The sequence below is a fragment of the Streptomyces sp. NPDC043870 genome (genome assembly GCF_056435785.1).
In genome coordinates this window covers 176,724-233,806 of record NZ_JBWKDT010000003.1, presented here as the reverse complement: position 1 = coordinate 233,806, position 57,083 = coordinate 176,724, and the positions used below count along the sequence as shown (strand labels likewise).

The window sequence follows — 57,083 nt, the reverse complement described above, 5'->3', positions numbered from 1 at the left end:
GGCGGGCGCCCGGGGTGCGGGGGCACGGGCAGTGGGGCCGGAAGGGGTGGCAGCGTTCGCGGGGCGAGGGCCTCGCGCGCGGTGACCGTCGCGAGGACCGGCGTGGTGCCGTGCCCCTGCTCCGTGGTCCGCTCGGCCGCCGCGGAGATGGTCGCGTTGCGCCGGGTGAGCTCGGCGAGGATCTCCTGCTCGCCGCGCCCGCGCATCAGGAACAGCACGAACGGGTCCTCGTCGAGGATCCGTGCCGTCTGGTAGCAGAGGGCGGCCGCATGCTTGCAGGGGAAGCCGTCGTCGGGGCAGGAGCAGTCGGGAATCAGATCTCCTGGAGCCGGCAGCAGGTCGGCGGCGTCCGCGAGGGCGTGCGGGACGTCCTTGTCGAGCAGGGCGGCGATGTGGTCGGGCCGGGCGGCCGCCAGGCCGAGCAGCCGGTCCCAGTCGGCGTCGCCGAGGGTCCGCAGCCGGATCTCCGTACGGTACGGGCGCGGCCGGGTGCCGTGGACGTACGCCGTGACCCGGCCGGGCGTGACGGTGATCGCGTCGACCTGGCCGCGTCCGGCATAGGCGCGGCCACGGGCGAGGCGGGCCGGATCGAGGGCGGTGTCCTCCAGCGCGTCCACCCAGGCGTTGCCCCACCAGGACGCGGCGAAGGTCTGCTCGCCGGAGCGCGGGGCGAGCGCCGGGAACGTGCGCCGACGGTCGTCCGGCCGGCGCAGGGCGTCCCGGCGGAGCCCCGCCCTGCGGCGCGGGTCCTGCGCACCACGGGGGCGACCGGGCAGCTCGGGGCTCATGACGGCCTCCTCAGGGAGACGAGATCGGCCAGTTCCCGGTCGCTGAGCTCGGTCAGCGCCGCCTCCCCGGAGCCGAGCACCGCGTCCGCCAACGCCCGTTTGGAAAGCAGCATTTCGGCGATACGGTCCTCGACCGTGCCCTCCGCGATGAGGCGGTGGACCTGCACGGGCTGGGTCTGGCCGATTCGGTAGGCCCGGTCGGTGGCCTGGTCCTCCACCGCCGGGTTCCACCAGCGGTCGTAGTGGACGACATGGCCGGCACGGGTCAGATTCAGCCCGGTGCCGGCGGCCTTGAGGGAGAGGACGAAGACGGGGATCTCGCCGGACTGGAAGCGGTCCACCATCCGGTCCCGGTCCGCCACCGGGGTGGCGCCGTGCAGCAGCTGGGACGGGATCGCCCGGGCCGCGAGGTGTGCGGAGATGAGCCGCGCCATCGACACGTACTGGGCGAAGACCAGCACCGACCCGTCCTCCGCGAGGATCGTGTCGAGCAGCTCGTCGAGGAGCGCGAGTTTCCCCGAGCGGGCGGTGAGGCGGGCGGCGTCCTCCTTCAGATACTGCGCCGGGTGATTGCAGATCTGTTTGAGCGAGGTCAGCAGCTTCATGACGAGGCCGCGGCGCGCCATGCCCTCGGCGCCCTCGATCTGCGCCATGGTCTCGCGCACGACCGCCTCGTACAGCGATGCCTGCTCCCGGGTGAGTGGCACGGGATGGTCGGACTCCGTCTTGGGCGGCAGCTCCGGCACGATGCCGGGATCGCTCTTCTTCCGGCGCAGCAGGAAGGGACGGACGAGGCGGGCGAGCCGCTCCACGGCCGCCTCGTTCTCGATGTGCTCCTGGTTCTCGACGGCGCGGGCGTGACGGGCCCGGAAGGACTTCAGCGGGCCGAGCAGCCCGGGCGTGGTCCAGTCGAGGAGAGCCCAGAGCTCGGAGAGATTGTTCTCCACGGGGGTGCCGGTCAGGGCGACTCTCGCCGGGGCGGGGATGGTGCGCAGCGCCTTGGCGGTCGCGGAGAAGGGGTTCTTGACGTGCTGCGCCTCGTCCGCGACGACCATGCCCCAGTCCCGGCCGGCCAACTCGGCCGCGCTCGTGCGCATCGTGCCGTAGGTGGTGAGGACGAAGCCGTCAGGGCCGACGTCGAGGCTGCGCTCCGGGCCGTGGAAGCGGCGCACGGGCACGGCCGGCGCGAAACGGGCGATCTCCCGCTGCCAGTTGCCGAGCAGCGAAGCCGGGCAGACGACGAGCGTGGGCGCGCTGCGGTCGTGGTGCCCGGCACGCTGCTCGGCACCGGGTCGGACAGCCTGCCCGGCACCGTATCGGACACGCTCGGCGCCGTGCTGGACAGCCTGCCCGGCACCGTGTCGCACACGCTGCTCGGCATGGAGCCGGGCACGCTGCTCGGCGCGGTGGAGATGGAGTGCGATCACCGTGACCGTCTTGCCGAGGCCCATGTCGTCGGCGAGGCAGCCGCCGAGTCCGAGCGAGGTCATCAGATCCAGCCAGGCGAGGCCGCGGAGCTGGTAGTCGCGCAGGGTGGCGTCGAGGCCCGTCGGCTGGGCGAGGGCGGCGGGGCCCTCGGTGAGGCGGTCGCGCAGAGCGGCCAGCGCACCTTCCGGAACGGCTTCGACCGTCTCCCCGTCCACCTCGGCGCTACCCGTGAGCGCCACGGCCAGCGCGTCCACGGGCTCCAGCAGCCCCAACTCCCGTTTGCGCGCCTTGCGCACGAGGTCGGGGTCGACCACGACCCACTGGTCGCGCAGCCGGACGATGGGGCGGTGCGCCTCGGCGAGCGCGTCCATCTCGCGCTCGGTCAGCGGGTCCCCGTCGAGAGCGAGCTGCCAGTTGAACCTGAGGAGCTGCTCGCTGTCGAAGAACGGGGTGCCGTCGGTGGCGGAGCCGGGAGCGGGCGGCCGGACGACGGCGGCCGCGCTGAGCGTCCGGGCCAGCTCCTTGGGCCAGTGGACGGCGACTCCGGCGGCGACGAGGCGGGCCGTGGCCTCGCCCAGCAGTTCGTACAGCTCGTCCTCGGTGAGCGGCAGCACGTCGGGGACCTCGCGCTCCATGAGCCGGCCGAGCGGTGGCCACACGCGGGCCGCCCGGCGCACGGCGAGCACGGCGTCGATACGGGCGCGCGGCCCGAAGTGCTCGTCGCCCTCGCCCGCCCAGAGCCGGGCGGCGTCGAGGACGAGCGTCGGATCGGCGAGGCTGTGCACCTGGAGGAGAGCGGCGCCCGCCTGCCGCTCGTCACCGCCTTCCTCGGCCAGGTCGAACAGTTCGTAGGCCGACAGGTCGAGGCGGAGCGAGATCCGTACGCCCGCGTCCATCCCGGCCGCGACCTCCGCCGCCCAGTCACGGGCGTCCGGCAGATGCTGCGGCGCCATGGCGGCGAACGGCCGGCCGGCCGCGTGCTCGGCGGCCGGGGTACGGGGCAGGGTGTCCGCGACCGCGTCCAGGAACGACCTGATCAGGGCTTCGGGGTCGGGCAGCTGAAGGGGGCGCAGGTCCGGCAGCGGGGTGGCGTGCGCCTCGGGAGGCATGGCGGCGGCGATCGCCCGGAGCTGGGCGATGTCCTCCGCGTCCAGCGGGCCCGCCCGCCAGGCGTCGTGGTCGTCGGCGGTCAGACCGGGCAGCAGCCGGCCACGCGCGGCCAGCTGCAGGGCATGCAGGGCGGCGGCTCCCCAGCATGCGGCGGCGGGGTGGGCCGCCGCGTCGTGGCGGGCGCGGACAAGCACCGGTACGGCGTCGGCAACGCGGAGCAGCACGGCGGGGACGGTGCGGCTGCGGACGGTCTTTCCATGCGGCCGTACGACCGTCAGCTCGCCGGGCTCGCCGGCACCTCCGTACTCTCCGGACTCGCCGGCACCTCCGTACTCTCCGGACTCGCGGGCGCCCCCGTACCCGCCGGCGCTCCCGGCCTCACCGGCCACCCCGAGAGCAGCGGTCTCGACCGGAAGCGCGCCTCCGTCCGGTCTCCAGAAGGCGACCCGCCCTTCTCGCGGCAGCACGGCCGGCACGAACACCGCGGCACAGGTGTGCAACACGTGCGGGGCACCTCCCCTCCCACTCACCGGTCGAGTCCTTGGAACCACGACCATACGGGCGGGGTCTGACAATGCCCCTCAGCGCCCTCCGACCTGCGCGGTGACGATCACCTCGGCCTGTCGACCGCGTCCTGAGGGTCCACCTCACGTTCCAGCGACGTATCCGTTGCTTCCTCCGACGCCTCCGGCAGGTCCGACACCGGCAAGTCCAGGCTCGCCAGCGCCGCCAGCCCTTCCAGCGCCGCCGGCTGCTGCTCGTCCAGTTCCTTCGACGTGGCGGGCTCGTTCGACGTGACCGGCACGTTCGACGAGTCGGCCTGCGCCGAGGCCTGTGCCGCGGCCTGCGGAGCGGCCTCCGAAGCGGCCTCCGAAGCGGCCTCCGGGGCGACCTGCGAGCCACGCTCCAGGAACCGCAACAGCTCCACCGGAATGGGCAGCACCAGCGTGGAGTTCTTCTCGGCGGCCACGGCCATCACCGTCTGAAGCAGCCGCAGCTGCAGCGCCGAGGGCGCGTCGGCCATCTGGTGCGCCGCCTCGGCCAGCTTCTTCGATGCCTGGAGTTCCGCGTCGGCGTTGATGACCCGGGCCCGGCGCTCCCGGTCGGCCTCCGCCTGCCGAGCCATCGAGCGCTTCATCGTCTCCGGCAGCGACACGTCCTTGATCTCCACCCGGTCGACGCTCACTCCCCACCCGAGTGCCGGGCTGTCGATCATCAGCTCCAGGCCCTGGTTGAGCTTCTCCCGGTTGGACAGCAGATCGTCCAGTTCGCTCTTTCCGATGATCGAGCGCAGCGATGTCTGGGCCATCTGCGAGACGGCGAAGCGGTAGTCCTCGACGCTGATGATCGCATCGGCCGCGTCCACCACCTTGAAGTACACGACGGCATCCACCCGGACCGTGACGTTGTCGCGCGTGATGCCCTCCTGGGCGGGCACCGGCATGGTCACGATCTGCATGTTCACCTTGTGCAGCCGGTCCACGATCGGAACGATCATGGTGAATCCCGGCTCGCGCACACGGCTGCGAAGCCGCCCGAGACGGAGCACCACGCCCCGTTCGTACTGCTTGACGACCTTGGCCGCGGCCAGTCCGTACACCAGGAGGGCGGATCCTGCCGCCACACCCGCCGCCACCAGCTCTTCGACCATTACGGCACCCCCTGCCGTCCGCTCGGTCCCCGCTTCAACGGTATTCCTGTCGTGACCCCCGGTCGAGCGTCCGGATCCCCTGTGCGGCTGCACCTGGGGTGCCGCCGTGCCGGTTGTCCGGCAGGGTGGCGAGCACGAGTCCGGCACCACAGACGAGGACCAGCCATGTCCGATCACCGGCGTCCCGGCATCGCCGCCGGGGCAGTGCTCCTGACCCTCGCCGTCGCGGGCTGTTCCGGCCTTGGCCGGACCGCGTTGGGCACCGTCAACTACCAGACCGAGGGGGGCCAGGCCGTCACGGTGTCGAACCCCGAGGTCGACGGGTGTCACGAACTCTCGGCGGGCGGTGCCTTCCGGATCGAGAACGCCACCCTGGTCGACCTCGTCGCTTACCCGACGCCGGACTGCAAGGGCGGCGACTCGGCGTACATCCCGACGACGCTGTTCGACAACATCGCTCCCGGTACGTCGCCCTGGCGCAGCTACGGCTTCGTCCACTGAGCCAGGGACAGCGAGAGAGGACGGGGAGCAGGGACGGGGTGGGGGACGGCCGGGCTACGCCCGTCGGCGGACGAGCGCGACGAGCTCGGCGTTGTGCTGCCGCCTGACCCAGGCGATGACGACGAGCGGCACCGCCACCAGCACCGGAGTGATCGCGTACTGCCCGTCGAAAACGGTCAGCTGGGTCACGAACGCGCCGATCATCAGCCCGATCAGCGCCAGCGCGGAGATCCCGGAGAGGACCGGGATCACCAGGGCCACCGCACCGGCCAGCTCCAGGGCGCCGGTGGTGTACATGAACCAGTCGCCGAAGCCGATCTTGTCGAAGGCCTCCGTGGCGGAGGAGTGAGCGATGAGCTTCGGCACGGCGCTGGGGATCGCGAGGAACAGGGCGAGAACGATCTGCAGTGTACGGACGGTGAGGTGCGTGCGGCGGCTGATCCCGGCGGTCCCGACGGAGGCGGGCGCGGAGGTGGCGGCGGACATGGAGATCTCCCTCGGACGAGCGTTCTGTGTGGGCATCGCGTGCCGACGATCCGTGCACGCACCTTGCGCAGGCACTGCGCGCACACATTCCGTGCACGCGTTCCGTGCAAGCACTCGGATTCGCTTTCACAGAGTCAGACCGAGAACGCCCTCCGAACTCATCGCTGTTCGCACCATCGTCCGGACTTTCCGGGTGCGGCCGGGCCCTCCGGGTACATCCTGGAGTGGAAGAGGCGATTGCCATGCGCACTGGGAGTGAACCCACGACCGCACGCAGTCCCCTGCGGCTGCGGTTCTGGTTGAGTGTATGGGGCCTGATCTGGGCCGTTGTGGGCCTAGGTACCTTCGCGGTCACGGGGCACCCCGGCTGGGCGATCACCTGCGCGGTGCTCTGCGTGATCATCATGGCCGATCTGCTGTGGGTGGTGCACCGTCTCCACCAGGGGCCGCATTACCAACCCGGCCCGGACATCCCTCCGTACGAACCGGACCGCGGCGGTCCACGAGCACGCCACTAGTACACCGCCGGCACACACCTGAGGCGCGACGCTGAAAGGCGCTGCTCGAACCCGCCGCGCAGCGGCGGGTCACGCCTCGAAGCGCGCCGCTGCCACGTACTCGGGCTTGGGGTCGAGCGCCGCCGCCAGCCGGAAGTGGCGCAGGGCCTCGTCCGGCCGGCTGGTGCGTTCGAGGGTGCGGGCGAGCGCGAAGTGGGCGTAGGCGTTGTCCGGTTCGCGCTCCACGATCAGGCGGAACTCACGCTCGGCGGAGCGGAGCATGGCCGCCGCGAAGTAGGCACGGGCCCTCAGGAGGCGGGCCGCGAAGCTCTCGGGATGGGCCGCGATCACCGAGTCGAGCAGCTTCACCGCACCGCGCGGGTCCCGCGCCGCGAGCAGTTGCTCGGCCGCGCGGAAGTCGATGACGTGAGTCTCCGGGTTCGTCTCGGGCACGCTCGCATCCTTCCCAACGCTTCGCGGATTCAACATGCCGCGCCACATCGGTATTCCGATGATCACGGCAGTCGTCCGGCGATCACGAAGCTCAAGTCGATGCGGTGCGCCCATGGCCGGGCAGGACGATCTCGCGCGGGTCGCCGCGGTCGCACGAGATCCCGGCCGTGGAGCCGCGGAGCCGCGGACGGAGCCGGGGCGCAGCGTCAGCCGCGACGCGCGCGCTCGGTCAGGTCCCCCCAGACCTTCCGTACCTGAGGTTCCAGCGCTTCGAGCGGCCCGTCATTGTCGATGACGAGGTCGGCGATGGCGCGCCGCTGCTCACGCGTGGCCTGAGAGGCCATCCGCGCCCGTGCCTCGGACTCGGTCATTCCACGGAGCCGTACGAGCCGGTCCAGCTGGGTCTCCGGTGCCGCGTCCACGACGACGACCAGGTCGTAGAGGGGGGCCAGAGCGTTCTCGGTGAGCAACGGTACGTCGTGGATCACCACCGAATCCGGTCCCGCCGCGGCCTCCAGCTCCGCCGACCGCGCCCCGACGAGCGGGTGCACGATCGCGTTGAGCTGCGCCAGCCGGTCGGTGTCCGCGAACACGATCGAGCCGAGCTTCGGACGGTCCAGGGTCCCGTCGGCGGTGAGGATCTCCGGCCCGAACGCCTCCACGACGGCCGCGAGCCCGGGCGTCCCGGGTTCGACCACCTCGCGAGCGATCTTGTCGGCGTCGATCAGCACGGCTCCGTACGAGACGAGGAGCCGGGACACTTCACTCTTGCCGGCGCCGATCCCGCCGGTCAGGCCCACCTTCAGCATGAGCGGAAGCTTAGGCCCTGTCGGGTGGATCTTGCCGGGCCTAGGAGTCGCCCTCCCGTTCGGCCAGGAACCGCTCGAACTCGCGGCCGATCTCGTCTGCGGAAGGCAGATCCACCGGCTCCGCGACCAGGCTGCCGCGCGACTCGACGCCGGCGATGGCGTCGTATTGATGCTCAAGCCCCTGCACCAGGGCCACCAGCTCTTCGTCACCCTCGCCGATCTGCCGGTCGATCTCGGTCTGGGTGCGCTGTGCCTGCGTGCGCAGGGCGTGTGCGACGCCGGGCAGGACCAGTCCGGTGGCGGCGGTGATCGCCTCCAGGGCGGTGAGCGCGGCATCGGGGTAGGTGGAGCGGGCGACGTAGTGAGGTACGTGCGCGGCGACACCGAGGACATCGTGCCCGGACTGCATCAGCCGGTACTCGACGAGCGACTCGGCGCTGCCCGGCACCTGGGCTTCGTCGAAGGGGCTGCGGTGGCCCGGCATGAGATCCGTGCGGTTGCCGTGCGGCGTGATGCCGACCGGGCGGGTGTGCGGCACCCCCATGGGGATCCCGTGGAAGTTCACCGAGAGGCGTACGCCCAGACGCTCGACGATCTGCCGGACGGCGACGGCGAACCGCTCCCACTCGACATCGGGTTCGGGTCCGGAGAGCAGCAGGAAGGGTGCGCCGGTGGCGTCCTGGACCAGCCGGACCTCCAGGGCCGGGGTCTCGTAGTCCGTCCAGCGGTCGCGCCGGAAGGTCAGCAGCGGGCGGCGCGCCCGGTAGTCCACGAGCCTGTCGTGGTCGAAGCGGGCGACGACTTGGTGCGGAAGCGAGTCCAGCAGCGTTTCGACGATCTGTTCGCCGGTCTCACCCGCGTCGATGTATCCGTCGAAGTGGTACAGCATGGCCAGCCCGGCCGACTCCTGCGCGAGGGCCACGTCGACGACTGCCAGGCCCTTCTGATCCCACTCGTACAAACCCTGCGGATCAAGCACGATTACCGCCCCTCCTCCATGTCACATCTGCCAACATCACGGCGGGTGCGGTCATTCCCGGGGCGGGTATCCGATCCGTCGTCGTCGGCCTGGACGAACCGGCTGGGCGCGAGTCCTTGAGTGCGAGTCCGTACGAGTCCTTGAACAGGAGTCCTTGAACAGGAGTCCTCGAGCACGGGCGATGAGCACGGGCGATGAGCACGAACAGTGAGCACGAACAGTGAGCACGAGTGAGGCCCGCTCCCCCGAAGGGGAGCGGGCCTCATTCAGCTGCTGTCAGCCGTGCGGCAAGCGCTGGAAGCGCTCGGCGTCAGAGCGTCAGCTCTGGCCGCCCGCCAGCTTCTCGCGCAGGGCAGCCAGGGCCTCGTCGGAGGCCAGGGCGCCGGAGGTGTCGTCCGACTCCGAGGAGTACGAACCACCGGTGGCACCGGCAGCGGCCGGAGCGGCCTGGCCACCCTCGGCAGCGGCGGCCTCGTCGGCCTCGCGGCTCTTGATGACCTGCGCCTGGTGCTGCTCGAAGCGCTGCTGCGCCTCGGCGTACTGGCGCTCCCACTCCTCGCGCTGCTTCTCGAAGCCCTCGAGCCAGTCGTTGGTCTCCGGGTCGAAGCCCTCGGGGTAGATGTAGTTGCCCTGGTCGTCGTAGGACGCGGCCATGCCGTACAGGGTCGGGTCGAACTCGACCGACGCCGGGTCGGCACCGAAGGACTCGTTGGCCTGCTTCAGGGACAGCGAGATCCGGCGACGCTCGAGGTCGATGTCGATGACCTTGACGAAGATCTCGTCGTTGACCTGGACGACCTGCTCCGGGATCTCCACGTGGCGCTCGGCCAGCTCGGAGATGTGGACCAGACCCTCGATGCCCTCGTCCACGCGGACGAACGCACCGAACGGAACCAGCTTCGTGACCTTGCCCGGGACGACCTGGCCGATCTGGTGGGTGCGGGCGAACTGCTGCCACGGGTCCTCCTGCGTCGCCTTCAGCGACAGGGAGACACGCTCGCGGTCCATGTCGACGTCGAGAACCTCGACGGTGACTTCCTGGCCGACCTCGACAACCTCGGACGGGTGGTCGATGTGCTTCCAGGACAGCTCGGAGACGTGGACGAGACCGTCGACGCCACCCAGGTCCACGAAGGCACCGAAGTTGACGATCGAGGAGACGACGCCGGAACGGACCTGACCCTTCTGCAGGGTGGTGAGGAACGTCTGGCGGACCTCGGACTGGGTCTGCTCCAGCCAGGCACGGCGGGACAGGACCACGTTGTTGCGGTTCTTGTCCAGCTCGATGATCTTCGCCTCGAGCTCCTTGCCGACGTACGGCTGGAGGTCGCGGACGCGCCGCATCTCCACGAGGGAGGCGGGGAGGAAGCCGCGGAGGCCGATGTCGAGGATGAGACCACCCTTGACGACCTCGATGACGGTACCGGTGACGATGCCGTCCTCTTCCTTGATCTTCTCGATGGTGCCCCAGGCACGCTCGTACTGCGCGCGCTTCTTCGAGAGGATCAGGCGGCCTTCCTTGTCCTCCTTCTGGAGGACCAGGGCCTCGATCTCGTCGCCGACGGCCACGACCTCGTTCGGGTCGACGTCGTGCTTGATCGAGAGCTCGCGGCTCGGGATGACACCTTCGGTCTTGTAACCGATGTCGAGCAGGACCTCGTCCCGGTCGACCTTCACGATGACGCCGTCGACGATGTCGCCGTCGTTGAAGTACTTGATCGTCTCGTCGATCGCGGCGAGGAAGGCTTCCTCGTTACCGATGTCGTTGACCGCAACCTGCGGGGTGGTGGCGGTGGTCTCGGTGCTGCTCGTCATGTGGGAAAGGGCTCCGGTACGGACATTGAAGTCGTAGGTACTGCTACGCCGAGAGCCCGTATCGCAGCTGAAGAAGCCGGACAGCCAAGGAAGCGCCAACCCGAGAGGAAAGGCGCCTCGAAAACCGAGGGGACATACAACAGATGCGAGCGCGGCCTGCTACGTCTGAGGCGCGCAAGCCCGCAGCGCAACCTTTAGCATAAGGGCGCGGCAGGGCACGGTCAATGCGCGAAGGCCCCCACCCGGGGCGGATCGTCGCATACCCGGCACAACTAAGGTTTGCCGAGGCCACGATGGCCACGCCTCGCTCGTCCGCGACACGTCCGCGGCGCTTCCCGGCGAGGTCTCAGCAACGTACAACGACGGGCGAGATGATCCAAGAGTACGAACCGGAAGCGACCCGGCGTGACGCCGGTGACGCGGAGAGCAGCCGGGCGAGTCGTGGCTGGTGGGACCGGAACGCGGACGAGTACCAGAGCGAGCACGGGACGTTCCTGGGCGACGACCGGTTCGTGTGGGGTCCGGAGGGGCTGGACGAGGCGGACGCGGCGCTGCTGGGTCCCGCGGAGTCCCTCAGGGGGCTGGACGTCCTGGAGATCGGCGCGGGCGCGGCGCAGTGCTCGCGCTGGCTGGCGGCGCAGGGCGCGCGGCCGGTGGCCCTGGACCTCTCGCACCGCCAGCTCCAGCACGCACTGAGGATCGGCGCCGACGGCGTGTCGCTCGTGGAGGCGGACGCGGGGGCGCTGCCCTTCGCCGACGCCTCCTTCGACCTGGCGTGCTCGGCGTACGGGGCGGTGCCCTTCGTCTCCGACCCGGTGAAGGTGTTCCGTGAGGTGCGGCGTGTCCTGCGGCCGGGCGGGCGGTGGGTCTTCTCGGTCACGCATCCGATCCGCTGGGCGTTCCCCGACGAGCCGGGCCCCGAGGGGCTGAGTGTGGCCGCCTCCTACTTCGACCGCACGCCCTACGTCGAGCAGGACGAGCAGGGGCGTGCCGTGTACGTGGAGCACCACAGGACGATCGGCGACCGGGTGCGGGACGTGGTGGCCGGGGGCTTCCGGCTGGTGGACCTGGTCGAGCCGGAGTGGCCGGCCTGGAACAGCCAGGAGTGGGGCGGCTGGTCGCCGCTGCGCGGGAATCTGATCCCGGGCACGGCGATCTTCGTCTGCGTACGAGACTGAGTGCGTGATCCGCGAAGACGCCCTGGCTCAGCTGCCTGTCCGTACGGCCCTGCCCGCTCTGGAGCGGGCACTCGACACGCACGGGACCGCCGTGCTGTGCGCGCCGCCCGGGACGGGCAAGACGACCCTCGTACCGCTCGCGCTGGCCGGGCTGTCGGGTGGCGCGGCGCGGAGCGCTTCCAGCAGGGCCGGCGCCCGGGTCGTGGTCGCGGAGCCGCGGCGGATCGCGGCACGGGCGGCGGCGAAGCGGATGGCGTGGCTGCTGGGTGAGAAGGCCGGCGGCCGGGTCGGGTTCACCGTGCGCGGCGAGCGGGTCGTCGGGCGGGACACGCGGGTGGAGGTCGTCACCACGGGTGTGCTGCTGCAGCGGCTGCAGCGCGACCAGGAACTGGCCGGTGTCGATGCGGTGATCCTCGACGAGTGCCACGAGCGGCATCTGGACGCGGACACGGTGGCGGCGTTCCTGCTGGACGTACGGGCGGCGCTGCGGCCGGAGCTGCGGCTCGTGGCGGCCTCGGCGACCACGGACGCCCAGGGGTGGGCGCGGCTGCTCGGCGACGCGCCGGTCGTGGCGGCCGAGGGGGTCGCGCATCCCGTGGAAGTGGTGTGGGCTCCCCCGGCCCGGCCCGTGCGGCCGCCGCACGGGATGAGGGTGGATCCGGCACTGCTGGCGCACGTGGCGTCGGTGGTCCGGCGGGCGCTGACCGAGCGCTCGGGCGATGTGCTGTGTTTCCTGCCGGGTGTCGGCGAGATCGCACGGGTCGCCGGACTGCTGTCGGACGTGGACGCCGAGGTGCTGCAGGTGCACGGGCGGGCGCCGTCGGCGGTGCAGGATTCGGTGCTGGCCGGCTCCGCCGCCGGCCGCCGGGTCGTGCTGGCGACGTCGGTGGCCGAGTCGTCGCTGACCGTGCCGGGGGTGCGGGTCGTGGTGGACTCGGGCCTTGCCCGGGAGCCGCGTACCGACCATGCGCGGGGCATCGGCTCGCTGACGACGGTACGGGCCTCGCAGGCTGCGGCCCGTCAGCGCGCGGGCCGGGCGGGCCGCGAGGCGCCGGGCGCGGTGTACCGCTGCTGGTCCGAGGCGGAGGACGTCCGGCTGCCCCGCTTCCCCGCGCCGGAGATCCAGGTCGCGGACCTGACCGCGTTCGCCCTGCAGGCGGCCTGCTGGGGCGATCCGGACGCCGCCGGTCTCGCCCTGCTGGACCCGCCGCCGGCCGGGGCGATGGCCGCGGCCCGCTCGGTCCTCTCCGCGATCGGTGCCGTCGGACCGTCGGGCACCGCCACGGACCGCGGCGTGCACATGTCCCGCCTGGGTCTCCACCCCCGTCTCGCCAGGGCGCTGCTGGACGGCACGCCCGAGGTGGGTGCCCGCCGCGCCGCCGAAGTGGTGGCGCTGCTGAGCGAGGAGCCGCCACGGGAGTACGGCGACGACCTCGCCGCGGCCTGGCGCACGGCCCGCCGCGGCGGCGACGCGTACGCTGCGCGCTGGCGCGCGGAGGTGCGGCGGCTCGCGAGTGCGGCCGGGGAGTCCTCCCCCGCCCTCCCCCTCGCTCCGCCAGGTGGACCCCGCGTTCCGCGCCCGGCCCCCGGCGCGTCCGGCGCGGGGGCACGCTCGGTCGCCGGGCGGGCCGCACATCCGGCCCCGCCGGGGGAAGGCCACCTCGCCGACGACACCGTCGCCGGGTTCGTCACCGCGCTCGCCTTTCCCGAGCGGGTCGCGCGGGCGCGTGGCGAAGGCGCGTACCTGATGGCGTCCGGGACCGGTGCGGAGCTCGGGGAGGGGTCGCGGCTGCGGAGTGCGCCGTGGCTGGCGGTGGCCGTGGCGGACCGGGCCGCGCAGGCCGCGTCCGCGCGGGTGCGGCTCGCCGCCGTCGTGGACGAGGGCACCGCGCGTACCGCCGCGTCCCATCTGCTCGCCGAGGGCGAGGAGGTGCGCTGGGAGGACGACGAGGTCGTCGCCCGGCGCGTGGAGCGGCTGGGCGCGGTGGAGCTGTCCGTACGGCCGTTGAAGGAGCCGGACCCCGGGCTCGTACGGGAGGCGCTGCTGGAGGGTCTCCGGCGCGAGGGGCTCGGGCTGCTCATGTGGTCCCGGGACGCCGGGGCCCTGCGGCAGCGGCTCGCGTTTCTTCACCGGGTACTGGGCGCGCCCTGGCCCGATGTGTCGGACGCCGCCCTGCTGGACCGCACGGACGAATGGCTGGAGCCGGAGCTGTCCCGGGCGAGCCGCCGGGCGGGCCTGGCCCGTATCGACGCCGGACAGGCGCTGCAGCGGCTGCTCCCCTGGGTGACCGGCGACGCGGTGCGCCTGGACGAGCTCGCTCCGGAACGGATCGAGGTGCCGAGCGGATCTCGCATCCGGGTCGAGTACGGCGGTGAGCAGCCCGTGCTGGCCGTGAAGCTCCAGGAGCTGTTCGGCCTTCAGGAGACTCCACGTCTGGCCGGAGTACCCGTACTCGTCCATCTCCTCTCCCCCGCCGGGCGCCCGGCGGCCGTCACCGCCGATCTGGCCTCGTTCTGGCGCGACGGATACCGCGCCGTGCGGGCCGAGTTGCGCGGGCGCTACCCGAAGCATCCCTGGCCCGAGGACCCTTCGACGGCGGAGCCCACACGTGGGGTCGGCCGCGGGGTCAGGCGTTGACCGGCTCCGGCTGTCGCCGCTCCACAGCAGGCCCCTCCGGCCGGCGCGACCGTGCTTCCAGGTACAGGGAGAGCGCCAGCAGGACCACGCCGAGGGTCAGGAATCCCCACGGCAGGTACGAGACGAGCAGAAGCACCGTCGTGCGGTTCGAGGACACCAGGTCGACGGTGTAGTCGACGTAGTCCTCGCGCATCTTCACGTGCCCGGAGAACACGGTGACCTTGTCCCGGCCGCCGAGCAGCGAACCGCCGCGCAGCTCCTCGGTGTGGATCTCCTCGCCGTTGACGGGCGCGCCGGTGACCGGCTCGACCCAGAACATCCGCTTGGTCGTGTACCAGCGGGTGGTGCCGGTCTGCTTCTCCAGGGTGCTCGAGTCGACGCCCGGCATCGGCATCGTCTTCGGGTACGGCACCTTGGTCCACGGAATCGTCTGCTCGAAGTAGTAGACCTCCAGCCCCCGGAAGGTCCTCGTCCCCTTGTAGTGGATGGGCGCCGAGGTCCGGGGCTGGGCGTCGAAGTACTCGTAGTCCCGCTTCTCCGTCAGGAAGGGCCACTTGAACTCGATGCCCTCGCGCCGCACCGGGTCCCCGTCGACCGATTCGCCGGTGGCGTGCACGGGCGCCTGGGTGTGGGCGTCGAAGATGTAGCGCTCGGGGATCTGGGAGATCATCTTGCCGTCGGGGCCCTGGAGGTACGACAGCCCGTCCCAGACGACGACGTCACGGCCGGCGTCCCGTTCGATCCTCTCGGACTCCTCGACATTGCCCTTGAGGGTCTGGACGATGGTGACCTTCTCGACCTGCTTCGCCTGCATCGTGTCGTACTGCAGCAGGGTCGCGGGCTTCGCCTCCAGCACCATCTCCTGGTACTGGCTGGGCGGTATCTTCGCGAGCCGCGGAAAGGCGTACCAGCGCAGAACGGGCGCGAGGGCGGCGAAGAAGACGGCGAAGGCCAGGAGCACGAGGCTGGCTTTGCGGCGCATGGCGGCTGGTCCTCCCGCTACTGCTTGGGGCCGGGGACGGTGGTGTACAGGGGCTTGGGTGAGGTCTCCCCGGGCGGCACCTCGAGGACCGCGATGAGCAGGACGATGAGGAGCGCGGAGGCCAGCCCGATGGCGGCGGCGACGAGGGCGCGCATGGTCGGCCTCCCGGGTGCACGGATCTGATACGGCGTCAGGACGGCAGGGCTGGGGCACCGTAGCAACGCGGCCGTGAGATGAGAACACGTTGCACCGCAAACGGCACCGCCCCTTCGCCGTGCTGCGGCGAAGGGGCGGTGTGCGTACGGGAAGCAACCAGGGCCTGGCCCTTGTCCGGACCTGGGCCTGGGCCTGGGCCTTGTCCGGACCTGGGCCTGGGCCTTGTCCGGGCCTGGGCCTTGCCCCGGCCTAGGCCGGGGCGGCCACCTTCAGTTCGACGGTGAGCGTCGCGCCGCCCGGTGTGGTGAGGCGCAGCAGGAACGTGCCCGTCTGGTCGTCGGCGAAGATCTTCGGGAGGACGAGCGCGCCGTTGGCGTCGGTCTTCAGACCGGTCAGGGTGCGTACCGGCTTGCCCTCCGCGTCCTTGAAGTAGGGGCCCTTGGTGTTCTCGACGCCGCTGCCCGCCGGATCGTCGGCGGCCGTGATCATCGTGGCGGTGACCGCCACACCCGCGGCGGCGGCGCCCTTGAGGGTGGCCTTGACCTCGACCGGGTCGGCGAACTCGGCGCCGGGCGCGGCCGTCAGCTCCTTGTCGCCGTTTCGTACCAGCGCGTCCGCCTGGCGGGGGCCGACGGTCGCGGTGTAGTCGAGGCCGGGCAGCGCACGTCCGGCGACGGTGGCACGGACGGTGAAGTCACCGGTCTTCTCGCCCGCTGCCAACGCGGGGGCGACGGCGATCCCGTCCGGGCCGGTACGGACGACCACGGCGGTCCTGGCGCCGGAGAACCTGGCATCGGTGTCGCCGACGATCTCGAAGACGAGATCCGCGCCGACGACGGACTGGCCCGCGCGGTTCTTGGCACGGACCTTGATCCGCTCCGCGAAGGTGCCGCCGGCGGTGGCGGCGAGCTGTCCGGTGTCCGCGTCCTCGATCCGGTACACCATCTCCGTGGGCGAGGGAGTGGGGTTCGTGGTCGGGGGCGGGGTCGGCTCGGTGGTGCCGCCGGGGGTGGAAGGGCTCGGGCTGGTGGTGCCGCCGGGCTTCGAAGGGCTCGGGCTGGGGCCGGGGGTGGCACCGGGCGTGACGGGAGCGGTGGGCGTCGGGCTCGCTCCGGTGCCGCCGTCGCTGCGGTCGGACGGCAGGACGCCCGTACCGTCCGGCACTTGGTGGGTGCCGCGCTTGTAGTAGTCGAACCACGACATGACCGTCCGCAGGTACTCCCGCGAGTGGTTGTAGCTCAGGATCGCCTTGTCCAGATCGGCCTGGACGGACAGGTCGCGGCCACCGGCGCACAGATACTTTCCGGCGGCGAGGGCTGCGTCGTAGATGTTGTTCGGGTCCTTGCGGCCGTCGCTGTTGGCGTCCTGGCCCCAGGTGGCCCAGGTGGACGGGATGAACTGCATGGGGCCGACGGCCCGGTCGTGGGTGCGGTCGCCGTCGTAGGCGCCGCCGTCGGTGTCGGAGATGTTGGCGAAACCGGCGCCGTTGAGGACCGGGCCCAGGATCGGGCTGAATGTGGTTCCGTTGGCGTCCACGCGGCCGCCGCGGGCCTGGCCGGACTCGACCTTGCCGATCGCGGCGAGCAGCTGCCAGGGGAGGCGGCAGGCGGGGTCGGAGCTCGCGAGGGTCTGCTCGGCCTGCTTGTAGGCGGCGAGCACGGTGGCCGGAATGCCCGCTTCCGCAGGGCCTGTCGCCGGCAGACCGGCTGAAGCACCCGGCTTGTTCGGGGTGTTGAGCGGGGGCAGGTCCGTGTAGTACGGGGAGTTGCCGGTCGCCGAGGTCCCGGACGATTCGGTGGAACCGGACTCCTGGCCGTCACCGCCGGTGGAGGCGGGCGTCACGCCCGGCGCCTGGGATGCGGAGAGCGCGGCCACCGCGACCGCCGCCACCGCAGTGGTGGTGGCCCCCTTGCGCAGTCGGCGGCCGAATTGCGCTGCCATACGTCTGTTCCCTCCCCATCGACGGCCGTTCGCGCTCCCCGCGCATTGACCCGGGTGACACTACGGCAACTCGGTGCCCCGGAACACCGCTCCCCCGGCCGCTCTCGCCTGATGTTCACGTCCCGGCCATTCACGACCTGCGGGACATCGCGTTCGCATGGCGGGCGGTCAGCATCGCGCATACTGGGCGCCATTGATCGAAGACGGTCGCACAGGGGGACTCCATGCCGTTCACACTCAGCCATGCCGCGGCGGTCCTGCCGGGCATACGCAGGAACGGGACGGCGCGCGGCCCGCTGTTCGCCTCGGCGCTCGTCGCCGGTTCCTTCGCACCCGATATGACGTACTTTGCGGCGAGCGTTCTTCCGGGAGCCATGGAGTTCGGGGATGTGACGCATGGGCCACTGGGTGTGCTGACGGTCGATGTCGCCATCACGGCGGCGCTCGTCGGCCTGTGGCTGATGGTGCGTGACCCGCTGCTGGCGCTGCTGCCGCGCGGATGGCAGGGGCGGGTGTACGCCTTGCTGCGGGGTCGTCCGTGGCGGGAGCGGCCACCGCTGGCCGCGGCGCTCTGGTTCTACGTGTCGGCGGCGCTCGGCGCGACGACGCACATCGTGTGGGACGCGTTCACCCACTTCGACCGCTGGGGTACGCGGATGCTGCCGGTGCTCGGCGAGGCCGTCGCCGGTTTCCCCCTCTATACGTACACGCAGTACGGAAGTTCGGCGGTGGCCCTGATCGCCCTCGTCTGGTTCACGGTCTCGGCGCTGCGCCGGCTGCCGGCGACGACTGCCCCGCCCGCGTCCGTACCGCCGCTCGACCGACGCGGCCGGCGAGCGGCCGGCGCGCTGCTCGCCGTGTGCGTACTGGCCGGGATCGTCCACCGCTGTGTGCGCTGGTATCTGTACTGGGGCCGGATCGACACCCCCCTCGACATCATCCCCACGGCCTGCTTCGGCGCGGGCGCGGGCTTCGTGGTGGGCGTCGTGCTGTACGGCGCGACGGTACGGCTCCGGGCGCGCCGCGCCGCGCCGACGACGGTGCCCGAAGCCGACCGCGCGGGCGTCGCCTGACCAGAGCCGGGCAGAGCCGGGCAGAGCCGGGCAGAGCCGGGCAGAGCCAAGTCAGAGCAGGGCCGAGCCGGTCAGAGCAGGGGCCGAGCCGGTGCGTGCACTGACGGGAGTGCGGGGGCGTCCCCGCACCCGCCGCCCCGGAACCCCGCACCCCGTACCAACAGCCCGGCCCCCGCCCCGAGGTGGCCGGAGGGGACTGACCGGGGGCCCTCGGCCCCCCGTCACCGATCAGTGCGCCGCGGACTCCCAGTCCGGGCCCACGCCCACCGAGACATCCAGCGGCGCCCGCAGCTCCACCGCCGTCGACATCTCATGGCGCACGATCTCCTCGACCCGGCCGCGCTCGCCCGGGGCGAGCTCCAGGACGATTTCGTCGTGGACCTGGAGCAGCATCCGCGACGTGAGCCCGGCAGCCCTCAGCGCGTTGTCGACGCGGAGCATGGCGACCTTGACGATGTCCGCGGCGGTGCCCTGGATCGGCGCGTTGAGCGCCATGCGCTCGGCCGCCTCACGACGCTGGCGGTTGTCGCTGTTGAGGTCCGGGAGGTAGCGGCGGCGGCCGAGCATCGTCGCCGTGTAGCCCGTGGCCCGCGCCTCGTCCACGACGCGCCGCAGATAGTCGCGGACCCCGCCGAACCGCTCGAAGTACGTGTCCATCAGCGCCCGCGCCTCGGCCGCCTCGATGTTCAGCTGCTGGGAGAGGCCGAACGCCGAGAGGCCGTACGCCAGTCCGTACGACATCGCCTTGATCTTGCGGCGCATCTCCGCGTCGACCGCCGACCGCTCGACGCCGAACACCTGGGACGCCACCGTCGTGTGCAGGTCCTCGCCGGAGGTGAACGCCTCGATCAGGCCCTCGTCCTCCGACAGATGGGCCATCACACGCAGCTCGATCTGGCTGTAGTCCGCGGTCATCAGCGACTCGAAGCCCTCGCCCACCACGAACCCGCGGCGGATCGCCCGGCCCTCGTCCGTACGCACCGGCACGTTCTGCAGGTTCGGGTCGGTCGACGACAGACGCCCCGTCGCCGCGACCGTCTGGCTGAAGGTCGTGTGGATCCGGCCGTCCGCCGCGATCGTCTTGATCAGGCCCTCGACCGTGGAGCGCAGCCGGGCCTGCTCACGGTGGCGCAGCATGATCACCGGCAGTTCGTGCTCGGTCTGGGATGCCAGCCAGGCCAGCGCGTCCGCGTCCGTCGTGTAACCGGTCTTGGTCTTCTTCGTCTTGGGGAGGTTCAGCTCACCGAAGAAAACTTCCTGGAGCTGCTTGGGCGAGCCCAGGTTGAACTCGTGGCCCACGGAGGCGTGCGCCTCCTTCACCGCCTGCTGCACGGCGCCGGCGAACTGCTGCTCCATCGCCTCCAGATGGGCGCGGTCGGCCGAGATGCCGTGCCGCTCCATCCGGGCCAGCAGCAGGGACGTGGGCAGCTCGACATCGTGCAGCAGCCCGGTCGCGCCGACTTCCCCGAGCTTCTCGCCGAACGCCTCGCCCAGGTCGAGTACCGCGCGGGCCTGTGCCATCAGGGCGTCGGCCTCGGCCTGCTCCTCCTCGGTGCCGAAGGCCAGCTGCCCGTCGGCGGCGGCCGGGGCCAGCTCGCGGTGGAGGTACTCGACGGACAGGGCGTCCAGGGCGAAGGACCGGCGGCCGGGCTTGACCAGATACGCGGCGAGGGCGGTGTCCATCGTGACGCCCGCGATGTCCCAGCCGTGCTCCGGGAAGACCCGCAGCGCCTCCTTGGCACTGTGCATGACCTTCGGCCGGGCCGGGTCCGAGATCCAGGCGGCGAAGGCCCGCTCGTCGGCCTCGTCGAGCTGGGTGGTGTCGAACCAGGCGGCCTTTCCGTCGGCGGCCGCCAGCGCGATCTCACTGACGCTGCCGACCCCGAGCGCCCAGGCCGCGACGGTCGCCACACCGAGCGGCTGCCCGCCGTGCTGCTCCAGCCAGGGGGCCAGCTCGCCCGCGCCGAGCACGCTGCCGTCCAGCTCGACGCCGGCCTCGGGAGCCGGGGCCTCGTCCTCCACCGCGCCCGGGTCGACCGCGAGCAGCCGCTCACGCAGGCTCGGGTTGCGGATCTCCAGGACCTCCAGGAACCCCTTCAGCGCGGTCCGGTCATAGGGCGCGCGCTCCAGGTCCGCCACGGACCTGGGCAGCTCCACGTCGCGCACCAGCTCGGTCAGGTGGCGGTTGAGCTTGACGGCCTCCAGGTGATCGCGGAGGGCCTGTCCGACCTTCCCCTTGACCTCGTCGGCGCGCTCCACCAGCTCCGCGAACGAACCGAACTGGTTGATCCACTTCGTGGCGGTCTTCTCACCGACTCCAGGGATGCCCGGCAGGTTGTCGGACGGGTCGCCGCGCAGCGCCGCGAAGTCCGGGTACTGCTGCGGAGTCAGTCCGTACTTCTCCTCGACCTTCTCCGGAGTGAAGCGGGTCAGCTCGGAGACGCCCTTGGTCGGGTAGAGCACGGTCACATGGTCCGAGACCAGTTGGAAGGAGTCCCGGTCCCCGGTGACGATCAGCACCTCGAAGCCGGCGGCCTCGGCCTGGGTGGCGAGAGTGGCGATGATGTCGTCGGCCTCGAAGCCGTCCACCGCGAACCGCACCGCGTTCATGGTGTCCAGCAGTTCGCCGATGAGCTCGACCTGGCCCTTGAACTCGTCGGGGGTCGAGGAGCGGTTCGCCTTGTACTCGGGGAAGTCCGCCGAGCGCCAGGTCTTGCGGGAGACGTCGAAGGCCACGGCGAAATGCGTGGGCGCTTCGTCGCGCAGCGTGTTCGCCAGCATCGACGCGAAGCCGTAGATGGCGTTGGTCGTCTGGCCGCTCGCGGTCGTGAAGTTCTCCGCGGGCAGCGCGAAGAACGCCCGGTACGCCAGGGAGTGCCCGTCCATGAGGAGCAGGCGCGGTCGGGTTTCGTCTGGGGTCTTCTTCGATGCTGTCTCGGCCACGGACACGATCCTGCCACGGACCACTGACATTCCCGTCCGCCCCGGAGCGGGCTCCCCCTCTGCCGGTGGCGCGTGACAGGATCTGGCGGGTACGAATCCGCCCCGCGCTCGAAGAGGAGCAGGATGGCCAGCAAGCCGCCCGCAGGTGACCCGGTCCAGGACGCCCCGCAGGTCGAGGCGCCCCAGCATGCCGCAGCCGGCCTTCCCGCGATCGGGCACACCCTCAGGATCGCGCAGCAGCAGATGGGGATGCGCCGCACCGCGCAGACCCTCCTCAAGGTGAATCAGAAGGACGGATTCGACTGCCCGGGCTGCGCCTGGCCCGAGGGCGACAAACGCCATGCGGCGGAGTTCTGCGAGAACGGTGCGAAGGCGGTCGCCGAGGAGGCGACCCTGCGCCGGGTCACGCCCGCCTTCTTCGCCGCGCACCCGGTCTCCGACCTCGCGCAGCGCAGTGGGTACTGGCTGGGTCAGCAGGGCCGCATCACGCAGCCGATGTATCTCGCGGAGGGTGCCGACCGGTACGAGGCGGTGACCTGGGAGCGGGCCTTCGCGATCATCGCCGAGGAGCTGAGGGCGCTCGCCTCCCCCGACGAGGCGCTCTTCTACACCTCGGGCCGCACCAGCAACGAAGCGGCGTTCCTGCTGCAGCTCTTCGCCCGCGAGTTCGGTACGAACAATCTGCCGGACTGTTCCAACATGTGCCACGAGTCCTCGGGCTCGGCGCTGACCGAGACCATCGGTATCGGCAAGGGCAGCGTCTCCCTGGAGGATCTGCACCAGGCGGATCTGATCATCGTGGCGGGGCAGAATCCCGGTACGAACCATCCGCGCATGCTGTCCGCGCTGGAGAAGGCCAAGCAGGCGGGCGCGAAGATCATTTCGGTGAATCCGCTGCCCGAGGCGGGCCTGGAGAAGTTCAAGAACCCGCAGACTCCGCAGGGCATGCTCAAGGGCGTCTCCCTCACCGATCTCTTCCTCCAGATCCGGATCGGCGGCGACCAGGCGCTCTTCCGCCTCCTCAACAGGCTGGTCCTCGAAGCGTCCGACAGCGCCTCCGGAGCGGGCTCCGGAGCCGTCGACGAGGAGTTCGTACGGGAACACACGCACGGCTTCGAAGAGTTCGCCGCCGCCGCGCGGACCGCCGACTGGGACGAGACGCTCGCCGCGACGGGACTGGACAGGGCGGAGATCGAGCAGGCGCTGCGGATGATCCTGGCCTCCCGGCGCACGATCGTCTGCTGGGCGATGGGCCTGACCCAGCACAAGCACGCCGTCGCGACCATCAGGGAGGTCGTCAACCTCCTGCTGTTGCGGGGCGACATCGGCCGGCCCGGTTCCGGGGTCTGTCCGGTGCGCGGACACTCGAATGTGCAGGGCGACCGCACGATGGGCATCTTCGAGCGGCCCGCGCCCGCGTTCCTCGACGCGCTGGAGAAGGAGTTCGGCTTCGCACCGCCGCGCCACCACGGCTTCGACGTCGTCCGTTCCATCCAGGCGCTGCGCGACGGCGAGGCCAAGGTGTTCTTCGCGATGGGCGGCAACTTCGTCGGCGCCACCCCGGACACCGAGGTCACCGAGGCGGCGATGCGCCGTGCCCGTCTCACCGTGCACGTGTCGACGAAGCTCAACCGCTCGCATGCGGTCACGGGCAGGCGCGCGCTGATCCTGCCCACGCTGGGCCGCACCGACAAGGACCTGCGGAAGAGCACTCCCGGCAAGAAGGACACAGTGCAGTTCGTGACCGTCGAGGACTCGATGGGCATGGTGCACGCCTCGCGCGGCAATCTGCCGCCCGCGAGTCCGCATCTGCTCTCCGAGCCGGCGATCGTGGCGCGCATGGCGCGGGCCGTGCTCGGCGCGGACTCGCAGACCCCCTGGGAGGAGTTCGAGAAGGACTACGCGACCATCCGCGACCGGATCTCCCGTGTGGTCCCCGGCTTCCAGGACTTCAACGCGAGGATCGCGCGGCCGGGCGGTTTCACCCTGCCGCACGCCCCGCGCGACGAGCGCCGCTTCCCCACCGCCACCGGGAAGGCGAATTTCACCGCCGCGCCCGTGGAGTATCCCGAGGTTCCGGAGGGCCGGCTGCTGCTGCAGACCCTGCGCTCCCACGACCAGTACAACACCACGATCTACGGCCTGGACGACCGCTACCGCGGCATCAGGGGCGGCCGCCGCGTCGTCCTGGTGAACCCGGACGACGCCCGGGAGCTGGGCCTCGCGGACGGTGCGTACACGGACCTGGTCAGCGAATGGAAGGACGGTGTGGAGCGCCGGGCGCCCGGATTCCGGGTGGTGCACTACCCGACCGCGCGGGGCTGCGCCGCCGCGTACTACCCGGAGACCAATGTGCTGGTGCCGCTGGACGCCACCGCCGACACCAGCAACACCCCCGCCAGCAAGTCCGTCATCGTGCGTCTGGAACAATCACCGTCCGCCTAAGCGTTCGCTCAGGTGCAGAAGCGTTTGCTCAGGTGCAGGCGTATCCAGGACAGCCATACACGTATGACGATCGGAGCCGGAACCCATGGGTGAGCAGACGACGGTGAAGTTCCCGCAAGAGGTCATCGACGAGTACGCCGAGCTCGGCGTCGACCTGCCCGCGCTGTTCTCAGCAGGGCATCTCGGTAACCGGATGGGCGTGCAGATCGTGGAGGCCTCGGCGGACCGCGTCGTCGGCACGATGCCCGTCGAGGGCAACACCCAGCCCTACGGGCTGCTGCACGGCGGCGCCTCCGCCGTGCTCGCCGAGACGCTCGGTTCGATCGGCTCGATGCTGCACGGCGGGGCCGCCAAGATCGCCGTCGGCGTGGATCTCAACTGCACGCACCACCGGGGTGTCCGCTCCGGCATGGTCACCGGAGTGGCCACCCCGGTGCACCGGGGCCGCTCGACGGCCACGTACGAGATCGTGATCACCGACGAGCAGGACAAGCGGGTCTGCACGGCCCGCCTGACCTGCCTGCTGCGTGACGTCAGCCCTGCTGCGTGACGTCGGCGCCAAGAACGCCGAGCACGCCCGGGGCACCTCCGGCTGACGGCCTACCGGCTGACCGGCAGGGTGATGCTGCTGACCCCGGCCCGGACGGACAGCTCCGTCCCGGCCGGGTACCGCAGCGTGTAGTCGTGGTCGGTGGAGATCAGCACCACACCCAGCCGGTGCCCCTTCTTGAAGACGTAGTCCTGCGGCTGCATCCCCCACTCCAGGGCGTACTCCCGTCCTTCGACGACCTTGCTCTGCCACTCGATGGAGTGCCGGTTGCGGATGTCGAGCCAGCCGCGGGACACGATCTTGAAGTCGGCGGTCTCGGTGCGGTGCCTGGTCCGGTAGGCGCAGCCGGTGTCACCGGGGATGCCCTCGCCGTAGCAGACGAGCTGCGAGGTGTCCGCGACGGTTCCGGCGGTCGCTCGGGTGTCGGTGCCGTAGTCGACCAGCAGCGCGGTCACATACGGTGACGAACCGGCGAGCGAAGCCCGCACGGACATCTCCGGGACACCGTTGACCCGCAGGTCCGCCGGGAGCGGTCCGGTCGTGTACGCGAGCCGGTCCGGGCGGGCCGTGCCGGGTGCCGCGACCAGCTGCTCGGCGGGGACCGTACGACCCGCGTCGGTCATCGACCGCCGCACCGGCGGCCCGGGCAGTGGCGAGAGCCCCCCGGTGTTCAGCCGCAGGGTGAGATCGCGGGTCGAACGGTCGGGCCACTCCGACTGCTGCCGCCAGGTGAAGTCGGCCTGCTCCACATCGACGCGCGGCGCGGCCAGGGCCCCGTTGTCCAGCCCGTACAACCAGTGGTCGAACCACTGGTGCAGCTGCTTCAGCCACTCCTCCATGCGCAGCGGCATCGGATTGCTGTGGCCCGCCTGGTGCAGCCACAGCTTGCGCGGTACGTCGTGCCGCTTCAGCGCCTCCCACAACTGGCCGAAGTGCTGCGTCTTCACGTTCCAGTCGTTGCCGCCGTGCACGACGAAGACACCGGCCCGGATCTTCCGCACGTCCTGCAGATAGTCCCGCTCCTTCCAGAAGCGGGTGAAGTCTCCGGTCACCCGGTCCTGTTCGGCGGTCAGCCGGTCCAGTACGGGCTTGCAGACCTCCCGGTCGGCACGGCTGTAGACGGCCTTCGCCAGGACGTCGGTGTCCTCGCCCTGGAAGCCGCCGGGCGCGACCACCCCGCCGCCCGCGCGGTAGTAGTCGTACCAGGAGGAGATCCCGGAGATCGGCACGATCGCCTTGAGGCCCTCGACTCCGGTCGCCGCCACGGCCGTCGGGAGAGTGCCGTTGTACGAGATCCCCATCATCGCCGTGTCGCCGGTCGACCAGGCGGCGCCGATCGGCCTGCCCTCCAGGTCCCAGCCCCTGGCACGGCCGCCCAGCCAGTCGACGGCCGCCTTCGCCCCGAGGGTCTCGTTACGGCCGCCGGAGGTCGGGCACCCGGTGGAGCCGCCGGTGCCGAGGCTGTCGAGCTGCGCGACGGCATAGCCGCGCGGCAGGAAGTAGTTGTCGGTGTATCCGGACCAGGGGACGGAAGGGCCGGGGAGCGCGTACGGGCCCACGAGCCCGGGGAGCCGCTCCTGCGACACGAGCCGCCTGCCCGCCGGCAGACCGTCCTCGTCCACATCGACGTTGTGGAACGGCACGTCGTTACCGCCGCCCCAGTAGGGGCTCGCCTCGACGATCGTGGCCACCTTCAGCCCCGCGTCCGTCTCCTTCGGCCGCAGGATCCGCATCCGTACGGTGTCGCGCCGGCCGTCGCCGTCACTGTCCACCTCGGTCTCGATGTCGACCTGTTGATAAATCGCGTCGGCCCGGGAGAAGACCGGCTGGGTCTCGTCGCCGACGACGCTCAGCGCGTGAGTCCCCGCCTGCGCTGCCGGGGCGGGCAGCGCCGTCAGCAGGGAGACGGCGAGAGCCGCCGTGACCCCTGTCCGTAATCCCCGCGGAAAGTGGGATCCACGAGTCGTGCGTGTACCGGTGGGTCTCGCCATCGTGCCTGCCTCCACGGGCCGGAGTGGGTGACGAACGCGCGGGAAGCGCACGCACATTCCACCGCCTGCGGCTCACCGGCACCAGACCGCAACAGCCGTGTCGCCCCTGCCCTCTTGCCCCACCGGCCGAACACCGCTTCACTGTCGCTCTCCCCACAGGAGGACACCCGTCCCCACAACCCAGAGGGGTTCTTCTTGACCGCCGTACGCACCGCCGCGCTCACCGCCGCCACCGCGGCCGCCTGTGCCGCCGTCCTCGCCACCGCGATCCCGTCCGCGGCCATCAACTCGTACAACGCCACGCCCGCGCCCGAGCGCACCGAGGTGGGCGCCCTGGTCGCCACATGGGACAACGACGGAAATCCGGCGACCCCCGACCGCGTCGACTGGGTGTGCTCCGGCACGATGATCGACGCGGACACGTTTCTGACGGCCGCGCACTGCACCACCGACTGGCCGGCGAACGTGAAGTTCTACGTGTCCCTCGACCAGGACGTGCAGGCCGGACTCGACAAGGCCGCCGCCCAACATCCGGGCGACCCGGCCGCCGTCGCGAACGCCGTAGCGGTCCAGGGCAGCGCGCACAGCCACCCGGCCTACCCGGGGCCCGCCTCCGACACGCACGACATCTCGGTGATCGAACTGCCCGCGGCCAAGGTCAAGGCCCGCTGGTCCTTCACCCCGGCCGCGCTCCCCAAAGCCGGGGCGCTCGCGTCGCTCGGCCCCCAGGGCCTGAACGACACCTCGTTCCTCGTCGCCGGATACGGCACCCAGGAGGCCGAGCGCGGCCCCGGTGGCCACACCCACCCCGGCGGCGGGGTCCGGATGAAAGCCCCGGTCTCCTACGACGCGCTCAACAACACCTGGCTGCGCCTCGCCATGACCGCCCCGCAGGGCAACGGAGGCGCCTGCTACGGGGATTCCGGCGGCCCGAACTTCGCCACCCTGGCCGGCAAGCGCACCCTCGTCGCCACCACGATCACCGGCGACACCCCCTGCTACGCCACGAACGTGACGTACCGGCTCGACACCCCCGGCGCCCGCGCCTTCCTCTCCCCCTTCGTCGCGCTGCCCTGAAGCCCCCGCGGACACGCACTGTTGTGCCCCCACCGGCCACGGCCTAGCGTTCCCTCATGAGGCACAAGGCGTACCGCCCGGCCAGGGCCGCCGTCTGCGCGGCCCTGGCCGCCGGTCTCCTCGCGACCGGGGCCGGCTGCTCCGACGACGCGGCTCACGGGGCCGACGGGCCGCGTCCGGCCCCTTCACCGCGCACCACATCGCCCCAGGAGCTGTGCACGGCTCTGATCACCCGGTGGGGACAGGAACTCCTCGCCGCCGGCGACAGCGGCTACGGCGACTACCAGTCGATGGGCCTGTCCAACGCCCAGTACGAGATCCTGCGCGACACCCTGGATGCCGCCCGTGCCGAGAAACGCCGCAACGGACCTGACGCCGCCGATGAGTTGATGAGACGTCAGGCGGACGAGCGGTGCACGGAGCGCTACCGCGACGGCGTCCCGACCGGCGGGCCCTGGCAGTGAGCGGCGTCGGCCCCGTCGAGCCCGGTGAGGACACCTACGCCGCGGACGCCTCACCGCGGCCGCCGCGCCGGAGACCGGCCGGGCCGCTGACGGCATTCGCCGTACGCCACCGCCGGATCCTGCTCCCGGCCGCCCTCATCACCGCGGTCACCGCCTGGGCGGGCTATGTCCACGTCACCCGGCCGGAGCCGGATCCCGGCCCCTGGCCCGCCCAGGTGGTCTCCCTGTCGTACGAAGGCGCGGACCCCGGGGCCGGCGCCCGGGCGGGCGGCGCGCTGCGTTTCTCCGTGCGGATCGTCACCGCCTCGGGCCCTCCCGTCACGGTGGAGAAGATCGGACAGCCCTCCGAGGGCCTGAGTCTCACCGCGACACCGAATCCCCCCTTTACGGTGAAATCCGGGTCTTCCCGCAACGTTGCGATCGTGATCAAGGTGAGCGACTGCGCAAAGGCGCCACGGAATGCCGGACTGCCTTTCCTCGATGTAACGCTGCGTAATGCGCACGCAAAACAGGACCAGAGTTTCATCCTGGGCGACCAGTACGCCCGGGACCTGGCCCGGGCCGTGACCGACTACTGCGAGCAACGACCACGGCTGTCATGACCAAAAACAGAAAACAGTCATGCACTCCATGCCGCAAATCCGATCGGGATAACAAGAGCGTCACAGCCTTGCCCAGACCCGTGCTGAATTCCCATTTACCCGCTTAGAGTCACCGCCAGTCACCGCGCCACCGGATTCCTTGCCAGTAAGGCTCCAGCGCTCGACTCGGCTCCCCACGAGGGGCAGCCGTGCCAGGTGAAAGGACCCAGCATCGTGCGTCAACGTTCGCTCATAGCCATAACCGCTGCTCTCGCCGCGGGGGCACTCACCCTCACCGCCTGTGGCTCGCGCGACGACAACGGCGGAGACTCGGCGGCCGGTGGCGACACCACCGTGGTCATCGGAGTCGACGCGCCGCTCACCGGCGACCTCTCGGCGCTTGGGCTCGGCATCAAGAACTCCGTTGACCTCGCCGCCAAGCAGGCCAACGAGAAGAAGTACGTCAAGGGCGTCACCTTCAAGGTAGAGGCGCTCGACGACCAGGCGCAGCCCTCCTCGGGCCAGCAGAACGCCACCAAGCTCGTCGCCAACAAGGACGTGCTCGGCGTCGTCGGCCCGCTGAACTCCTCCGTCGCCGAGTCGATGCAGAAGGTCTTCGACGACGCGAAGCTCGTCCAGGTGTCGCCCGCCAACACCAACCCGGCCCTGACCCAGGGCCCGGCCTGGAACACCGGCACCAAGAAGCGCACGTACAACTCGTACTTCCGCACGGCCACCACGGACGCCATCCAGGGCCCGTTCGCCGCGCAGTACCTGTTCAACGACGCCAAGAAGAAGAAGGTCTTCGTCGTCGACGACAAGAAGACCTACGGCGCCGGCCTCGCGGCCACCTTCAAGGCCGAGTTCACCAAGCTGGGCGGCAAGGTCGCCGGCGAGGACCACGTGAACCCGGAGACCAAGGACTTCTCCGCGGTCGCCACCAAGATCAAGAACTCGGGTGCGGACGTCGTCTACTACGGCGGCGAGTACCCGGCGGCCGGTCCGCTCAGCAAGCAGATCAAGAAGGCCGGTGCCAAGATCCCGCTGGTCGGCGGCGACGGCATCTACAGCGCCGAGTTCATCAAGCTCTCCGGCAAGGAGGGTGAGGGCGACCTCGCCACCTCCGTCGGCGCGCCGGTCGAGACCCTCCCGTCCGCCAAGGAGTTCGTCGCGAACTACAAGGAGGCCGGTTACAAGGAGGCCTACGAGGCCTACGGCGGCTACTCCTACGACTCCGCCTGGGCGATCATCGAGGCCGTGAAGAAGGCCGTCGACGACAACGGCGGCAAGCTGCCCGAGTCCAAGGACGCCCGCAGCAAGGTCCTCGACGCGATGAAGGGCGTCTCCTTCGACGGCGTGACCGGCAAGGTCTCCTTCGACGAGTTCGGCGACGCCACCAACAAGCAGCTCACCGTCTACCAGTACAAGGGCGGCGCCTGGGCTCCCGTCAAGTCCGGTACCTTCGCGGGCTGAACCGGCTGAACAACACTCCGCATCACATTCATGGCCGCGCGGGGCGCTGCACCAGGCGTCCCGCGCGGTGTCATATCCGGCGAAAGACTTCGGAGGACCTGCGGTGAACGAGCTGCCGCAACAGCTGGTCAACGGCCTGCTACTCGGATCGATGTACGGGCTGGTCGCCATCGGCTACACGATGGTCTATGGCATCGTCCAGCTCATCAACTTCGCCCACGGCGAGATCTTCATGACCGGAGGCTTCGGTGCCCTCACGGTCTGGCTGATGCTCCCGTCGGGCACCACCATGTGGGTGGCCCTGCCGCTCATGATCATCGGCGCGATCATCGTCGCCACCACCATCGCGGTCGGGGCGGAACGCTTCGCCTACCGGCCGCTGCGCAACGCGCCACGACTCGCACCGCTCATCACGGCCATCGGCCTGTCCCTCGCCCTCCAGCAGGCCGTATGGGCGTGGTACCCCGGCGCCAAGTCCTCCCTCTCCTTCCCGGAGATCCCCGGTGGCCCCTTCCACCTGGGCAGCGTCACCATCCAGACCGGTGACGTCTTCCTGCTGATCGCAGCCCCCATCTCCATGGCGATCCTGGGCTACTTCGTCATGAAGACCCGCACCGGACGCGGTATGCAGGCCACCGCCCAGGACCCCGGCACCGCCAAGCTCATGGGCATCAACACCGACCGCATCATCGTGGTCGCCTTCGCCCTCGGTGCCGCCTTCGCCGCCATCGGAGCCGTCGCATACGGCCTCAAGTACGGCGAGGTCAACTTCAAGATGGGCTTCCTGCTCGGCCTCAAGGCCTTCACCGCCGCCGTCCTCGGTGGCATCGGCAACATCTACGGCGCCATGATCGGCGGCCTCGTCCTCGGCATCGCCGAAACCATGGCCACCGCCTTCATCGCCGACGTCCCTGGCATGCAGCAGCTCGGCGGACAGGCCTGGGCCGATGTCTGGGCGTTCGTACTCCTCATCCTCGTGCTGCTCTTCAGGCCCCAGGGTCTGCTGGGCGAGCGCGTGGCGGACAGGGCGTGATCAACATGACTACTGAGACCACCACCGCGGACACCCCGCGCAAGATCGCGAACGACGCGACCTCCGGCCTCATCGCGCTGCCCCCGCGCATCGCCCGGGCCACCGCCACCGCCGGCGGCGCCCTCGCCGTCGTCTCGGCCTTCATGTCCTGGACCTGGACCGCCGCATTCCCCGGCAACCTCACGGTCTACGGCTACCCGGGCGGGCTCCAGTGGCTCGTCCTCATCGGCGGCGCCCTCACCGCCCTGTTCGGCCTCGCGTCGTACGGCGTCAAGGGCACCCGCTGGCTCACCCCCGCCGGAGCGGACGCGGCCATCAAGCTCGCCGCGGTCGGCACCTTCGCCACCGCCTGGTACACGGTCATCGCGATCAGCGTCCAGCTCGGCGGCCTCGTCAACCTCGAGCCGGGCGGCATCCTCGCCGCCGTCGCCTCCCTCGCCGCCCTCGTCGGCGCGCTGGCCCTGCCGTTCGAACGGCCCGTGACCGAGCCGGCCGACCCCGACGACACCGGCTTCGACCAGTTCAAGCACAACGCCGGCAACGCGTGGACGACCTTCAAGGCCGCCTTCGCGAGCGGCACCGCCACACCGGCGCGCAAGCTGCCCGGCTGGGCCGAGATCCTCATCCTCAGCGGTGTCCTCGCACTCGCACTCGCCGTCTTCACCTACGGCATCGGCACCGAGTACGACGAACTGTTCATCGGCTTCCTCATCACCGCCTGCTTCACCTTCGCGGCCCTCAACAAGGCCGGACTCGCGGCACGCGTCTCCGCGATCGCCGCACGCCACCGCAACGTGGCCATGGTCGGCGCCTTCGCCGCCGCCGCGGCCTTCCCCTTCACCCAGTCCGACGACCAGTACGCGACCATCGGCGTCAACATCCTGATCTTCGCCACCGTCGCCCTGGGCCTCAACATCGTCGTCGGCCTCGTCGGCCTGCTCGACCTCGGATACGTCGCCTTCCTCGGCGTCGGCGCCTACGCCGCCGCCATGGTCTCCGGCTCCCCGTCGTCGCCGTTCGGCCTCCACCTGCCCTTCTGGGCCGCCATCCTCGTCGGCGCCGCCGCCTCCATGGTCTTCGGCGTCCTCATCGGCGCCCCGACCCTGCGACTGCGCGGTGACTACCTCGCCATCGTGACGCTCGGCTTCGGTGAGATCTTCCGCATCGCCGTCAACAACATGGACGGAACCTCCGGTCCCGACATCACCAACGGCTCCAACGGAATCTCCTCGATCCCGAACCTCAGCATGTTCGGGTTCGACTTCGGCGCCGAGCACACCATCGCCGGATTCACCATCGGCCGGTTCGCCAACTACTTCCTGCTCATGCTGCTGATCACGCTCGTCGTCGTGGTGGTCTTCCGCCGCAGCGCCGAGTCCCGCATCGGCCGCTCCTGGGTCGCCATCCGCGAGGACGAGACCGCCGCCGAAGCCATGGGCATCAACGGCTTCCGCGTCAAGCTCATCGCCTTCGCCCTCGGCGCCGCACTCGCCGGCCTCGCCGGCGCGGTCCAGGCCCACGTCACCTACACCGTGACGCCCGAGCAGTACCAGTTCGCCCACGTCGTGCCGCCCAACTCGGCCTTCCTGCTCGCCGCGGTCGTCCTCGGCGGCATGGGCACCATCAGCGGCCCGCTCGTCGGCGGCGCACTGCTCTACCTCATCCCGAACAAGCTCCAGTTCATGGGTGAGTACCAGCTCTTCGCCTTCGGTGTCGCGCTCATCCTCCTCATGCGCTTCCGCCCCGAGGGCCTCATCCCCAACCGCCGCCGCCAGCTCGAGTTCCACGAGAACGAGGAAGCGCCCGCCACCCTCACCAAGGCAGGTGCCTGAACATGACCACCGACACCACCACGAAGGCGCCCGCACCGGCCGGCGAGACCGTCCTCGATGCCCGAGGCGTCACCATGCGCTTCGGCGGACTCACCGCCGTACGCTCCGTCGACCTCACCGTCAAGAGCGGCGAGATCGTCGGCCTCATCGGCCCCAACGGCGCCGGCAAGACCACCTTCTTCAACTGCCTCACCGGCCTCTACATCCCCACCGAGGGGGAGGTCCGGTACAAGGGCACGGTCCTGCCGCCGAAGTCCTTCAAGGTCACCGCCGCCGGCATCGCCCGCACCTTCCAGAACATCCGGCTCTTCAGCAACATGACCGTGCTGGAGAACGTCCTCGTGGGCCGCCACACCCGCACCAAGGAAGGCCTCTGGTCCGCCCTGCTGCGCGGCCCCGGCTTCCACAAGGCCGAAGCCGCCTCCCGCGAGCGAGCCATGGAACTCCTGGAGTTCGTCGGCCTCGACGCCAAGGCCGAGCACCTCGCCCGCAACCTCCCCTACGGTGAGCAGCGCAAGCTGGAGATCGCCCGCGCCCTCGCGAGCGAGCCGGGACTGCTCCTGCTCGACGAGCCCACCGCGGGCATGAACCCGCAGGAGACCCGGGCAGCCGAAGAACTCATCTTCGCCATCCGGGACATGGGCATCGCCGTCCTCGTCATCGAGCACGACATGCGGTTCATCATGAACCTCTGCGACCGCGTGGCCGTCCTCGTCCAGGGCGAAAAGCTCATCGAGGGCGACAGCGCCACCGTCCAGAGCGACGAGCGCGTCATCGCCGCCTACCTGGGCGAGCCCTTCGAGGGCGCGCCCGGCGCGGAGGAAGTGGCAGAGGTCGAGAAGGCGGAGGCACAGGCCGACCAGGCCGAGGCCACTGCCGAGGCCGAGGCCGAGGAGGCGGACGACTCCGACGCCGCCGACGACGCCCCGGCCGACGGCGACAGCGACACCGAAGGCGACAGCGACAGCGACGACGCCGACAGCACCACCGCCCAGGCCTCCGGCTCTGGCAAGGAGAACGACTGATGACCGCACTGCTCGAAGTCGAGGACCTGCGCGTCGCCTACGGCAAGATCGAGGCCGTCAAGGGCATCTCGTTCAAGGTCGAAGCCGGCGAGGTCGTCACCCTCATCGGCACCAACGGCGCCGGCAAGACCACCACCCTGCGCACCCTCTCCGGGCTCCTCAAGCCCGTCAGCGGCCAGATCAAGTTCAACGGCAAATCGCTGAAGAAGGTACCCGCCCACCAGATCGTCTCGCTCGGACTCGCCCACTCCCCCGAGGGGCGGCACATCTTCCCGCGCATGACGATCGAGGACAACCTGCTCCTCGGCGCCTTCCTCCGCAACGACAAGGAAGGCATCGCCAAGGACGTCCAGCGCGCCTACGACCTCTTCCCCATCCTCGGGGAACGTCGCAAGCAGGCCGCAGGCACCCTCTCCGGCGGTGAACAGCAGATGCTCGCCATGGGCCGGGCCCTCATGTCCCAGCCCAAGCTGCTCATGCTCGACGAGCCCTCCATGGGCCTCTCCCCGATCATGATGCAGAAGATCATGGCGACCATCGCCGAACTCAAGGCCCAGGGCACCACCATCCTGCTCGTCGAGCAGAACGCCCAGGCCGCGCTCTCCCTGGCCGACCACGGCCACGTCATGGAGATCGGCAAGGTCGTCCTCTCCGGCAGCGGACAGGACCTGCTCCACGACGAGTCCGTCCGCAAGGCCTACCTCGGCGAGGACTGAGCCGCACGGATACGCGAGGAGGCCCGCACCCCGATTCCGGGGTGCGGGCCTCCTCGTATGTACACGTACAGCGTATGTACGCGTACAGCCGGAACTACTGCTCCTTCGCGGCCTTCTTCTCCTCGGCGTCCTCGATGACCGCCTCCGCCACCTGCTGCATCGACAGCCGCCGGTCCATCGACGTCTTCTGAATCCACCGGAACGCATTCGGCTCCGTCAGACCGTACTGCGTCTGCAGAATCGACTTCGCCCGGTCCACCAGCTTGCGCGTCTCCAACCGCTGAGCGAGGTCCGCGACCTCCTTCTCCAGCGCCCGCAGCTCCGCGAACCGCGACACCGCCATCTCGATCGCCGGCACGACGTCACTCTTGCTGAACGGCTTCACGAGATACGCCATCGCACCGGCGTCCCGGGCCCGCTCCACAAGATCGCGCTGCGAGAACGCGGTCAGCATCAAGACCGGCGCGATCGACTCCTCCGCGATCTTCTCCGCGGCGGAAATGCCGTCCAGCACCGGCATCTTCACATCGAGGATGACCAGGTCCGGCCGGTGCTCCCGGGCGAGCTCGACGGCCCTCTGCCCATCACCCGCCTCGCCGACGACCTGGTAGCCCTCTTCCTCGAGCATCTCTTTGAGGTCGAGGCGGATCAGCGCCTCGTCCTCGGCGATGACGACACGGGTCGTCAGCGGCGGGACGTGCGACGTGTTGGTGTCGTCGTCGGCGACGGGCTGGGGCGACTCGGGCTCGGGGGCGGTCACGGTACTCCTCGCTGCGGGGCAGGTGCTCTTCAAAAGCCTACCTAGCTGAAGCGCTCACTGGTCACCGGGTACACTGCGACAGGCGAACCTGGCCGGGTTGGCGAAATGGCAAACGCTGATGTCTCAAACACATCTGCCCGAGAGGGCTTGCGGGTTCGAGTCCCGCACCCGGTACCGCGCCAGGAAGCGGATGTTCACGTTCTCGTGAATATCCGCTTTTTGCTACTCGGCGCCACGATCAGTTGCCCAGAGTGGTCGCATGCACTTCCACGGCACTGATGTACGACAGAAAGCACTCTCACTGCTGCGGGGCGGGGCAAGGAACGCAGATGTTGCCCGCAAGCTCCAGATACCCAGTGGCACGATCAGCTACTGGAAGCACATGGATCGAGCGAAACGCGGCGAGTGCCCAGGGAAGCACGATCCGAAGTGCCCCCGATGCGATGGGCGAGACCTGGACCGGCCCATGTATGCCTATCTGCTCGGCCTGTATCTCGGCGACGGGCACATCATCCAGTACTCCGGGCACCGCGCACCCAGCCTCATGATCACCTGCGCCGAGGACTGGCCCGGCCTCATGGACGAGTGCGAGGCGGCGATGCGTGCTGTCTTTCCCGACAACTCGGTCTGCCGGGTACGCAGGACGGGCTGTCGCAACGTAAAGGTGTACTCCAAGCATCTCTGGTGCATGTTCCCGCAACACGGCCCTGGCAAGAAGCACGAGCGCAAGATAGCCCTCGACCCCTGGCAGCAGGAGATCGTGGACGCCCATCCGTGGGAGTTCATCCGCGGGCTGATCCACTCGGACGGGTGCCGGATCACCAACTGGACCACCCGCCTGGTCGGCGGCGAGCCCAAGCGCTACGAGTACCCGCGGTATTCCTTCGCCAACAAGTCGGACGACATCCGGAAGCTCTTCACCGACACCCTCGACGAGGTGGGCGTCGAGTGGACAACCCTGGCCCGCGGCAGTGACCCCTTCAACATCTCCGTCGCCCGACGCGCATCCGTCGCCCTCATGGACACCCACGTCGGGCCGAAGTACTGACCCGCCCCCTGCCTCGCGCCGTCAGTCCTCGCCGATGTGGTGCACCCGCACCAGGTTCGTCGACCCCGCCACTCCCGGCGGGGAGCCCGCCGTGATCACCACGATGTCGCCCTTCTCGCAGCGGCCGATCTTCAGGAGCTGCTCGTCGACCTGGGCGACCATCGCGTCGGTGGATCCGACGTGGGGGCCGAGGAAGGTCTCCACGCCCCAGGTGAGGTTGAGCTGGGAGCGGGTGGCCGGCTCCGGGGTGAAGGCGAGCAGCGGGATCGGTGAGCGGTAGCGGGAGAGCCGGCGGAGGGTGTCGCCGGACTGGGTGAAGGCGACGAGGTATTTGGCGCCGAGGAAGTCGCCCATTTCGGCGGCTGCGCGGGCGACGGCTCCGCCCTGGGTGCGGGGTTTGTTGCGTTCGGTGAGGGGCGGGAGGCCTTTGGCGAGGACGTCTTCTTCGGCGGCTTCGACGATGCGGCTCATCGTCTTGACGGTTTGGATGGGGTGTTTGCCGACGCTGGTTTCGCCGGAGAGCATGACGGCGTCGGTGCCGTCGATGACGGCGTTGGCGACGTCGGAGGCTTCGGCGCGGGTGGGCCGGGAGTTGTCGATCATCGAGTCGAGCATCTGGGTGGCGACGATGACCGGTTTGGCGTTGCGCTTGGCGAGTTTGATGGCGCGCTTCTGGACGATGGGGACCTGCTCCAGGGGCATTTCGACGCCGAGGTCGCCGCGGGCGACCATGATGCCGTCGAAGGCGGCGACGATGTCGTCGATGTTGTCGACGGCCTGGGGTTTCTCGATCTTTGCGATGACGGGGAGGCGGCGGCCTTCTTCGTCCATGATGCGGTGGACGTCCTTGATGTCGCGTCCGCTGCGTACGAAGGAGAGGGCGATGACGTCGGCACCGAGCCGGATTGCCCAGCGGAGGTCTTCGATGTCCTTGTCGGAGAGTGCGGGGACGGAGACGGCGACGCCGGGGAGGTTGAGTCCTTTGTGGTCGGAGATGACTCCGCCTTCGATGACGGTGGTGTGGACGCGTGGTCCGTCGACGGCGGTGACTTCGAGGGTCACGCGGCCGTCGTCGACGAGGATGCGTTCTCCGGTGGTGACGTCGGCGGCGAGGCCGGGGTAGGTGGTTCCGCAGGTGTGGCGGTCGCCTTCGACGGATTCGACGGTGATGGTGAATTCGTCGCCGCGTTCAAGGAGTACGGGTCCTTCGCGGAAGCGTCCGAGTCGGATCTTCGGGCCTTGAAGGTCGGCGAGGACGCCGACGCTGCGGCCGATTTCGTCGGAGGCTTTGCGTACGTGCTGGTAGCGCTCCTCGTGCTCGGCGTAGGTGCCGTGGCTGAGGTTGAATCGGGCGACGTCCATTCCGGCCTCGACCAGTGCCTTGATCTGGTCGTATGAGTCGGTGGCGGGCCCCAGTGTGCAGACGATCTTTGCTCGGCGCATGGTTCGAGCCTATGGCTTACCCGCGGGTAGAGAATTGGTTGCGCGTGACTACTCAACAACCTTTACGTGAAGGGTTATTGACAAGTATTGAATTGTGCGCGGGGGTGCTCTTTTGAGCAATTGGATGGCGGGGTGTTGTTACAGCTGTGGCGGCGTCATCGTAAAGCGGGCGTTGACCTGGGCGTAGACCGTCTGGCGCTGGGGTTCGAGGTCGAGGGCGGGGGCGGTTTCGTCGGCGGCGGCCGTGAAGGCGGCGGTGCGCATGCCGGGGGCGGGGGGCATGCCGTAGGGCGTCGGGGCCTCCGCGCCGAGGTCGGCGAGTTCGACGAGGGCGGCGAGGCGGGCGCCGAGGGCTTCGGCGTATTCGCGGGCGCGTTGTACGGCTTCGCGGACGGCTTGGCGGCGGGCTTCGCCGTGGGCCGGGGAGTCGGGGCGCAGGGACCACCAGGGGCCGTCGACGCGGGTGAGGTCGAGGTCGGCGAGGCGGGTGGTGAGTTCGCCGAGGGCGGTGAAGTCGGCGAGGACGGCGGTGATGTGGACGCGGCCGTGGTAGGCGCGGACGCGTTCGCCGCGGCCGTGTTTGGTGAGTTCCGGGCTGATGGAGAACGCGCCGGTCTCGAGTTTCTCGACGGAGTCTCCGTAGGACTTGATGAGCTCGAGTACCTGGTTGTTGCGGCGGGTGAGGTCTTCCAGGGCGCTGCGCCGGTCGGTGCCTCGGGCGCTGACGGTCACGCCGATCCTGGCGATCTCGGGGTCGACTTCCAGCCGCGCTTCGCCGCGCACCGCGACCCGTGGCGTCTCGGGGGTTCCGTAGGGTGCCGGTGCTGGGGCGTCGCTGGTCATGGTGAGCTCCCTCGCTGTTGTCCTTGAAGACTTTCGCACGGGGGCGCTCTGCGCCAGACTCTACGCGCGTTGTGCCACGCGCGTAGTTCCACTGGACGAGGGAGATCACATGCCGCTGAATCGCAGGACGTTCCTGGGCCGTTCGGCCGCCGCCGGGGCCGGGGTCGCCGTGGCCGGGAGCGTCGCCGTCCCAGCCGGGGCACATGGCCGCGGGGAGCGGCGGAAGCGGTACTCGTTCACCGTGATGGGCACCACCGACCTGCATGGCAACGTCTTCAACTGGGACTACTTCACGGACAAGGAGTTCGACGACAAGAACCACAATGACGTCGGGCTGGCGAAGATCTCGACTCTGGTCAATCAGGTCCGTGCGGAGAAGGGGCGGTGCAACACGCTCCTCATCGATGCCGGTGACACCATCCAGGGCACCCAGTTGTCGTACTACTACGCGAAGGTCGACCCGATCACCGCCCGGCGTGGTCCGGTCCATCCCATGGCCCAGGCCATGAACGCCATCGGCTACGACGCGGCGGCGCTCGGCAATCACGAGTTCAACTACGGGATCCCGGTGCTGCGCAAGTTCGAGGAGCAGTGCGATTTCCCGCTGCTCGGTGCCAACGCTCTGGATGCGAAGACCCTGAGTCCCGCTTTCCCGCCGTTCAGCATGCACCGGATACGCACGCCGTTCGGGCGGGATGTGCGTGTCGCGGTCCTCGGTCTCACGAATCCGGGTATCGCGATCTGGGACAAGGCCAATGTCAGTGGGCGGATGGTGTTTCCCGGTCTTGAGGAGCAGGCCGCGAAGTGGGTGCCGAAGCTGCGTTCCATGGGCGCCGATGTGGTGATCGTGTCGGCCCACTCGGGCTCCAGCGGCACGTCCTCGTACGGTGATCAGCTGCCGTACGTCGAGAACGCCGCGGGGCTCGTCGCCGAGCAGGTGCCGGGTATCGACGCGATCCTGGTCGGGCATGCGCACACGGAGATCGCGGAGTATTTCGTCACCAACAAGCAGACGGGCAAGCAGGTCGTGTTGTCCGAGCCGCTCAAGTGGGGTCAGCGTCTGACGCTTTTCGACTTCGATCTGGCGTGGGTGCAGGGGCGCTGGACGGTGGAGAAGGTGGCCGCGAAGGTCCTGAACTCGAACACCGTCGCCGAGGATCCGGAGATCGCCGGGCTGCTCGGTGACGAGCACAAGAAGGTCGTCGCGTACGTCAATCAGGTCATCGGTACTTCCACGGCTGCCATGGCCTCGGCCGAGGCGCCGTGGAAGGACGAGCCGATCATCGATCTGATCAACCATGTCCAGGCGGAGACGGTGAAGGCGGCGCTGGCGGGCGGGCAGTTCGCGGCGCTGCCGGTGCTGTCGCAGGCGTCGTGCTTCTCCCGTACGGCGGCGATCCCGGCCGGGCAGGTGACGATCAGGGAGGCGGCCGGTCTCTATCCGTTCGAGAACACGCTGGAGGCGCGGCTCATGACCGGCGCGCAGCTGAAGGACTATCTGGAGTACTCGGCCCGGTACTACGTGCAGACTCCGGCCGGGGCGCCGGTGGACACGGCGAAGCTGACGAATGCCGACGGCATCCCGGACTACAACTACGACGCCGTCTCGGGTCTGACGTACGAGATCGACATCGCGAAGCCGGCCGGCTCGCGGATCGTGAATCTGTCCTTCGAGGGCAGGCCGCTGGATCCGGCGGCGCAGTTCGTGCTGGCGGTGAACAACTACCGGGCCAGTGGCGGTGGCGCGTTCCCGCATGTCGCGAAGGCGCAGCAGGTGTGGGCGAATTCGGACGAGATCCGTAACACGATCATTCAGTGGGTGCAGGGGAAGGGGACGGTGGATCCGGCCGCGTTCGCGACGGTGGGGTGGAAGCTGACGCGGGACGGCGCTCCCGTGTTCTAGGGGGTGTCCGGCGGATCAGGCCGTGGGGTGACACGGCCTAGCGCCGGTCCTCGAGCGGGGTGAGCGGGGGCGCCTGGCCCGGGATGCCGGGCGCCTCTCGCCGTTCCAGGCCGAAGCTGGTGAAGGCGGTCCGCCGCGGCAGTGGGTAGGGCTCCTTGCCGGTGAGGGAGTTCAGGATCGTGGCGCTGCGCCAGGCGGCGAGGCCGAGGTCGGGGGCGCCGACGCCGTGTGTGTGCCGCTCCGCGTTCTGTACGTACACGGAGCCGGTGACGGCGGGGTTGAGGACGAGGCGGAACTGGTCGTCGATGCGTGGCCGCTCGGAGGAGTCGCGGTGCATGTACGGGTCGAGGCCGGCGAGGATCCGGTCGAGGGGGCGTTCCCGGTAGCCGGTGGCGAGGACGACCGCGTCGGTGGTGAGCCGGGAGCGGGTGCCTTGCTGGATGTGTTCGAGGTGGAGTTCGACTTTGGTGTTGGCGACCCGTCCGGCGGTTCTGACCAGGACTCCGGGGGTGAGGACGGCGTCGGGCCAGCCGCCGTGGAGGGTGCGGCGGTAGAGCTCGTCGTGGATGGCGGCGATGGTGTCGGCGTCGATGCCTTTGTGGAGCTGCCACTGCTGGGGGACGAGTCCGTCGCGTACGGATTCGGGGAGGGCGTGGAAGTAGCGGGTGTAGTCGGGGGTGAAGTGTTCGAGGCCGAGTTTCGAGTACTCCATGGGGGCGAAGGCTTCGGTGCGGGCGAGCCAGTGGAGCTTTTCCGTTCCGGCGGGGCGGGCGCGCAGCAGGTCGAGGAAGATTTCGGCGCCGGACTGGCCGGAGCCGATGACGGTGATGTGGTCGGCGGCGAGGATCTGCTCGCGGTGTTCGAGGTAGTCGGCGGAGTGGAGGACGGGGACGGTGGGGGCTTCGGCGAGGGGTTTGAGCGGTTCGGGGACGTGTGGTTCGGTGCCGATGCCGAGGGCGATGTGGCGGGCGTAGGCGCGGCCGAGTGACTCGGCTCCGCCGTTGGTGTCGAGCTGGGTGAAGTCGACTTCGAACAGGGATCGTTCGGGGTTCCAGCGCACTGCGTCGACCTGGTGGCCGAAGTGGAGTCCGGGGAGCCGGCCGCTGACCCAGCGGCAGTAGGCGTCGTATTCGGCGCGCTGGATGTGGAGGCGCTCGGCGAAGTAGAAGGGGAAGAGCCGGTCGCGGGTCTTGAGGTAGTTGAGGAACGACCAGGGGCTTGCCGGGTCGGCGAGGCTCACCAGGTCGGCGAGGAAGGGCACTTGGAGGGTGGTGCCGTCGATGAGCAGGCCGGGGTGCCAGTGGAAGTCGGGGCGTTGCTCGTAGAAGGTGGCGCCGAGCGTGCCGCCGCCTTCTCCGTGGGGCAGCCCGTGGGCGAGGGCGGCGAGCGAGAGGTTGAACGGCCCGATGCCGATGCCCACGAGGTCGTGGGGCTGGTCGAGGTCTGGGGCGCCGGGGGCGGGCGTGCCGGTCATCGGGTGGTGCTGCCTTCCACGAGTGCGGTGAGTGTGCGGAGGTCGTCCGGGGTGGTGTGGGGGTTGAGCAGGGTGGCTTTGAGCCAGAGCCGGCCGTCGGCGCGGGCCCGGCCGAGGACGGCGCGGCCTTCGTGCAGGAGGCGGCGGCGGATCGTGGCGACGGTGTGGTCGTTCGCGCCGCGCGGGCGGAAGAGGACGGTGGAGAGGACGGGCCGTTCGTGGAGCTCCAGGGCGGGGTGCTTCTCGATGAGGTCGGCGAGGTCCTGGGCGGTGGCGCAGGCGTGGTCGACGAGGGCGGCGAGTCCGCTGCGGCCGAGGGCGCGGAGGGTGACGGCGATCTTGAGGATGTCGGGGCGGCGGGTGGTGCGCAGTGAGCGGCCGAGGAGGTCGGGCAGTCCGGCTTCGGTGTCGTCGTCCGCGTTGAGGTAGTCGGCGGTGTGGCCGAGGGGGGCGAGCAGGGCGCTGTCGGGGACGGCGAGGAGGCCTGCGGCTACCGGCTGCCAGCCCAGTTTGTGCAGGTCGAGGGTGACGGACCGGGCCCGGTCGAGGCCGCGCAGCAGGTCGCGGTGGCGGGGGCTGAACAGGAGGGGTCCGCCGTAGGCGGCGTCGATGTGGAGTTCGGCGCCGTGCCGGTCGCAGAGGTCGGCGATGCCGGGGAGCGGGTCGATGTGTCCGGTGTCGGTGGTGCCGGCCGTGGCGGTGACGAGTACCGGCATGCGTGGGCGGTGCTGTCCGGTGAGGGCGTCGTCGAGGGCGGTGAGGTCGGTGGTGCCGCCGGGGGCGGGGACGGTGACCGGTTCGGGGAGGCCGAGCAGCCAGGCGGCGCGACGGACCGAGTGGTGGGCGTGGGTGCCGCAGACGACCTGGACGGAGCCGTGGCGTTCGCGGGCGAGGAGCAGGGCGAGCTGGTTGGCTTCGGTGCCGCCGGTGGTGACGAGGGCGTCGGGCCGTTCGCCGTGCGGATACACCTCGCGGGCCAGGGCCTGGGTGACCTCGGTTTCCAGCGCGGAGGCGGCGGGAGCCTGGTCCCATGAGTCCAGGGACGGGTTGAGCGCGGATGCGGCGAGGTCGGCGGCGACGGCGAGTGCGAGCGGCGGGGTGTGCAGGTGGGCGGCGCACCGCGGGTCGGCGGGGTCGGCGGCGCCGTAGGCAAGGGCTTGTACGAGGGTGCTGAGTGCTTCCTCGGCGCCGCGGCCGTCGGCGGGGATGACGGGGGTGACGGTTTCCCACACTGCCCTGCTCACCTCGTCGGGCCCGCCGGGGGGCAGCGGCCCGCCGCGGGCGACCGCTCCTGCCCTGAGCGAGTCGAGCACGACAGTGAGCAGGGGCCGCAGGGCGTCGGGCCCTGCGGCCCCTCCGGCGAGGGGCGGGACGGTCATGCCCCCAGCGTGGACGCGACGGGGGCGTTGTGCCCGGGGTCCGCCGCGATCTCAACCCGAAAGGAGGACTGTTCCGCGAACCGTCAGCGCCCGGCGCAGGTCGTCGAGTTGGTCGACGAGCTTGCGGCGCAGGGCCGGGATCATCTCGGTGTCGCGGAGGCAGTCCTCGCCGAGGCGGAGGGCTTCGGTGTCCACGGCGTGGACGGGGAAGGCGTAGCGTCCGGCGGCTTCGGCGATGGCGGGGCCGCGGCGGGCGGCGACGGCGGTGGCCGAGGGGTAGAAGCGGGGTACGTACTCCCGTACGAGGTCGGCCTGTTCGGGCTGCCAGAAGCCCTGGGCGGTGGCGGTGAACAGGTAGTTGGAGAGGTCGTCGGAGTCGAACATCCGGGACCAGGCGGCTGCCTTGGCTTCCGGGGTGGGGAGGGCGGCGCGGCAGCGGGCGGCGCCTTCCTGGCCGGTGGCGCTGGGGTCGCGGTCGAGTTCGGCGGCGATCTCGGTCTCGTCGGTGGCGCCGAGGACGGCGAGCCGGGCGAGGATGCGCCAGCGCAGTTCCGGGTCGAGGTCGGGGCCGCCGGGGACGCTGCCGCTGCTGAGCCAGTCGTGGAGTCCGTTCGGCTGGGCGGCGGCGTCGATGAAGTGGCGGACGGCGGTGAGTCGCAGGCCCGGGTTGTGGCCGTCCTCGGTGCGGCGGATCAGGTCGCGGGTGAGGTCGGTGAGCAGGGCGAGCGCGGCCGGGCGGGCCTCGGGGGCGAGGTAGCGGTCGGCGACGTGCGTGGTGGCGAAGGCGAGGACGCCTTGGACGACGGCGAGGTCCTGCTCGTGCGGGAGGTGGGCGCGGGCGGCGTCCAGGTAGGCGGTGGGGGCGAGTTCGCCGTCGCGGACCATGTCGCGTGCGGCGTTCCAGACGACGGCGCGGGTGAGCGCGTCGGGGAGGCCGGAGAGGGAGCGTACGGCGCTGTCCCAGGAGGCGGGGTCGAGGCGGACCTTGGCGTAGGTCAGGTCGCTGTCGTTGAGGACGACGAGGGCGGGGCGGCGGCCTGCCGCGGTCGTGGGGGCGGTTTGCGGGATGTCGGTCTCGAAGCGGTCGCGCAGGACGAGGCGGCCGGGCTCGACCGGGTCCTCGTCGTAGGCGCCGACGGCGATACGGTGCGGGCGGCTGCCGTCCTGGGCGATGTCCAGGCGCCAGGTGCCGTCGGTCTCGGCGACAGCCGGGGTGAGGGTGTCGACGCCGGTGGTGCGCAGCCACTGGTCGGCCCAGGCGTGGACGTCCCGGTCGGTGGCTTCGGCCAGGGAGTCGATGAAGTCGGCGAGGGTGGCGTTGCCGAAGCGGTGCCGCGCGAAGTGGGTGTTGATTCCGGCGAGGAAGTCCTTCTCGCCGAGCCAGGCGACGAGCTGGCGGAGCGCTGAGGCGCCCTTGGCGTAGGAGATGCCGTCGAAGTTGAGCAGTGCGGAGGCGGTGTCGGGCACGGCGTCCGGGTCGGGGGCGACGGGGTGGGTGGAGGGGCGCTGGTCGGCGTCGTAGCCCCAGGCCTTCCGCACGATCCCGAAGTCGGTCCAGGTGTCGGTGAAGCGGGTGGCTTCGGTGAGGGTCTGGTAGCCCATGTACTCGGCGAAGGACTCGTTGAGCCAGATGTCGTCCCACCAGCGGAGCGTGACGAGGTCGCCGAACCACATGTGGGCCATCTCGTGGGCGATGACCATGGCGCGGGTCTGGCGTTCGGTGTCGGTGACCGCGGAGCGATAGATGAACTCGTCGCGGAAGGTGACCAGGCCCGGGTTCTCCATGGCGCCCGCGTTGAACTCGGGGACGAAGGCCTGGTCGTAGGAGTCGAAGGGGTACGGCTCGTCGAACTTCTCGTGGTAGCGGTCGTAGCAGTCGCGGGTGATGGAGAGGATCTCTTCGGCGTCGGCGTCCAGGTAGGGCGCGAGCGACCGGCGGCAGTGGATGGCGAAGGGCAGCCCGGCGTGCTGGGTGCGTACGGAGTGCCAGGGGCCGGCGGCGACGGCGACGAGGTAGGTGGAGATCAGCGGTGTGGGTGCCGCGGTCCAGCGGCCGTCCGCCTGGTGCGTCGTGACGCCGTTGGCGAGGACCGTCCAGCCCTCGGGGGCGGTGACGGTGAGCTCGAAGACCGCCTTGAGGTCGGGCTGGTCGAAGGCGGCGAAGACGCGCTGGACGTCTTCCATGAAGAGCTGGGTGTAGGTGTACGTCTCGCCGTCGGCGGGGTCGGTGAAGCGGTGCATGCCTTCGCCGGTGCGGGAGTAGCGCATGGCGGCGTCGACGCGCAGTTCGTGCTCGCCCGCGGTGAGGCCGGTGAGTGCGAGCCGGTTCCCGTCGAGTGCCTCGGGGTCGAGGTGGTGGCCGTCGAGGGTGACGGAGCGCAGGGTGGCGGGCTTGAGCTCGACGAAGGTGTCTCCGGCCGCGCGGGCCGTGAACCGGATCACGGTGTGTGAGTCGAAGGTCTCTTCTCCGCCGGTCGTCAGATCGAGGTCGATCGTGTACCGGTGGACATCGAGGAGCTGGGCTCGGGTCTGCGCTTCGTCGCGCGTCAGTACGGACATGGGGGCCATGCTGCCTGATGGGCCGGGGCGCGGTCAGGGGGGTGGCGTTGCGCTGAGAGCGCACGCGGGGGGCAAAAATCACGGCGGTCCGTGCCGGCGGCTGCCCGCGAAGCGGGACAGCGGGGCGTCGAGCTCCGGTGGCACGTCGGGCTCGAAACCCAGGTACCAGAGGGGGATCCAGCCGTCCCCCGGCACCGTCATTCGCGGGATTCGTCGCCGGTCAGCGGCCCGTCGGCGATCTGTTCGTGGTGGCGGATGACCTCGGCGATGATGAAGTTCAGCAGCTTCTCGGCGAATGCCGGGTCCAGCTTCGCGCTCTCCGCGAGCTGGCGGAGACGGGCGATCTGGCGGGCCTCGCGCTGCGGGTCGGCCGGGGGGAGCTGGTGCTGGGCCTTGAGGTGGCCGACCTGCTGGGTGCATTTGAAGCGTTCGGCGAGCATGTGGACGACGGCCGCGTCGATGTTGTCGATGCTTTCGCGCAGCCGGGTCAGCTCGGCCCGGACGGACTCGTCGATGTCGCTCGTCTCGCTGGAGGTCATGAGGAGGGAGCTTACGTCGGTCGGGTGGTGATGGTCGGGGGGTGTTCGGGATCCGGGATGCGATTGCTCCAGCCGCCGGGCACGGTCCGTCCCTGCTGCTCGCGGAAGCGGATGGGGGCGGTGCCGACGCGTCGGGTGAACAGTCGGGAGAAGTAGGCCGGGTCGTCGTAGCCGACGCGGCGGGCGACGGCCGCCACGGGCAGGTCGGTGGCGGCGAGGAGCTCCTTGGCGCGGCCCAGGCGGATACCGAGGAGGTAGTCCTTGGGGCTGCAGCCGGCGCCGCGGCGGACTGCGGTGCGCAGCTCCGCGGGGGTCATGCCGTGGCGGGCCGCGTGCTCGGCGACGGACAGCGGCTGGAATGCGTCGCGGGCGAGGGCCTGCAGGACGGGATCGCCGTCGGGGCCCGCATCGGCGCGGGCTCGGCGCAGCGCGACGAGCAGTTCGTGGACGGCGGCGCCGGTCTCAACCTCCAGGAGCGGGTTGCCGCGGCGCGCGGCGCGGGCGATGCGGCCGACGGCGGCGCGGGCGGGGGCCGCGTCGGAGAGGGGGACGACGGGCCGGTCGGGCTCGATGTAGCCGAGTTCGGTGTAGGTGGCGGTCGCCGGGCCGGCGAAGTCGACGAAGCTCTCGTCCCAGCCGGTGGCGGGGTCGGGGCCGTAGTGGTGCGGGACGCCGGGGGTGAGCCAGAGCACGGCGGGCGCGGTGACGGTGGTGCGCCGTCCGTCGGTGCCGCGGTACCAGCCGCCGCCCGCGCTGATCAGGACCGCGACGTGGTGGTCGAGGGTGCGGGGGCCGACGGTCGGAAGCGCGCCGTGCTGCAGCCCGACGCCGAGGCAGACGAGGCCGAGCCGGTGGTGGACCGGGCTGGGCGTGAAGTAGCGCATCCAGGTGTGGTACATCGGCCTGCCCTCCCGGCTCGGACCGTGTGTGTGGCTCGATGGTGTTTGTGTCCAACCAGCGCTGATCTTTGTCCATGGACCGCCGCACCGCCAGGGGGAGATCCTTGCTCGCGGTACGTGATCACGGAGGGGCGGGGTCGGTGGCTGAGTTCACTGTGGGGGATGAGCACTTTCTGGTGGACGGGCGGCCGGTGCGGCTGCTGTCCGGGGCGCTGCACTACTTCCGGGTGCACGAGGCGCATTGGGGTCACCGGCTGGCGATGCTGCGGGCGATGGGCCTCAACTGCGTGGAGACGTACGTGCCGTGGAATCTGCACGAGCCGCGGAGCGGCCGGTACCACGATGCGGGGGCTCTCGGGCGCTTCCTGGACGCGGCGCACGCGGCGGGGTTGTGGGCGATCGTGCGGCCGGGGCCGTACATCTGCGCCGAGTGGGAGAACGGCGGACTCCCGCACTGGCTGACCGGTCCGCTCGGGTCGCGGGCGAGGACGCGTGACGCTCAGTACGTCGGGTACGTGGAGCGCTGGTTCGGCACGCTGATGCCGCAGGTCGTGGAGCGGCAGATCGACCGGGGCGGCCCGGTGATCATGGTTCAGGTGGAGAACGAGTACGGCTCCTACGGTTCCGACCAGGTCTATCTGGGCGGGCTGCGGGACCTGCTGCTCGGACTGGGCGTGCAGGTGCCGCTGTTCACCTCCGACGGCCCCGAGGACCACATGCTGACCGGTGGTTCCGTGCCGGGTCTGCTCGCCACGGCGAACTTCGGCTCGGGCGCGAGGGACGCCTTCGGGGTGCTGCGCCGGCATCAGCCGGAGGGGCCGCTGATGTGCATGGAGTTCTGGTGCGGCTGGTTCAGCCACTGGGGCGCCAAGGCCGTCGTACGCGATGCGGCCGACGCGGTGGAGGCGCTGCGCGAGATCCTGGAGTGCGGGGCGTCGGTCAACATCTACATGGCGCACGGCGGTACGAACTTCGCGGGGTGGGCCGGTGCGAATCGCTCCGGCGAGCTGCACATGGGTGAGCTGAACCCGGACATCACGTCGTACGACTACGACGCGCCCATCGACGAGTCCGGGCGCCCGACGGAGAAGTTCTGGGCGTTCCGCAAGCTTCTGGCGCCGTACGCGGAGGGTCCGCTGCCGGAGGTTCCCGGGGCGCCGGCGGTGCTGGGGGTTCCGGCGGAGGCCGTGCTGGGCGAGTGGGCGCCGATGGAGGCGGTGCTGGAGGCGCTGGGCGGCCCGGAGACCGAGCACGCGACCCCTCCGTCCTTCGAGGAACTGGACGTGGACCGGGGCCTGGTGCGGTACCGGCTCGATGTGCCCGGGCCGCGGCGGGCCCGTCCCCTGACCGTGGACGGCCTCCGGGACATCGCGGTGGTGTACGTGGACGGGGCACGGGCGGGCGTGCTGACGGAGGCCGACGCGACGCTGCCGGAGGCGGTGGCGGGTCCCGCGGCGGTGGAGCTGTGGGTGGAGTCGCTGGGCCGGGTCAACTACGGCCCGCGGACGGGCGAGCCGAAGGGCATCACGGGTGGGGTGATGCACGAACGCCAGTTCCTCCACGGGGTGCGGGCGCGGGGGCTGCGGCTGGATGCGTTCGAGCGGGCGGGGGCGGTGGCCGCGGTTCCGTTCGCGGCACCGCGGCCGGGCGGGCGGGGCCTGTACCGGGGCGAGGTGGCGGTCACCGGAGCCGGTGACGCCAGGCTCGAACTGCCGGGCTGGACCCGGGGGTTCGTGTGGGTCAACGGCTTCTGCCTCGGCCGCTACTGGGCCGTGGGCCCGCAGAGGTCCCTGTTCGTCCCCGGTCCGGTGCTGCGCGAGGGTGCGAACGAGGTGTGGGTGCTGGAGCTGGAGCGGGGCGGGGAGGCCGTACGCCTGGTATGACCCTGGCACGGCACCGCGTGGCGTGCTGCGGCCCGGCGTTTCCTCCCCGCCCCTCCTCAGAGCTTGTTGCTAGGTCGTGTCTGACGGATAGCGCCGTCCGCCCGCAGGGCGGGGGCGGGATTGGTCAGACACGGTCTAGAGCGTCGCGGCCGCGGACCTGATCGCGGAGGCGAAGGTGGAGACCTCGGTGTAGACACCGGGGAGGTTGGGCCGTGCGCAGCCCTCGCCCCAGCTGACGATGCCGACCTGGATCCAGGCTCCGGCGTTGTCGCGGCGGAACATCGGGCCGCCGGAGTCACCCTGGCAGGTGTCGACGCCGCCCTGGGTCAGGCCGGCGCAGATCTCCTCGTTGGAGATGAGGCTCGGGTAGGACTGCTTGCAGGAGGCGTCGGAGACGAAGGGGACCTGCGCCTTGAGCAGGTAGCGCTGCTGGGCACCGCCCTCGCGGGCCGCGCCCCAGCCGGCGACGGTGAAGGTGCCGTTGTTGTACGCCGTCGTGTCGGCGATCTTCAGCGTGGGCAGGTTGATCGGCTGGGCGAGCTTGATCAGCGCCCAGTCCTTGCCGTTGCCGTTGTAGCCGGGGGCCTGAAGGACCTTGGTCGACCTGACCTTGATGGCGCTGGGGCTCCGGAGGTCCACGACTCCGGCGGTGGCGGTGATGCTCGTGTTGTTGCCGGAGCCGCTCACACAGTGGGCGGCGGTGAGGACGATCTGCTGGGTGAGGAGTGAGCCGCCACAGCCCATGGAGAGCCGGACCATGAAGGGGAACTCGCCCTGGGCGGCGCGGGTTCCGCCGACGACCGGCGGCGGGGCGGCGAACGCGGAGGTGGGCTGCAGACTGACGGCCGCGAGTACGACGGCGCCGGCGGCAGCGCATCTCTTGAGGACGCGTATGAGCTTGTTCAAGGGTCTGCCTTCTTTCGTGGGGGGTTATGCGTACGCGCAGGCCGAGCCCGTGCCGTCGGGTTGGTGACATGGGCTCGTCAAGGCGTGGTCCGGATTATGGGGAGGCCGCCAGGCGGCCCACAAGGCGCACTTTTCGGCCATATGTCTCGGCGCGAAGGGGGCGCGGAGCGCCGTAGAGTTGAGAGCGGCCGACCGTCGTTCAGGCTGCTGTGAGGGCCGGCTTCGTACAGCACCCACAGGGGGTACGGGCGTGACGAACGGCAGCGAGGTCGTGCACGGCTTCCCGCATCTCGACACCGTGCGGGTGGCGATCACCGCACTGCACAAACGGCTGTCGTACGACGGTGTGCGCGCGTACGCGAGCAGCGTCTCCCCGGCCGATGTCGCCTTCTCGGACCAGGACGATCTGCATCTCGGGGCGCAGCGGGTGGCCCATGCGCTGGTGCATCAGCTGCGGCTGCCGGAGGCCCGGATGATCGTGAGCTTCCGGGAGATGCACCACGCCGCGAGCGTGGAACTCGCCGCGGGGCCGGAGTACTTCATCGAACTGAACGACCGCTTCCGCACCCATCGCCGGGACATCGGGGCGGCTCTCGCGCACGAGATCACCCATGTGCTGCTGCACCGGCTGGACCTGACGTTCCCCGGCACCCGCGACAACGAGATCCTCACGGACACGGTGACGACGTATCTCGGGGCGGGGTGGCTGCTGCTGGACGCGTACCGCGAGGACGAGGTTTCCAGCCAGAAACTGGGCTATCTGACCCCGGAGGAATTCGGGTACGTCCTGGCCAAGCGCGCACTGGTCTTCGGCGAGGATCCATCGGTCTGGTTCACCAGCCCGCAGGGCTACACGGCCTATACGAAGGGCCGGGCGCAGGCGCTGCGGGACGCGCAGCAGCCGCCGCTGTCCGCGGCCGGGTGGAACGGGCGGCGGCGCTATGCGAAGGACCGTCGGTACGCCCAGGACCACCCGGGTCCGGGGCGTCCCGGCCACGGCACGCCGTACGCCTTCGAGCGGGCGCCGGGCGGGGGGCTGCGGGTGTCGTTCCCCTGTCCCACGTGCCATCAGCGCATCCGGGTGCCGGTGCGGGGGCGGGTTCGCGCGCGCTGCGCGTTGTGCCGGACGATTCTCGAATGCGACACCTGAGGGGGCTTCCGTAGGGTTTCGGTATGAAGACCGAAAACCCTGGCGTGGACGGCTCGCACGGCCCGGACGGCCCGGACAACCCGGACGGCTCGCACGGCCCGGACCTGGCCGGAGAGCTCTTCGGGGCCCTGTACGGCGGCGACGACGACGCGGTGGTGCGGGCGCTGCGGGCGGGTGCGCCGGCCGAGGCGGCCGACGAGGACGGGACGACGGCGCTGTACGTGGCCGCGTCCCGGGGGCGTGCGGGCGCGGTCCGGCTGCTGCTCGCGGCCGGGGCCGACCCGGACCGGGCGAGCGGCCGGGACGGCGCGGAGCTGCCGCTGTGCGGGGCCGCGGTGTGGGGGCGTACCGAGGCGCTGCTGGCGCTGCTGGCGGCCGGGGCGCGGCCCGATCTGGAGGAGGACGCCGGGGTCCGAGCGTTGACATGGGCCTGTCGGCAGGGCCACGCCCAGGCCGTGGAGGTCCTCCTGTCGGCGGGCGCCGACCCGGACCTGCCCGGCCCCGGCGGGGAGTCCCCGCTGGTGACGGCGGTCCGGCGCGGGTCCTACTCCTGCGTCCGCGCCCTGCTGGAGCAGGGCGCCCGGGCGACGGCGGAGGCCCTCGCCGAGACCCGCAGGTGGCTGGGGACCGATGTGGAGGCGGAGCTGCGGCGGGGGCTGGAGGAGACGTACGGCGACGGGTACGAGACGGTGTCCCGGCGCATCGAGGAGGACGGTGGGGTGACGGTCGTCGTGGAGGTGTTCCACGACGACCGCCGGGTCGCCGGGAACGAGCAGCAGACCGGGCACGCGGCGATCGCCACGCTTCTGGAGGAGGAGCTGGACATACGGACCCCGTTCGAGGAACTGGCCGGGCGGGCGCTGAGGTCCGGCGCCCCGGACGGCGACGACTGGTTCCAGTCGGCCGCCGCGCTGTGGCACCGGGCCGACGACGCGACCTTCCGGGCCGCGGCGGCGTGGTGCGGGAGCGACGATCCCGTCCGTCAGACCTTCGCGGCGGATGTACTGGCCCAGCTGGGCGTCGCGGGCGCGGCCGGCACCGACGGCGAGGATCCGGCGGGCGATCCGCAGGCGGCGGGGCACGCGGGGCATGCGGGGCTGTCGGCGCGGGTCGTACCGCTGCTGCGGGAGCTGGCACGGGAGTCGACGGAGCCCGAGGTGATCCAGTCGGCGGTGCTGGGCCTCGGGCACCACGGGGATCCGGCCGCGTTGCCGGAGATCCTGCGGCACGCCGCGCACCCGGACGCCGGCGTGCGGTACCGGGTGGCGCTGGCACTCTGCGGGCTGGTGCCCGGCGGGCACCGAGAGGGCATCGAGGTGCTGATCGCGCTGAGCCGGGACGGTGACGACCGGGTCAGGGACTGGGCGACGATGGCGCTCGCCGGCGTGGACGCCGACACCCCGGAGATCCGGACGGCACTCGCCGACCGCCTCGGCGACGACGACACGGACACGGAGGCGGAGGCCGCCCAAGGCCTGGCGATGCGTCAGGATCCCCGGGCCGTCGAGGCGTTGACCCGCATCCTCGCGGACGAGGACCCGGAGGGCTACGCGTACTCCATCGCCGCAGAGGCCCTGGAGTACGTCGAGGACGAGCGCGTCAGGCGCCGGCTGGAGTCGGTGGTGCCCCGGTCGCGCTGACCGGGGCGCCGCGGACGCTGCACGAGCGCGCACCTGCCTCGCGCCGCCCCCGCGGCACGGCGGACGGGCCGGTGCACGGACCCTCGCACCGCCGGCACGCCGGGCCGTCCCGGCCGGCCGGGGTCCTGCCGGTGCGTGAGGTGTTCTCGTAACTGATCATCGCTCCGTCGTGTCCTGCCGGCCCGCGCTCGCGCACCCGGCCCCGGCACTCCTCGGCGGCGCACGGCCGAATCCCGCCACCCCGCAAGCCCGTTGACCGCCCCGCGCTGCCCTGAGGCGTCCCGCCCCGGCCCGTGGGGCGCCCCGCACTGCCCGTGGGCATCCCGCCCGGCCCGTGGGGCATCCCCGATCCGCCCGGCAATCGCATCGCCGACGACGCCTCGCGTTCACCGTCGGGACACCACGACCCCCCGTAATGACGGAGTTGTATGGACAACAGTTGTCCATACAGCTTCGGCCCCGCTTCGGCTTCCCCCTGGAGTACGCGTGACCAGCACCACCCGCCCCGCCCGCGCCGCCGCGCTCATCGGCGCCCTTGGACTCACCGCTCTCACGCTCACCGCCTGTGGTGCCGCGCCCGACAAGGGTGCCGGTACCGTCGACGGCAAGAACATCAGCTCCGCGGCCTCGGCGGCCGACGCGGGCGGTATGGACGCCCTGGTCGCCGCCGCGAAGAAGGAAGGCACGCTCAACGCGATCGCCATCCCCCGCGACTGGGCGAACTACGGCGCGATCATCGACGGCTTCACCAAGAAGTACGGCATCAAGGTGAACGTCGAGAACCCCGACGGCTCCAGCCAGGACGAGATCAACGCGGTGAAGACCCGCAAGGGCCAGGACCGCGCTCCCGATGTCCTCGACCTCGGCGCCGCCTTCGCCCAGGCGGCCGGCGCCCAGGGCCTGACCGCCCCGTACAAGGTCACCGCCTTCGACAAGATCCCCGAGACGCAGCGCGACGCGCAGGGCCGCTGGTTCAACGACTACGGCGGCTATGTCTCCATCGGCTGCGACGCCAAGGCCATCAAGGTCTGCCCGAAGACCTTCGCCGATCTGCTCAAGCCCGAGTACAAGGGCAAGGTGGCCCTCAACGGCAACCCCACCAAGTCCGGTTCCGCCTTCGGCGGTGTCTACGCGGCGGCGCTCGCGAACGGCGGCTCCTTCGACGACATCCAGCCCGGTATCGACTTCTTCGGGAAGCTGAAGAAGAACGGCAACTTCAACCCCGTCGAAGCCACCCCGGCCACGGTCGAGAAGGGCGAGACCCCGATCACCATCGACTGGGACTACCTGAACTCCGGCTACGCCGAGCAGTTCAAGACCAAGGGCATCGACTGGAAGACCGTCGTCCCCTCCGACGGCATCTACGCCCAGTACTACTCGCAGGCCATCAACAAGGACGCCCCGCACCCGGCCGCCGCGCGCCTGTGGCAGGAGTACCTGTACAGCGCCGAGGGCCAGAACCTGTGGCTGAAGGGCCACGCCCGCCCGGTACTGATGCCGGCGATGACCGCCGACGGCACGATCGACAAGGCGGCCGCCGCCGCCCTCCCGGCCGTCGAGGGCACCCCGAAGTTCCCGACCGAGCAGCAGACCGCCAAGGCCAAGGAGACCCTCGCGTCCGGCTGGGCCGCGGCCGTCTCCGGGTGATCCGCCGATGACCCTGCTCCACTCCCCCGCCCGCGCCTCGGCCGGTACCTCACCGGCCGCGGGCGCGGGCCCCCGGCGGCCCGGCGGCCGCACGCACCGCTCCTGGGCCTGGCTCGCCGCCGTGCCGCTGTTCCTCCTCGTCGGCGTCGCCTTCGGGCTGCCCGCCCTGGCCATGGCCGACGGCGCCTTCACCGTCACGGACCCGGCCACCGGCGCAGCCGGCGGGTACGGCCTCGGCAATCTGACCCGCTCGGTCGACGGCGCCTACCGCACCGCCCTGCTCGGCAGCGTCAGGCTCTCCGCGCTCACCGCCGCCGCGGGCACACTCTTCGGGCTGCTCCTCGCCCAGGCCGTGGTCAGCTCGCGCGGCCGCGCGCTGCGCGAGGCCGTGCTCACCGCGTCCGGCGTGCTCGCCAACTTCGGCGGCGTACCGCTCGCCTTCGCGTTCGTCGCCACCCTCGGCAACGCGGGCGTCCTCACCACCCGGCTCGGCCTCGGCGAGCACGGCTGGTCGCTCTACGGCTTCTGGGGACTGGCACTGACGTATCTGTACTTCCTGGTGCCGCTGATGGTGCTGACCGTGGCGCCCGCGCTCGACGGACTGCGCGTCCAGTGGCGGGAGGCGGCCCGCGACTGCGGCGCCTCCACCTGGCAGTACTGGCGGCACATCGGCATCCCCGTGCTGATGCCCACCCTCCTCGGCGGGTTCGTGCTGCTCTTCGGCAGCGCCTTCGCGGCCTACGCCACCGCCGCGGCGATGGTCGGCAGTTCGGTGCCGCTCGTCACCCTCCAGATCGCCGACGCGCTCTCCGGCAACGTCCTCGTCGGCCAGGAGAACGTGGCGCTCGCGCTCAGCCTCGACATGGTGCTGGTCGCCGCGCTGGTGATGGCCGTCCATCTGCCCCTGCAGCGAAGGAGCACCCGATGGCTCGCCTGACCCGCTCCGCCGTGCTGCTGGTCGCCGGGGTGTACTTCCTGGTGCCGCTGATCGCTTCGGCCGTGTTCACGCTCGACATCCCCGGACAGGGCCTGACCCTGTCCTCGTACACGCGGATCATCAGCGCGCCCGGCTTCACCGGCAGTCTGCTGCTCTCCCTCGGACTGGCCGCGGCCACCGTCGTCCTCGTGCTGCTGCTCACCGTCCCCGCGGCGGTCGCGGCCCGGCTCTCGGCCCCGCGACTGCGGTCCGTGCTGGAGATCGTGTGCACCCTGCCGCTGGTCGTACCGCCCGTGGCACTGACCGCCGGAATCGGGACGGTGCTGCGCTGGGGGCCGGAGAAGCTGTCGACGACGCCGCTGTACCAGACGTTCGTGGCCGTGCAGAACCCGGACTTCCCGTTCGTGCTCGTTCTCGCGTACGCGGTGATGGCGCTGCCGTTCGTGTACCGGGCGCTGGACGCGGGGCTGCGCTCCGTCGACGTGCGCACCCTGGTGGAGGCCGCGCGCGACTGCGGGGCCTCGTGGCCGCGTGCGCTGGTGTCGGCGGTGCTGCCCAATCTGCGCGGCGCGCTGCTGAACGGCTCGTTCCTCACCCTCGCCCTGGTGCTGGGCGAGTTCACCGTCGCCTCGCTGCTGGGCTTCCAGCCGTTCGCGGTCTGGATCGTGCAGGCGTCGGGCTCCGACGCCCGGCTCTCGGTCGCCGTGTCGCTGCTGAGCCTGCTGCTGACCTGGGTGCTGCTGCTGGCGCTGACCACGCTGGGCAACCGCCGTCGCCGTGCCCCCCGGGCTGCTCGTACCTCGGCTCGCACCTCTCGTACCTCAGAAGGAAAGACCTCTCGATGACGATGCTCGATACGCCGGTACGCACCGGCGCGGATCTGCGGCTGCGCGGACTGCGCCGGGCGTTCGGCGCCACCGTCGCGCTCGACGGCCTCGACCTGGACGTCGCACCAGGCGAACTGCTGGCCCTGCTCGGCCCGTCCGGCTGCGGCAAGACCACCGCGCTGCGGGTGCTCGCCGGCTTCGAGCGGCCGGACGAGGGCCAGGTGCTGCTGGACGGCGAGGACATCGTGCCGGTGCCAGCCAACCGCCGTGACACGGCGATGGTGTTCCAGTCGTACAGCCTCTTCCCGCACCTCACGGCCGCCGACAACGTCGCGTTCGGACTGCGGATGCGCAAGGTGTCCGCGGCCGAACGGCGGGCGCGCGCCGCCGAGCTGCTGGAGCTCGTCGGCCTCCCCGGCCATGGCGACCGCTTCCCGCACCAGCTGTCCGGCGGCCAGCAGCAGCGTGTCGCACTCGCCCGGGCGCTGGCGCTGCGCCCCCGGCTGCTGCTGCTCGACGAGCCGCTGTCGGCGCTCGACGCACAGGTGCGCGTGACCCTGCGGGAGGAGATCCGCAGGCTGCAGCTGGAGCTGGGCATCACCACCGTGTTCGTCACGCACGACCAGGAAGA

47 protein-coding genes and 1 tRNA gene (2 of these 48 cut by a window edge) are annotated in these 57,083 nt (G+C 70.8%); 25 read left to right on the top strand and 23 right to left on the bottom strand.

The window, feature by feature from the left end:
- The 3 genes in view from AC0699_RS05580 to AC0699_RS05570 are tightly spaced (at most 53 nt apart) and all read right to left on the bottom strand, a layout consistent with a single transcriptional unit that may run on beyond the window.
- On the bottom strand, positions 1-788 hold the 5' portion of the coding sequence (locus AC0699_RS05580; protein WP_478655999.1) for an SWIM zinc finger family protein. 589 nt of this gene lie to the left of the window's left edge; the window shows 788 of its 1,377 coding nt (coding positions 1-788); the start codon lies at positions 786-788; its stop codon lies beyond the left edge, outside the window.
- Positions 785-3,883 (bottom strand): DEAD/DEAH box helicase, encoded by a 3,099-nt coding sequence (locus tag AC0699_RS05575; RefSeq protein WP_478655997.1) that lies wholly within the window; start codon positions 3,881-3,883, stop codon positions 785-787. Before AC0699_RS05575 ends, AC0699_RS05580 begins: the two co-directional genes overlap by 4 nt.
- A gap of 53 nt (positions 3,884-3,936) precedes the next feature.
- Positions 3,937-4,977, bottom strand: a complete 1,041-nt coding sequence (locus AC0699_RS05570; protein WP_478655995.1) for a slipin family protein — start codon at positions 4,975-4,977, stop codon at positions 3,937-3,939.
- A 165-nt stretch (positions 4,978-5,142) separates the two neighbouring features.
- Here AC0699_RS05570 and AC0699_RS05565 point away from each other — a divergent pair, with 165 nt between their 5' ends.
- Complete coding sequence (locus tag AC0699_RS05565; RefSeq protein WP_478655993.1) at positions 5,143-5,478, top strand: hypothetical protein; 336 nt, start codon at positions 5,143-5,145, stop codon at positions 5,476-5,478.
- Positions 5,479-5,532: 54 nt separating this feature from the next.
- Here the strand turns inward: AC0699_RS05565 and AC0699_RS05560 are convergent, their stop codons facing one another.
- Positions 5,533-5,964, bottom strand: a complete 432-nt coding sequence (locus AC0699_RS05560) for a DoxX family protein (RefSeq protein WP_478655991.1) — start codon at positions 5,962-5,964, stop codon at positions 5,533-5,535.
- A 242-nt stretch (positions 5,965-6,206) separates the two neighbouring features.
- Between AC0699_RS05560 and AC0699_RS05555 the strand changes: the two genes are divergently transcribed.
- Positions 6,207-6,482 (top strand): DUF6343 family protein, encoded by a 276-nt coding sequence (locus tag AC0699_RS05555; RefSeq protein ID WP_478655988.1) that lies wholly within the window; start codon positions 6,207-6,209, stop codon positions 6,480-6,482.
- 69 nt (positions 6,483-6,551) lie between these two features.
- On the opposite strand, the gene AC0699_RS05550 is transcribed toward AC0699_RS05555, so the two are convergent.
- The 4 genes from AC0699_RS05550 to rpsA form a co-directional block, all read right to left on the bottom strand.
- On the bottom strand, positions 6,552-6,914 hold the full coding sequence (locus AC0699_RS05550) for a tetratricopeptide repeat protein (RefSeq protein WP_453658730.1): 363 nt from the start codon (positions 6,912-6,914) through the stop codon (positions 6,552-6,554).
- Between the two features lie 206 nt (positions 6,915-7,120).
- Positions 7,121-7,723 carry a dephospho-CoA kinase gene (gene coaE / locus AC0699_RS05545; RefSeq protein WP_478655986.1) on the bottom strand — a complete coding sequence of 201 codons (603 nt, stop codon included), beginning with the start codon at positions 7,721-7,723 and terminating at the stop codon, positions 7,121-7,123.
- A gap of 40 nt (positions 7,724-7,763) precedes the next feature.
- Complete coding sequence (locus AC0699_RS05540) at positions 7,764-8,702, bottom strand: PAC2 family protein (RefSeq protein WP_478655983.1); 939 nt, start codon at positions 8,700-8,702, stop codon at positions 7,764-7,766.
- 318 nt (positions 8,703-9,020) lie between these two features.
- The gene (gene rpsA, locus AC0699_RS05535) at positions 9,021-10,517 is read right to left on the bottom strand and encodes a 30S ribosomal protein S1 (RefSeq protein WP_453658727.1); all 1,497 of its coding nucleotides are present in this window, start codon (positions 10,515-10,517) and stop codon (positions 9,021-9,023) included.
- A 371-nt stretch (positions 10,518-10,888) separates the two neighbouring features.
- On the opposite strand from rpsA, the gene AC0699_RS05530 reads away from it, so the two are divergent.
- Both AC0699_RS05530 and AC0699_RS05525 read left to right on the top strand, forming a co-directional pair.
- Positions 10,889-11,695 (top strand): class I SAM-dependent methyltransferase, encoded by an 807-nt coding sequence (locus AC0699_RS05530; protein WP_469772479.1) that lies wholly within the window; start codon positions 10,889-10,891, stop codon positions 11,693-11,695.
- A 4-nt stretch (positions 11,696-11,699) separates the two neighbouring features.
- Entirely contained in the window at positions 11,700-14,333 is a 2,634-nt protein-coding gene (locus AC0699_RS05525) for an ATP-dependent RNA helicase (protein WP_478655980.1), read from the top strand.
- Here the strand turns inward: AC0699_RS05525 and pgfA are convergent.
- From pgfA to AC0699_RS05510, 3 genes are all read right to left on the bottom strand, one after another.
- Entirely contained in the window at positions 14,323-15,315 is a 993-nt protein-coding gene (gene pgfA / locus AC0699_RS05520) for a cell envelope lipid trafficking protein PgfA (RefSeq protein ID WP_478655978.1), read from the bottom strand. The genes AC0699_RS05525 and pgfA overlap by 11 nt on opposite strands.
- Positions 15,316-15,332: 17 nt before the next feature.
- Positions 15,333-15,470 (bottom strand): SPW_0924 family protein, encoded by a 138-nt coding sequence (locus AC0699_RS05515; protein WP_453658723.1) that lies wholly within the window; start codon positions 15,468-15,470, stop codon positions 15,333-15,335.
- Between the two features lie 250 nt (positions 15,471-15,720).
- Positions 15,721-17,412, bottom strand: coding sequence for a lytic transglycosylase domain-containing protein (locus AC0699_RS05510; RefSeq protein WP_478655976.1), 1,692 nt, complete (start codon positions 17,410-17,412; stop codon positions 15,721-15,723).
- 224 nt (positions 17,413-17,636) lie between these two features.
- On the opposite strand from AC0699_RS05510, the gene AC0699_RS05505 reads away from it, so the two are divergent.
- Positions 17,637-18,485, top strand: a complete 849-nt coding sequence (locus tag AC0699_RS05505; protein ID WP_478655974.1) for a DUF4184 family protein — start codon at positions 17,637-17,639, stop codon at positions 18,483-18,485.
- 228 nt (positions 18,486-18,713) lie between these two features.
- Here AC0699_RS05505 and polA read toward each other — a convergent pair whose 3' ends face one another.
- Positions 18,714-21,371 (bottom strand): DNA polymerase I, encoded by a 2,658-nt coding sequence (gene polA / locus AC0699_RS05500; RefSeq protein ID WP_478656383.1) that lies wholly within the window; start codon positions 21,369-21,371, stop codon positions 18,714-18,716.
- Between the two features lie 180 nt (positions 21,372-21,551).
- Here polA and AC0699_RS05495 point away from each other — a divergent pair, with 180 nt between their 5' ends.
- Both AC0699_RS05495 and AC0699_RS05490 read left to right on the top strand, forming a co-directional pair.
- The gene (locus AC0699_RS05495; RefSeq protein WP_478655971.1) at positions 21,552-23,873 is read left to right on the top strand and encodes an FdhF/YdeP family oxidoreductase; all 2,322 of its coding nucleotides are present in this window, start codon (positions 21,552-21,554) and stop codon (positions 23,871-23,873) included.
- Positions 23,874-23,958: 85 nt separating this feature from the next.
- Positions 23,959-24,423, top strand: coding sequence for a PaaI family thioesterase (locus AC0699_RS05490; RefSeq protein WP_478655969.1), 465 nt, complete (start codon positions 23,959-23,961; stop codon positions 24,421-24,423).
- A gap of 50 nt (positions 24,424-24,473) precedes the next feature.
- Here the strand turns inward: AC0699_RS05490 and AC0699_RS05485 are convergent, their stop codons facing one another.
- Positions 24,474-26,414, bottom strand: coding sequence for a Xaa-Pro dipeptidyl-peptidase (locus AC0699_RS05485; protein ID WP_478655966.1), 1,941 nt, complete (start codon positions 26,412-26,414; stop codon positions 24,474-24,476).
- Positions 26,415-26,609: 195 nt separating this feature from the next.
- Here AC0699_RS05485 and AC0699_RS05480 point away from each other — a divergent pair, with 195 nt between their 5' ends.
- From AC0699_RS05480 to AC0699_RS05445, 8 genes are all read left to right on the top strand, one after another.
- Positions 26,610-27,491 (top strand): trypsin-like serine protease, encoded by an 882-nt coding sequence (locus AC0699_RS05480; RefSeq protein ID WP_478655964.1) that lies wholly within the window; start codon positions 26,610-26,612, stop codon positions 27,489-27,491.
- 56 nt (positions 27,492-27,547) lie between these two features.
- Positions 27,548-27,955 (top strand): hypothetical protein, encoded by a 408-nt coding sequence (locus AC0699_RS05475; protein WP_478655962.1) that lies wholly within the window; start codon positions 27,548-27,550, stop codon positions 27,953-27,955.
- Positions 27,952-28,557: a Tat pathway signal sequence domain protein gene (locus tag AC0699_RS05470; protein ID WP_478655960.1), complete on the top strand. Its 606-nt coding sequence runs from the start codon at positions 27,952-27,954 to the stop codon at positions 28,555-28,557. The genes AC0699_RS05475 and AC0699_RS05470 overlap by 4 nt, the downstream gene beginning before the upstream one ends.
- A gap of 213 nt (positions 28,558-28,770) precedes the next feature.
- Positions 28,771-30,009 (top strand): branched-chain amino acid ABC transporter substrate-binding protein, encoded by a 1,239-nt coding sequence (locus AC0699_RS05465; protein ID WP_478655957.1) that lies wholly within the window; start codon positions 28,771-28,773, stop codon positions 30,007-30,009.
- Positions 30,010-30,112: 103 nt separating this feature from the next.
- Positions 30,113-31,042 (top strand): branched-chain amino acid ABC transporter permease, encoded by a 930-nt coding sequence (locus AC0699_RS05460; protein WP_478655954.1) that lies wholly within the window; start codon positions 30,113-30,115, stop codon positions 31,040-31,042.
- 5 nt (positions 31,043-31,047) lie between these two features.
- A complete protein-coding gene (locus AC0699_RS05455; protein ID WP_478655951.1) occupies positions 31,048-32,874 on the top strand; it encodes a branched-chain amino acid ABC transporter permease in 1,827 nt (608 codons plus the stop codon).
- A gap of 2 nt (positions 32,875-32,876) precedes the next feature.
- On the top strand, positions 32,877-33,899 hold the full coding sequence (locus AC0699_RS05450; RefSeq protein ID WP_478655948.1) for an ABC transporter ATP-binding protein: 1,023 nt from the start codon (positions 32,877-32,879) through the stop codon (positions 33,897-33,899).
- A complete protein-coding gene (locus AC0699_RS05445; protein ID WP_453658711.1) occupies positions 33,899-34,615 on the top strand; it encodes an ABC transporter ATP-binding protein in 717 nt (238 codons plus the stop codon). Before AC0699_RS05450 ends, AC0699_RS05445 begins: the two co-directional genes overlap by 1 nt.
- Positions 34,616-34,709: 94 nt before the next feature.
- On the opposite strand, the gene AC0699_RS05440 is transcribed toward AC0699_RS05445, so the two are convergent.
- Positions 34,710-35,375: an ANTAR domain-containing response regulator gene (locus tag AC0699_RS05440; RefSeq protein ID WP_478655945.1), complete on the bottom strand. Its 666-nt coding sequence runs from the start codon at positions 35,373-35,375 to the stop codon at positions 34,710-34,712.
- A 91-nt stretch (positions 35,376-35,466) separates the two neighbouring features.
- Here AC0699_RS05440 and AC0699_RS05435 point away from each other — a divergent pair.
- Both AC0699_RS05435 and AC0699_RS05430 read left to right on the top strand, forming a co-directional pair.
- A tRNA-Leu gene (locus AC0699_RS05435) sits at positions 35,467-35,549 on the top strand.
- A gap of 85 nt (positions 35,550-35,634) precedes the next feature.
- Positions 35,635-36,423 carry a helix-turn-helix domain-containing protein gene (locus AC0699_RS05430; protein WP_478655943.1) on the top strand — a complete coding sequence of 263 codons (789 nt, stop codon included), beginning with the start codon at positions 35,635-35,637 and terminating at the stop codon, positions 36,421-36,423.
- A 21-nt stretch (positions 36,424-36,444) separates the two neighbouring features.
- On the opposite strand, the gene pyk is transcribed toward AC0699_RS05430, so the two are convergent.
- Positions 36,445-37,866, bottom strand: a complete 1,422-nt coding sequence (gene pyk / locus AC0699_RS05425; protein ID WP_478655940.1) for a pyruvate kinase — start codon at positions 37,864-37,866, stop codon at positions 36,445-36,447.
- 138 nt (positions 37,867-38,004) lie between these two features.
- Positions 38,005-38,709: an SIMPL domain-containing protein gene (locus tag AC0699_RS05420; protein WP_478655937.1), complete on the bottom strand. Its 705-nt coding sequence runs from the start codon at positions 38,707-38,709 to the stop codon at positions 38,005-38,007.
- A gap of 109 nt (positions 38,710-38,818) precedes the next feature.
- Between AC0699_RS05420 and AC0699_RS05415 the strand changes: the two genes are divergently transcribed.
- The gene (locus AC0699_RS05415) at positions 38,819-40,612 is read left to right on the top strand and encodes a bifunctional metallophosphatase/5'-nucleotidase (protein WP_478655934.1); all 1,794 of its coding nucleotides are present in this window, start codon (positions 38,819-38,821) and stop codon (positions 40,610-40,612) included.
- 37 nt (positions 40,613-40,649) lie between these two features.
- Here the strand turns inward: AC0699_RS05415 and AC0699_RS05410 are convergent, their stop codons facing one another.
- From AC0699_RS05410 to AC0699_RS05385, 6 genes are all read right to left on the bottom strand, one after another.
- On the bottom strand, positions 40,650-42,086 hold the full coding sequence (locus AC0699_RS05410) for a lysine N(6)-hydroxylase/L-ornithine N(5)-oxygenase family protein (protein WP_478655931.1): 1,437 nt from the start codon (positions 42,084-42,086) through the stop codon (positions 40,650-40,652).
- Complete coding sequence (locus AC0699_RS05405; protein WP_478655928.1) at positions 42,083-43,465, bottom strand: pyridoxal phosphate-dependent decarboxylase family protein; 1,383 nt, start codon at positions 43,463-43,465, stop codon at positions 42,083-42,085. Before AC0699_RS05405 ends, AC0699_RS05410 begins: the two co-directional genes overlap by 4 nt.
- A gap of 51 nt (positions 43,466-43,516) precedes the next feature.
- The gene (gene pepN, locus AC0699_RS05400; RefSeq protein WP_478655925.1) at positions 43,517-46,024 is read right to left on the bottom strand and encodes an aminopeptidase N; all 2,508 of its coding nucleotides are present in this window, start codon (positions 46,022-46,024) and stop codon (positions 43,517-43,519) included.
- A gap of 78 nt (positions 46,025-46,102) precedes the next feature.
- A complete protein-coding gene (locus AC0699_RS05395; protein ID WP_478655922.1) occupies positions 46,103-46,225 on the bottom strand; it encodes a hypothetical protein in 123 nt (40 codons plus the stop codon).
- Complete coding sequence (locus AC0699_RS05390; RefSeq protein WP_478655919.1) at positions 46,222-46,563, bottom strand: chorismate mutase; 342 nt, start codon at positions 46,561-46,563, stop codon at positions 46,222-46,224. The genes AC0699_RS05395 and AC0699_RS05390 overlap by 4 nt, the downstream gene beginning before the upstream one ends.
- A gap of 11 nt (positions 46,564-46,574) precedes the next feature.
- Positions 46,575-47,462 carry a helix-turn-helix domain-containing protein gene (locus AC0699_RS05385; RefSeq protein WP_478655916.1) on the bottom strand — a complete coding sequence of 296 codons (888 nt, stop codon included), beginning with the start codon at positions 47,460-47,462 and terminating at the stop codon, positions 46,575-46,577.
- 140 nt (positions 47,463-47,602) lie between these two features.
- Between AC0699_RS05385 and AC0699_RS05380 the strand changes: the two genes are divergently transcribed.
- Entirely contained in the window at positions 47,603-49,345 is a 1,743-nt protein-coding gene (locus AC0699_RS05380) for a glycoside hydrolase family 35 protein (RefSeq protein ID WP_478655913.1), read from the top strand.
- A gap of 135 nt (positions 49,346-49,480) precedes the next feature.
- Here the strand turns inward: AC0699_RS05380 and AC0699_RS05375 are convergent, their stop codons facing one another.
- A complete protein-coding gene (locus AC0699_RS05375) occupies positions 49,481-50,251 on the bottom strand; it encodes a S1 family peptidase (RefSeq protein ID WP_478655909.1) in 771 nt (256 codons plus the stop codon).
- Between the two features lie 250 nt (positions 50,252-50,501).
- On the opposite strand from AC0699_RS05375, the gene AC0699_RS05370 reads away from it, so the two are divergent.
- The 6 genes from AC0699_RS05370 to AC0699_RS05345 all read left to right on the top strand — a co-directional run.
- Positions 50,502-51,401 carry a hypothetical protein gene (locus AC0699_RS05370; RefSeq protein ID WP_478655906.1) on the top strand — a complete coding sequence of 300 codons (900 nt, stop codon included), beginning with the start codon at positions 50,502-50,504 and terminating at the stop codon, positions 51,399-51,401.
- A 23-nt stretch (positions 51,402-51,424) separates the two neighbouring features.
- Positions 51,425-53,041, top strand: coding sequence for an ankyrin repeat domain-containing protein (locus AC0699_RS05365; protein ID WP_478655903.1), 1,617 nt, complete (start codon positions 51,425-51,427; stop codon positions 53,039-53,041).
- A 486-nt stretch (positions 53,042-53,527) separates the two neighbouring features.
- Positions 53,528-54,688, top strand: coding sequence for an ABC transporter substrate-binding protein (locus AC0699_RS05360; RefSeq protein WP_478655901.1), 1,161 nt, complete (start codon positions 53,528-53,530; stop codon positions 54,686-54,688).
- 7 nt (positions 54,689-54,695) lie between these two features.
- Positions 54,696-55,625 carry an ABC transporter permease gene (locus AC0699_RS05355; protein WP_478655898.1) on the top strand — a complete coding sequence of 310 codons (930 nt, stop codon included), beginning with the start codon at positions 54,696-54,698 and terminating at the stop codon, positions 55,623-55,625.
- On the top strand, positions 55,613-56,470 hold the full coding sequence (locus tag AC0699_RS05350) for an ABC transporter permease (protein WP_478655896.1): 858 nt from the start codon (positions 55,613-55,615) through the stop codon (positions 56,468-56,470). The genes AC0699_RS05355 and AC0699_RS05350 overlap by 13 nt, the downstream gene beginning before the upstream one ends.
- Positions 56,467-57,083: the 5' portion of an ABC transporter ATP-binding protein gene (locus tag AC0699_RS05345; RefSeq protein WP_478655894.1), read on the top strand. The gene runs 457 nt beyond the window's last position; 617 of the gene's 1,074 nt are visible here — the first part of the coding sequence; the start codon lies at positions 56,467-56,469; the stop codon falls past the right edge of the window. Before AC0699_RS05350 ends, AC0699_RS05345 begins: the two co-directional genes overlap by 4 nt.

Excerpts from the sequence above, each read along its gene's own strand:
- AC0699_RS05560 (WP_478655991.1), bottom strand. The coding sequence starts at position 5,964 with ATGTCCGCCGCCACCTCCGCGCCCGCCTCCGTCGGGACCGCCGGGATC.
- rpsA (WP_453658727.1), bottom strand. The coding sequence starts at position 10,517 with ATGACGAGCAGCACCGAGACCACCGCCACCACCCCGCAGGTTGCGGTC.
- AC0699_RS05415 (WP_478655934.1), top strand. The coding sequence starts at position 38,819 with ATGCCGCTGAATCGCAGGACGTTCCTGGGCCGTTCGGCCGCCGCCGGG.
- AC0699_RS05485 (WP_478655966.1), bottom strand. The coding sequence starts at position 26,414 with ATGGCGAGACCCACCGGTACACGCACGACTCGTGGATCCCACTTTCCG.
- AC0699_RS05495 (WP_478655971.1), top strand. The coding sequence starts at position 21,552 with ATGGCCAGCAAGCCGCCCGCAGGTGACCCGGTCCAGGACGCCCCGCAG.
- AC0699_RS05420 (WP_478655937.1), bottom strand. The coding sequence starts at position 38,709 with ATGACCAGCGACGCCCCAGCACCGGCACCCTACGGAACCCCCGAGACG.
- pepN (WP_478655925.1), bottom strand. The coding sequence starts at position 46,024 with ATGTCCGTACTGACGCGCGACGAAGCGCAGACCCGAGCCCAGCTCCTC.
- AC0699_RS05365 (WP_478655903.1), top strand. The coding sequence starts at position 51,425 with ATGAAGACCGAAAACCCTGGCGTGGACGGCTCGCACGGCCCGGACGGC.
- pyk (WP_478655940.1), bottom strand. The coding sequence starts at position 37,866 with ATGCGCCGAGCAAAGATCGTCTGCACACTGGGGCCCGCCACCGACTCA.
- coaE (WP_478655986.1), bottom strand. The coding sequence starts at position 7,723 with ATGCTGAAGGTGGGCCTGACCGGCGGGATCGGCGCCGGCAAGAGTGAA.
- AC0699_RS05515 (WP_453658723.1), bottom strand. The coding sequence starts at position 15,470 with ATGCGCGCCCTCGTCGCCGCCGCCATCGGGCTGGCCTCCGCGCTCCTC.
- AC0699_RS05565 (WP_478655993.1), top strand. The coding sequence starts at position 5,143 with ATGTCCGATCACCGGCGTCCCGGCATCGCCGCCGGGGCAGTGCTCCTG.
- AC0699_RS05445 (WP_453658711.1), top strand. The coding sequence starts at position 33,899 with ATGACCGCACTGCTCGAAGTCGAGGACCTGCGCGTCGCCTACGGCAAG.
- AC0699_RS05570 (WP_478655995.1), bottom strand. The coding sequence starts at position 4,977 with ATGGTCGAAGAGCTGGTGGCGGCGGGTGTGGCGGCAGGATCCGCCCTC.
- AC0699_RS05510 (WP_478655976.1), bottom strand. The coding sequence starts at position 17,412 with ATGGCAGCGCAATTCGGCCGCCGACTGCGCAAGGGGGCCACCACCACT.
- AC0699_RS05490 (WP_478655969.1), top strand. The coding sequence starts at position 23,959 with ATGGGTGAGCAGACGACGGTGAAGTTCCCGCAAGAGGTCATCGACGAG.
- AC0699_RS05455 (WP_478655951.1), top strand. The coding sequence starts at position 31,048 with ATGACTACTGAGACCACCACCGCGGACACCCCGCGCAAGATCGCGAAC.
- AC0699_RS05395 (WP_478655922.1), bottom strand. The coding sequence starts at position 46,225 with ATGACGGTGCCGGGGGACGGCTGGATCCCCCTCTGGTACCTGGGTTTC.
- AC0699_RS05405 (WP_478655928.1), bottom strand. The coding sequence starts at position 43,465 with ATGACCGTCCCGCCCCTCGCCGGAGGGGCCGCAGGGCCCGACGCCCTG.
- AC0699_RS05555 (WP_478655988.1), top strand. The coding sequence starts at position 6,207 with ATGCGCACTGGGAGTGAACCCACGACCGCACGCAGTCCCCTGCGGCTG.
- AC0699_RS05385 (WP_478655916.1), bottom strand. The coding sequence starts at position 47,462 with ATGTACCACACCTGGATGCGCTACTTCACGCCCAGCCCGGTCCACCAC.
- AC0699_RS05350 (WP_478655896.1), top strand. The coding sequence starts at position 55,613 with ATGGCTCGCCTGACCCGCTCCGCCGTGCTGCTGGTCGCCGGGGTGTAC.
- AC0699_RS05530 (WP_469772479.1), top strand. The coding sequence starts at position 10,889 with ATGATCCAAGAGTACGAACCGGAAGCGACCCGGCGTGACGCCGGTGAC.
- AC0699_RS05390 (WP_478655919.1), bottom strand. The coding sequence starts at position 46,563 with ATGACCTCCAGCGAGACGAGCGACATCGACGAGTCCGTCCGGGCCGAG.
- pgfA (WP_478655978.1), bottom strand. The coding sequence starts at position 15,315 with ATGCGCCGCAAAGCCAGCCTCGTGCTCCTGGCCTTCGCCGTCTTCTTC.
- AC0699_RS05505 (WP_478655974.1), top strand. The coding sequence starts at position 17,637 with ATGCCGTTCACACTCAGCCATGCCGCGGCGGTCCTGCCGGGCATACGC.
- AC0699_RS05450 (WP_478655948.1), top strand. The coding sequence starts at position 32,877 with ATGACCACCGACACCACCACGAAGGCGCCCGCACCGGCCGGCGAGACC.
- AC0699_RS05430 (WP_478655943.1), top strand. The coding sequence starts at position 35,635 with ATGCACTTCCACGGCACTGATGTACGACAGAAAGCACTCTCACTGCTG.
- polA (WP_478656383.1), bottom strand. The coding sequence starts at position 21,371 with ATGGACGGGCACTCCCTGGCGTACCGGGCGTTCTTCGCGCTGCCCGCG.
- AC0699_RS05475 (WP_478655962.1), top strand. The coding sequence starts at position 27,548 with ATGAGGCACAAGGCGTACCGCCCGGCCAGGGCCGCCGTCTGCGCGGCC.
- AC0699_RS05355 (WP_478655898.1), top strand. The coding sequence starts at position 54,696 with ATGACCCTGCTCCACTCCCCCGCCCGCGCCTCGGCCGGTACCTCACCG.
- AC0699_RS05410 (WP_478655931.1), bottom strand. The coding sequence starts at position 42,086 with ATGACCGGCACGCCCGCCCCCGGCGCCCCAGACCTCGACCAGCCCCAC.
- AC0699_RS05575 (WP_478655997.1), bottom strand. The coding sequence starts at position 3,883 with ATGGTCGTGGTTCCAAGGACTCGACCGGTGAGTGGGAGGGGAGGTGCC.